64 protein-coding genes and 1 tRNA gene (1 of these 65 running past the window's edge) are annotated in these 57,671 nt (G+C 37.6%); 57 read left to right on the top strand and 8 right to left on the bottom strand.

Annotated features, from left to right (window positions below):
* The 9 genes from IEX65_RS25565 to IEX65_RS25525 all read left to right on the top strand — a co-directional run.
* Positions 1-1,113 carry the 3' portion of a glycoside hydrolase family protein gene (locus tag IEX65_RS25565; RefSeq protein WP_188770794.1) on the top strand. 75 nt of this gene lie to the left of the window's left edge, so only the last 1,113 of its 1,188 coding nucleotides appear in the window; its start codon lies beyond the left edge, outside the window; the stop codon is at positions 1,111-1,113.
* Positions 1,114-1,180: 67 nt separating this feature from the next.
* Positions 1,181-4,324: a SusC/RagA family TonB-linked outer membrane protein gene (locus IEX65_RS25560; protein WP_188770792.1), complete on the top strand. Its 3,144-nt coding sequence runs from the start codon at positions 1,181-1,183 to the stop codon at positions 4,322-4,324.
* Positions 4,325-4,384: 60 nt separating this feature from the next.
* Complete coding sequence (locus IEX65_RS25555) at positions 4,385-6,004, top strand: RagB/SusD family nutrient uptake outer membrane protein (protein ID WP_188770788.1); 1,620 nt, start codon at positions 4,385-4,387, stop codon at positions 6,002-6,004.
* Between the two features lie 59 nt (positions 6,005-6,063).
* A complete protein-coding gene (locus tag IEX65_RS25550; protein ID WP_188770786.1) occupies positions 6,064-7,881 on the top strand; it encodes a DUF4962 domain-containing protein in 1,818 nt (605 codons plus the stop codon).
* 1 nt (position 7,882) lies between these two features.
* The gene (locus IEX65_RS25545) at positions 7,883-8,782 is read left to right on the top strand and encodes a LamG domain-containing protein (protein ID WP_188770784.1); all 900 of its coding nucleotides are present in this window, start codon (positions 7,883-7,885) and stop codon (positions 8,780-8,782) included.
* A gap of 14 nt (positions 8,783-8,796) precedes the next feature.
* The gene (locus IEX65_RS25540; protein ID WP_188770782.1) at positions 8,797-10,659 is read left to right on the top strand and encodes a heparinase II/III domain-containing protein; all 1,863 of its coding nucleotides are present in this window, start codon (positions 8,797-8,799) and stop codon (positions 10,657-10,659) included.
* A 33-nt stretch (positions 10,660-10,692) separates the two neighbouring features.
* On the top strand, positions 10,693-11,520 hold the full coding sequence (locus tag IEX65_RS25535) for a sugar phosphate isomerase/epimerase family protein (protein WP_188770780.1): 828 nt from the start codon (positions 10,693-10,695) through the stop codon (positions 11,518-11,520).
* A gap of 22 nt (positions 11,521-11,542) precedes the next feature.
* A complete protein-coding gene (locus tag IEX65_RS25530) occupies positions 11,543-13,459 on the top strand; it encodes a heparinase II/III domain-containing protein (protein WP_188770778.1) in 1,917 nt (638 codons plus the stop codon).
* 21 nt (positions 13,460-13,480) lie between these two features.
* Positions 13,481-14,152, top strand: coding sequence for a 3-keto-disaccharide hydrolase (locus IEX65_RS25525; protein ID WP_188770776.1), 672 nt, complete (start codon positions 13,481-13,483; stop codon positions 14,150-14,152).
* A 99-nt stretch (positions 14,153-14,251) separates the two neighbouring features.
* Here IEX65_RS25525 and pxpB read toward each other — a convergent pair whose 3' ends face one another.
* Positions 14,252-14,920, bottom strand: coding sequence for a 5-oxoprolinase subunit PxpB (gene pxpB / locus IEX65_RS25520; protein ID WP_229250904.1), 669 nt, complete (start codon positions 14,918-14,920; stop codon positions 14,252-14,254).
* Between the two features lie 83 nt (positions 14,921-15,003).
* Positions 15,004-16,872: an LTA synthase family protein gene (locus IEX65_RS25515; RefSeq protein ID WP_188770774.1), complete on the bottom strand. Its 1,869-nt coding sequence runs from the start codon at positions 16,870-16,872 to the stop codon at positions 15,004-15,006.
* A gap of 108 nt (positions 16,873-16,980) precedes the next feature.
* Here IEX65_RS25515 and IEX65_RS25510 point away from each other — a divergent pair, with 108 nt between their 5' ends.
* The 4 genes from IEX65_RS25510 to IEX65_RS25495 all read left to right on the top strand — a co-directional run bounded on the left by IEX65_RS25510 (position 16,981) and on the right by IEX65_RS25495 (position 20,551).
* Positions 16,981-17,268, top strand: a complete 288-nt coding sequence (locus tag IEX65_RS25510; RefSeq protein ID WP_188770773.1) for a hypothetical protein — start codon at positions 16,981-16,983, stop codon at positions 17,266-17,268.
* A gap of 131 nt (positions 17,269-17,399) precedes the next feature.
* Positions 17,400-19,283, top strand: a complete 1,884-nt coding sequence (locus IEX65_RS25505) for an ABC transporter ATP-binding protein (RefSeq protein ID WP_188770771.1) — start codon at positions 17,400-17,402, stop codon at positions 19,281-19,283.
* A gap of 103 nt (positions 19,284-19,386) precedes the next feature.
* Entirely contained in the window at positions 19,387-19,842 is a 456-nt protein-coding gene (locus IEX65_RS25500) for a VOC family protein (RefSeq protein ID WP_188770769.1), read from the top strand.
* Positions 19,843-19,915: 73 nt separating this feature from the next.
* Positions 19,916-20,551: a DedA family protein gene (locus IEX65_RS25495; protein WP_188770767.1), complete on the top strand. Its 636-nt coding sequence runs from the start codon at positions 19,916-19,918 to the stop codon at positions 20,549-20,551.
* A 70-nt stretch (positions 20,552-20,621) separates the two neighbouring features.
* Here IEX65_RS25495 and IEX65_RS25490 read toward each other — a convergent pair whose 3' ends face one another.
* Complete coding sequence (locus tag IEX65_RS25490; protein ID WP_188770766.1) at positions 20,622-21,146, bottom strand: gamma carbonic anhydrase family protein; 525 nt, start codon at positions 21,144-21,146, stop codon at positions 20,622-20,624.
* 274 nt (positions 21,147-21,420) lie between these two features.
* On the opposite strand from IEX65_RS25490, the gene IEX65_RS25485 reads away from it, so the two are divergent.
* Entirely contained in the window at positions 21,421-22,248 is an 828-nt protein-coding gene (locus IEX65_RS25485; RefSeq protein WP_188770764.1) for a universal stress protein, read from the top strand.
* Between the two features lie 44 nt (positions 22,249-22,292).
* Here the strand turns inward: IEX65_RS25485 and IEX65_RS25480 are convergent, their stop codons facing one another.
* The 3 genes from IEX65_RS25480 to IEX65_RS25470 are packed head-to-tail and all read right to left on the bottom strand — an operon-like array spanning position 22,293 to position 28,139.
* On the bottom strand, positions 22,293-24,668 hold the full coding sequence (locus IEX65_RS25480; protein ID WP_188770763.1) for a PA14 domain-containing protein: 2,376 nt from the start codon (positions 24,666-24,668) through the stop codon (positions 22,293-22,295).
* A gap of 57 nt (positions 24,669-24,725) precedes the next feature.
* Positions 24,726-26,249, bottom strand: coding sequence for a DUF1501 domain-containing protein (locus tag IEX65_RS25475; protein ID WP_188770760.1), 1,524 nt, complete (start codon positions 26,247-26,249; stop codon positions 24,726-24,728).
* Between the two features lie 3 nt (positions 26,250-26,252).
* Positions 26,253-28,139 (bottom strand): DUF1800 domain-containing protein, encoded by a 1,887-nt coding sequence (locus IEX65_RS25470; protein WP_188770758.1) that lies wholly within the window; start codon positions 28,137-28,139, stop codon positions 26,253-26,255.
* A gap of 344 nt (positions 28,140-28,483) precedes the next feature.
* Here IEX65_RS25470 and IEX65_RS25465 point away from each other — a divergent pair, with 344 nt between their 5' ends.
* The 17 genes from IEX65_RS25465 to IEX65_RS25385 all read left to right on the top strand — a co-directional run bounded on the left by IEX65_RS25465 (position 28,484) and on the right by IEX65_RS25385 (position 38,284).
* Positions 28,484-28,828, top strand: a complete 345-nt coding sequence (locus IEX65_RS25465; RefSeq protein ID WP_188770756.1) for a cupin domain-containing protein — start codon at positions 28,484-28,486, stop codon at positions 28,826-28,828.
* 56 nt (positions 28,829-28,884) lie between these two features.
* Positions 28,885-29,445 carry a helix-turn-helix domain-containing protein gene (locus IEX65_RS25460; RefSeq protein ID WP_188770754.1) on the top strand — a complete coding sequence of 187 codons (561 nt, stop codon included), beginning with the start codon at positions 28,885-28,887 and terminating at the stop codon, positions 29,443-29,445.
* Positions 29,446-29,498: 53 nt separating this feature from the next.
* Positions 29,499-31,646, top strand: a complete 2,148-nt coding sequence (locus IEX65_RS25455; protein ID WP_188770751.1) for a PAS domain-containing hybrid sensor histidine kinase/response regulator — start codon at positions 29,499-29,501, stop codon at positions 31,644-31,646.
* Positions 31,643-32,080: a response regulator gene (locus IEX65_RS25450; RefSeq protein WP_188770749.1), complete on the top strand. Its 438-nt coding sequence runs from the start codon at positions 31,643-31,645 to the stop codon at positions 32,078-32,080. The genes IEX65_RS25455 and IEX65_RS25450 overlap by 4 nt, the downstream gene beginning before the upstream one ends.
* A 39-nt stretch (positions 32,081-32,119) precedes the next feature.
* A complete protein-coding gene (locus IEX65_RS25445; RefSeq protein ID WP_188770747.1) occupies positions 32,120-32,680 on the top strand; it encodes a helix-turn-helix domain-containing protein in 561 nt (186 codons plus the stop codon).
* 118 nt (positions 32,681-32,798) lie between these two features.
* On the top strand, positions 32,799-33,110 hold the full coding sequence (locus IEX65_RS25440; protein ID WP_229250902.1) for a hypothetical protein: 312 nt from the start codon (positions 32,799-32,801) through the stop codon (positions 33,108-33,110).
* A gap of 115 nt (positions 33,111-33,225) precedes the next feature.
* Positions 33,226-33,453, top strand: a complete 228-nt coding sequence (locus tag IEX65_RS25435) for a hypothetical protein (RefSeq protein WP_188770745.1) — start codon at positions 33,226-33,228, stop codon at positions 33,451-33,453.
* A complete protein-coding gene (locus IEX65_RS25430) occupies positions 33,450-33,833 on the top strand; it encodes a hypothetical protein (RefSeq protein ID WP_188770743.1) in 384 nt (127 codons plus the stop codon). Before IEX65_RS25435 ends, IEX65_RS25430 begins: the two co-directional genes overlap by 4 nt.
* Before the next feature lie 11 nt (positions 33,834-33,844).
* The gene (locus tag IEX65_RS25425; protein ID WP_188770740.1) at positions 33,845-34,210 is read left to right on the top strand and encodes a hypothetical protein; all 366 of its coding nucleotides are present in this window, start codon (positions 33,845-33,847) and stop codon (positions 34,208-34,210) included.
* Positions 34,211-34,338: 128 nt separating this feature from the next.
* Complete coding sequence (locus tag IEX65_RS25420) at positions 34,339-34,524, top strand: Thivi_2564 family membrane protein (protein ID WP_188770737.1); 186 nt, start codon at positions 34,339-34,341, stop codon at positions 34,522-34,524.
* Between the two features lie 102 nt (positions 34,525-34,626).
* Positions 34,627-35,097, top strand: coding sequence for a Dps family protein (locus IEX65_RS25415; RefSeq protein WP_188770735.1), 471 nt, complete (start codon positions 34,627-34,629; stop codon positions 35,095-35,097).
* A 137-nt stretch (positions 35,098-35,234) separates the two neighbouring features.
* Positions 35,235-36,155 carry an OmpA/MotB family protein gene (locus IEX65_RS25410; RefSeq protein WP_188770734.1) on the top strand — a complete coding sequence of 307 codons (921 nt, stop codon included), beginning with the start codon at positions 35,235-35,237 and terminating at the stop codon, positions 36,153-36,155.
* Between the two features lie 89 nt (positions 36,156-36,244).
* Positions 36,245-37,330: an AI-2E family transporter gene (locus IEX65_RS25405; RefSeq protein WP_188770732.1), complete on the top strand. Its 1,086-nt coding sequence runs from the start codon at positions 36,245-36,247 to the stop codon at positions 37,328-37,330.
* Positions 37,331-37,423: 93 nt separating this feature from the next.
* Positions 37,424-37,630, top strand: a complete 207-nt coding sequence (locus tag IEX65_RS25400; protein WP_188770729.1) for a hypothetical protein — start codon at positions 37,424-37,426, stop codon at positions 37,628-37,630.
* A 7-nt stretch (positions 37,631-37,637) separates the two neighbouring features.
* Entirely contained in the window at positions 37,638-37,814 is a 177-nt protein-coding gene (locus IEX65_RS25395; protein WP_188770726.1) for a DUF6496 domain-containing protein, read from the top strand.
* A gap of 10 nt (positions 37,815-37,824) precedes the next feature.
* Positions 37,825-38,061, top strand: a complete 237-nt coding sequence (locus tag IEX65_RS25390; protein ID WP_188770724.1) for a 4a-hydroxytetrahydrobiopterin dehydratase — start codon at positions 37,825-37,827, stop codon at positions 38,059-38,061.
* A 43-nt stretch (positions 38,062-38,104) separates the two neighbouring features.
* Positions 38,105-38,284 (top strand): hypothetical protein, encoded by a 180-nt coding sequence (locus tag IEX65_RS25385; RefSeq protein ID WP_188770722.1) that lies wholly within the window; start codon positions 38,105-38,107, stop codon positions 38,282-38,284.
* Between the two features lie 191 nt (positions 38,285-38,475).
* Here IEX65_RS25385 and IEX65_RS25380 read toward each other — a convergent pair whose 3' ends face one another.
* Entirely contained in the window at positions 38,476-39,465 is a 990-nt protein-coding gene (locus tag IEX65_RS25380) for an App1 family protein phosphatidate phosphatase (RefSeq protein ID WP_188770720.1), read from the bottom strand.
* A gap of 1 nt (position 39,466) precedes the next feature.
* Between IEX65_RS25380 and IEX65_RS25375 the strand changes: the two genes are divergently transcribed.
* The 24 genes from IEX65_RS25375 to IEX65_RS25270 all read left to right on the top strand — a co-directional run bounded on the left by IEX65_RS25375 (position 39,467) and on the right by IEX65_RS25270 (position 54,679).
* A complete protein-coding gene (locus tag IEX65_RS25375) occupies positions 39,467-40,345 on the top strand; it encodes a diacylglycerol/lipid kinase family protein (RefSeq protein WP_188770718.1) in 879 nt (292 codons plus the stop codon).
* Between the two features lie 233 nt (positions 40,346-40,578).
* Positions 40,579-41,235 (top strand): BON domain-containing protein, encoded by a 657-nt coding sequence (locus IEX65_RS25370; RefSeq protein WP_188770715.1) that lies wholly within the window; start codon positions 40,579-40,581, stop codon positions 41,233-41,235.
* Positions 41,236-41,316: 81 nt separating this feature from the next.
* A complete protein-coding gene (locus IEX65_RS25365; RefSeq protein ID WP_229250900.1) occupies positions 41,317-41,913 on the top strand; it encodes a YceI family protein in 597 nt (198 codons plus the stop codon).
* Between the two features lie 27 nt (positions 41,914-41,940).
* The gene (locus IEX65_RS25360; protein WP_188770713.1) at positions 41,941-42,702 is read left to right on the top strand and encodes an SDR family NAD(P)-dependent oxidoreductase; all 762 of its coding nucleotides are present in this window, start codon (positions 41,941-41,943) and stop codon (positions 42,700-42,702) included.
* Positions 42,703-42,858: 156 nt separating this feature from the next.
* Positions 42,859-43,710: a universal stress protein gene (locus IEX65_RS25355; RefSeq protein ID WP_188770711.1), complete on the top strand. Its 852-nt coding sequence runs from the start codon at positions 42,859-42,861 to the stop codon at positions 43,708-43,710.
* Positions 43,707-44,105 (top strand): low affinity iron permease family protein, encoded by a 399-nt coding sequence (locus IEX65_RS25350; RefSeq protein ID WP_188770709.1) that lies wholly within the window; start codon positions 43,707-43,709, stop codon positions 44,103-44,105. The genes IEX65_RS25355 and IEX65_RS25350 overlap by 4 nt, the downstream gene beginning before the upstream one ends.
* Positions 44,106-44,161: 56 nt before the next feature.
* Complete coding sequence (locus IEX65_RS25345; RefSeq protein ID WP_188770707.1) at positions 44,162-44,767, top strand: porin family protein; 606 nt, start codon at positions 44,162-44,164, stop codon at positions 44,765-44,767.
* 112 nt (positions 44,768-44,879) lie between these two features.
* On the top strand, positions 44,880-45,206 hold the full coding sequence (locus tag IEX65_RS25340; RefSeq protein WP_188770705.1) for a four-helix bundle copper-binding protein: 327 nt from the start codon (positions 44,880-44,882) through the stop codon (positions 45,204-45,206).
* A 39-nt stretch (positions 45,207-45,245) separates the two neighbouring features.
* Positions 45,246-45,368: a hypothetical protein gene (locus IEX65_RS28160; RefSeq protein ID WP_262891878.1), complete on the top strand. Its 123-nt coding sequence runs from the start codon at positions 45,246-45,248 to the stop codon at positions 45,366-45,368.
* A gap of 36 nt (positions 45,369-45,404) precedes the next feature.
* Positions 45,405-46,445, top strand: a complete 1,041-nt coding sequence (locus IEX65_RS25335) for a glycoside hydrolase family 130 protein (protein WP_188770703.1) — start codon at positions 45,405-45,407, stop codon at positions 46,443-46,445.
* Positions 46,442-48,814 carry a glycosyltransferase gene (locus IEX65_RS25330; RefSeq protein WP_188770701.1) on the top strand — a complete coding sequence of 791 codons (2,373 nt, stop codon included), beginning with the start codon at positions 46,442-46,444 and terminating at the stop codon, positions 48,812-48,814. Before IEX65_RS25335 ends, IEX65_RS25330 begins: the two co-directional genes overlap by 4 nt.
* Before the next feature lie 226 nt (positions 48,815-49,040).
* Entirely contained in the window at positions 49,041-49,496 is a 456-nt protein-coding gene (locus IEX65_RS25325) for a hypothetical protein (RefSeq protein ID WP_188770699.1), read from the top strand.
* A 73-nt stretch (positions 49,497-49,569) separates the two neighbouring features.
* Positions 49,570-49,728: a lmo0937 family membrane protein gene (locus IEX65_RS25320; protein WP_188770697.1), complete on the top strand. Its 159-nt coding sequence runs from the start codon at positions 49,570-49,572 to the stop codon at positions 49,726-49,728.
* Positions 49,729-49,748: 20 nt separating this feature from the next.
* The gene (locus IEX65_RS25315) at positions 49,749-50,063 is read left to right on the top strand and encodes a YtxH domain-containing protein (RefSeq protein WP_188770694.1); all 315 of its coding nucleotides are present in this window, start codon (positions 49,749-49,751) and stop codon (positions 50,061-50,063) included.
* A 79-nt stretch (positions 50,064-50,142) separates the two neighbouring features.
* Positions 50,143-50,496 (top strand): hypothetical protein, encoded by a 354-nt coding sequence (locus IEX65_RS25310; RefSeq protein ID WP_188770692.1) that lies wholly within the window; start codon positions 50,143-50,145, stop codon positions 50,494-50,496.
* A complete protein-coding gene (locus IEX65_RS25305; RefSeq protein ID WP_188770690.1) occupies positions 50,493-50,891 on the top strand; it encodes a hypothetical protein in 399 nt (132 codons plus the stop codon). Before IEX65_RS25310 ends, IEX65_RS25305 begins: the two co-directional genes overlap by 4 nt.
* A 135-nt stretch (positions 50,892-51,026) precedes the next feature.
* A complete protein-coding gene (locus IEX65_RS25300) occupies positions 51,027-51,737 on the top strand; it encodes a ferritin-like domain-containing protein (RefSeq protein ID WP_188770688.1) in 711 nt (236 codons plus the stop codon).
* Positions 51,738-51,806: 69 nt separating this feature from the next.
* Positions 51,807-52,601: a ferritin-like domain-containing protein gene (locus tag IEX65_RS25295; protein WP_188770686.1), complete on the top strand. Its 795-nt coding sequence runs from the start codon at positions 51,807-51,809 to the stop codon at positions 52,599-52,601.
* Between the two features lie 189 nt (positions 52,602-52,790).
* The gene (locus IEX65_RS25290; protein ID WP_188770684.1) at positions 52,791-52,979 is read left to right on the top strand and encodes a CsbD family protein; all 189 of its coding nucleotides are present in this window, start codon (positions 52,791-52,793) and stop codon (positions 52,977-52,979) included.
* Positions 52,980-53,021: 42 nt separating this feature from the next.
* A complete protein-coding gene (locus IEX65_RS25285; RefSeq protein WP_188770682.1) occupies positions 53,022-53,303 on the top strand; it encodes a hypothetical protein in 282 nt (93 codons plus the stop codon).
* 21 nt (positions 53,304-53,324) lie between these two features.
* Positions 53,325-53,456 carry a hypothetical protein gene (locus IEX65_RS28155; protein ID WP_262891877.1) on the top strand — a complete coding sequence of 44 codons (132 nt, stop codon included), beginning with the start codon at positions 53,325-53,327 and terminating at the stop codon, positions 53,454-53,456.
* Between the two features lie 61 nt (positions 53,457-53,517).
* Positions 53,518-54,156: a porin family protein gene (locus IEX65_RS25280; protein WP_188770681.1), complete on the top strand. Its 639-nt coding sequence runs from the start codon at positions 53,518-53,520 to the stop codon at positions 54,154-54,156.
* Positions 54,157-54,166: 10 nt separating this feature from the next.
* Positions 54,167-54,472 carry a hypothetical protein gene (locus IEX65_RS25275; RefSeq protein ID WP_188770679.1) on the top strand — a complete coding sequence of 102 codons (306 nt, stop codon included), beginning with the start codon at positions 54,167-54,169 and terminating at the stop codon, positions 54,470-54,472.
* Positions 54,473-54,499: 27 nt separating this feature from the next.
* On the top strand, positions 54,500-54,679 hold the full coding sequence (locus IEX65_RS25270; RefSeq protein ID WP_188770677.1) for a hypothetical protein: 180 nt from the start codon (positions 54,500-54,502) through the stop codon (positions 54,677-54,679).
* 253 nt (positions 54,680-54,932) lie between these two features.
* Here IEX65_RS25270 and IEX65_RS25265 read toward each other — a convergent pair.
* Positions 54,933-55,006: transfer RNA gene (locus IEX65_RS25265), tRNA-Arg, on the bottom strand.
* Between the two features lie 170 nt (positions 55,007-55,176).
* Here IEX65_RS25265 and IEX65_RS25260 point away from each other — a divergent pair.
* Positions 55,177-56,586, top strand: a complete 1,410-nt coding sequence (locus IEX65_RS25260; protein WP_188770675.1) for an MBOAT family O-acyltransferase — start codon at positions 55,177-55,179, stop codon at positions 56,584-56,586.
* A 26-nt stretch (positions 56,587-56,612) separates the two neighbouring features.
* Positions 56,613-57,596: a hypothetical protein gene (locus tag IEX65_RS25255; RefSeq protein WP_188770673.1), complete on the top strand. Its 984-nt coding sequence runs from the start codon at positions 56,613-56,615 to the stop codon at positions 57,594-57,596.
* The last annotated feature ends 75 nt before the right edge of the window (positions 57,597-57,671 follow it).

The following is a 57,671-nucleotide window of genomic DNA, read 5'->3' as shown; positions in this document are numbered from 1 at the left end:
AAACTTGATGTAAAAAAAGAATTTGAGTTCGCTGCCAAACAATACGAAGGAATGCTTGCGTCGCACCCAGACCTTACGAAATTTCCGCAATCTACATGGCCAGATGGAAAACCTCGTGATATGAAATCGGATTGGTGGTGTAGTGGATTTTTTGGTGGTTCGCTTTGGTATATTTATCAATTTAATCATGAACAAAAATGGAAAGATGCCGCCGACAAATGGACGATGGCAGTTGAGAAAGAGAAATTTAATACTCGCACGCATGATTTAGGTTTTATGCTATATTGTCCGTTTGGCAATGGGTATCGACTTACAAAAAATCCTGTATATAAAGATATTATGCTTACAGGAGCAAAATCTTTGGCAACTCGATTTAATCCTAAAGTTGGTTTAATTAAGTCTTGGGAAAGTTTCAAGGGTGGCTATAAATATCCTGTTATCATTGATAATATGATGAACCTTGAGTTTTTGTTTTGGGCAGCTAAAGAATCAGGAGACAAAGAACTTTATAATTTGAGTGTTACGCACGCCGATAATACGATGAAAAATCATTATCGCCCTGATTTTAGTAGCTACCACGTATTATTATATGGCGAAAATGGAGAAGTTTTAGCGAAGAAAACGCATCAAGGGGCAGCAGATGAGTCAGCCTGGGCAAGAGGACAAGCTTGGGGTCTTTATGGATACACCGTGATGTATCGTGAGACTAAAGACAAAAAATACCTTGATTTTGCTCGAAATATTGCCAATTTCTATCTCAAAAATCCAAATTTGCCATCTGATATGATTCCGTATTGGGATTTTAGTAAACCAGGTGAAGAACGAGATGCTTCAGCAGGAGCAATTTGTGCTTCGGCATTATTGGAGCTAAGCACTTACGGAGGGAAAGACGCCAAAACTTATTATAATTCGGCCGTTAAAATGCTCGAAACACTATCTACACCAGCATTTAAAGCCGAACTTGGAAAAAACAATCATTTTATTTTGATGCACAGCACGGGTCATAAACCAGGTAATTCAGAAATTGATGTTCCGCTTGTTTATGCCGACTACTATTATTTAGAAGGTCTTTTAAGATACGAAGCCTTGAGAACTAAGAAGAAATTATTTTAAGATTTAACTACATCCACACAACCTTATAAAGAGTACTTATCAACATTTATTCAAACTCAAATCTTTTATGAAAAAAAATCTACTGTTCAATCAGTTGATGAATAGGGCTGCAAAAAGCAGACTTATTTACACTGTTTTAGCTCTACTCTGCTTGATAAGTAGCTATGCAAATGCTGCTGACATCACGATTACAGGAAAAGTTAGCGATGCCGAAAAAGGAGAAGGATTACCGGGAGTAAGTATCACAATCAAAGGCACTTCTCGTGGAGCAACTACTGATGGAAAAGGTGACTATTCTATCAAAGTTCCTAACAAAAATGCGGTATTAGTATTTAGTTTCTTGGGTTATGAAACACAAGAGATTGAAGTTGGTAACCAAACGATTATCAGCGTAAATATGACTGCTGATGCAAAATCGCTTGAAGAAGTTGTAGTCGTTGGATATGGAACTCAAAAGAAAGTAAACTTGACTGGTGCGGTTTCGACGATTGACTCAAAGACTATCGAAAATCGTCCATCAAGTAACTTAGCAAATGCTTTGCAAGGAACAAGCCCAGGTTTGATTATTACTCGTTCAAATGGTCAGCCAGGTAGTGAGGGTATCGGTATTCAGATTCGTGGAGCATCATCTGCCAATGGTAGTATTGAGCCATTAGTAATTCTTGATGGAGTAACTGTGCCAAGCAATACACTTCAGTCACTCAACCCAAATGATGTTGAGAATATCAGTGTGTTGAAAGACGCTGCGGCTGCCGCAATTTACGGTGCTCAAGCGGCTGGTGGTGTAATTTTGGTAACTACAAAGAAAGCCAAAGCAGGAAAAATAAAATTTGCTTATTTAGCTCAACAAGGCACTGACTGGTCAATTAATGTTCCTGAAAGAATGTCGCTTTTAGAAGAGGCCGAGTTTTCTAACTTAGCTCGTAAGAACTCAGGAAGTGGTCCTGAGTATTCGGATGTTGATATCCAACGTATCAAAGATGGTGTGCCGTATGTGGTTAACCCTGCCGATACGACAACTTGGCTTTTTTATAACCAAACTCCATTGACTGACCAAGTTTTAAGAAAATATTCGTCTATGACTACTCAAAACCTAAGCATTTCGGGTGGTACAGAAAAACTAAACTTTTTGTTGTCAGGTGGTTATTATGGTAAAAGCGGTATCTTCAAAATCGGACCAGATGGCTATCAACGCTACAATGTTCGTTTGAATTTAGGGGCTCAACTGAGTAAAATATTCTCAATCGATACTCGACTTTCTTATACAAAAGATAAGCAAGAGGCTGCTTCAGGAGGTTTAAATGGACAAGGTTTAATGTACGAAATTTATCGTTTACGTACTCGTACACCGTTTTTCACCCCTGATGGACAATATAATGGTGCTGGTTCGGCTGCGACAGTGTACGCCAGACTTGAATCAGGTGGCTATAATAATTATAAAAGAGATTATTTTGATGGAACTGTAACGCTCAAAGCCGCAAATATCGTAAAAGGTCTTACACTTCGTGGAGTAGTTGGTACTCAGTACCGCATCGGTGATAGAACAAACTTTGCTCGTACAGTGCCACTTTGGGGAAGAGGCAAAATATTGAGTTACATCAACCAAGTGAATAGTTATACTTTAACTGATGAATTAACAAATAATACAAACCTTCAGTTTTTGGCAAATTATGACATAAAGGTTGGAGCAAAACACAATTTTGGAATTTTGGCAGGATATAACTACGAAGATTTCAGATTTGAAAACATGGTGGCTGGTGCAACAAACTTAGTGAGCAATGATTTGCCAACGCTTAACTTAGGCGACGATAAAACAAAAACCAATAGCCAATCAATCGGTACTAATGCTTCGCAGTCGGTTTTCAGTCGTTTCAATTATAATTATGATGGTAAATATTTGCTCGAAGCAACTATCCGTCGTGATGAAAACTCAAAACTCGCTCCAGATTTAAGAATTAAAGTTTTCCCATCAGCATCGGCTGGCTGGAATATACACCGTGAGGCATTCATGAAAGATGTAAACTTTATTTCTGAGTTGAAACTTCGTGCATCATGGGGACGCTTGGGTGGTGCTTTAGGTGGTAGCACAATTGGTAACTACGATTATTTAAGTCAGTTAAGTCGTGGTTCGGCATTGGTTTTGGGAGATTCTCGTGCTTCTTACCTTTTCCAGAGTTCAATTCCATCGCAAGCCCTTTCTTGGGAAACAATCGAAACAACTAACGTAGGTTTTGACTTAGGTTTATTCAAAAATAAACTAACAATCAACGGTGACTATTACGTAAAATATAACCGTAATATGCTTACGCCACAAAACCTTCCTGCTGTAATTGGTATCGGTACTCCAAGAAAAAATAACGGAGAATTGAAATCTTGGGGCTGGGAATTGGAAGCACGTTATAGAGGACAAATCGGTAAAGATTTCTCATATAATATTGCAGCTAACCTTTCTGACAACCAAAATAAACTCATCAATTTTGCGGGAAGAAACATCGTTAGTGCGGGTACAAACAGTATCGTAGAAGGTTATCCTTTGAACAGTGTTTTTGGCTACAAAACAGATGGATATTTCCAAACTGCCGACGAAGTTAAAGCTTGGGCTTTCCAAGATAACCGCACAGGTGCTGGTGATGTGAAATATTTAGACCTCAACGGCGATGCAAAAATCAATGTTGGAAAAGGAAACACCAGCGACTTCGGTGACTTGGTGTATCTTGGTACTACTCAGCCTCGTTATGTGTTTGGTACAACACTTGGCTTTAATTATAAAGGATTTGATTTTACTGCATTCATTCAAGGTGTAGGCAAGCGTTCGTTCAGACCAGAAACTGAAACTATTGCCCCTCTATTGGTAACTTGGAAACAAGCTTTAGGTATTCACAGAGATTACTGGACTCCAGAAAATCCTGATGCTTTGTACCCTCGCCCTTACACTGGTGGAACACACAACTACCGTGTTTCGGACAAATGGCTGTTGAATGGACAATATGCTCGTTTGAAAAACCTTCAAATTGGTTATACAATTCCTGAAAGCCTTTCTAACAGAGTTAAGATTTCGAGAGCAAGGGTATTCTTCTCGGCTCAAGATATTCTTACATTCTCAAGATTGGGCAATTTCAAAGGATATTTCGACCCAGAGCAACGTGATAATATTGAGAATGATTACCCATTCTTTGCCACAGCTTCAGTTGGTATCAATCTTAATTTCTAAGCAATTAGTCAATATAAGTTATTGACCATCAACGATTAACTAATTAAATTAATGCGAATCATGAAATCAAAATTCAAATATATACTTTCGACGTGCCTACTCATCTTGGGCATGACCGCTTGCGACATCAATCGCTTGCCCGAAACATCAATCAGCGATGCTACTTTTTGGCGTTCGGAAACTGACTTAATAGCGGCTACCAACTATCTTTACACTTTCATACCCGGCTTTAATACCGAAGATGTATGGTCTGACGATGCCATTGGTCTAACTTCAAACAATATCAGCGATGGTTCTCGTTTGGCTCCTTCAACTGATGGTAACTATACTTCTCCATATCAGTTAATCAGGGCAGCCAATAATATTATCGAAAAAGGCCCAAAAGCAGCTGCCACAACCAGCCAAGCGGTTATTGACCGATACATCGGCGAAGCTCGTTTCTTCCGTGCATGGGGCTATTATAGCTTAGTTCAGAAATACGGTGATGTGCCTTTGATTCTAAAAATATTAGATGACACTTCGCCAGAATTGACCGAACCAGCCAGCCCAAGAGAAAAGATTTTCGACCAAATCTATCAAGACCTTGATTTTGCTGCTTCAAAATTGCCAACTATAGCAACTCTCGGAATTGGTAATTTTGGGAGAATTTCGAATACGGGAGCATTAGCTTTCAAAGCTCGTGTGGCTCTTTTTGAAGGAACACGCTCGAAATTCCATAACTATGGTGATTATAAAAAACACCTAACTTTGGCGGTTGCAGCAGCAAAAGCCGTTATTGATAGCAAACAACACGCATTATATGCCAATTATTTCGATTTGTTCCAATATGCAGGCGAAGGGCTTCAAAACAAGGAGAATATCATTGTAAAACAATATGGTGTTAGCTTAACTGACCGTGTATTGACGCATACTTATTTCCGTGGAACACTCGAAAATGGTAATAAAAACCCAACCAAAAGTTTGGTAGATTCTTATTTGATGTCGGATGGTTTACCTATCACAAAGTCGCCATTATATAAAGCTCCTGTTAAAAGCACCGATGTATTTGTTGGACGTGATGATAGATTGAACCAAACAGTAATGAAAGCTGGCGACCCATACATTTTTACTAAAAAAGTATTCGATGTTGCCGTCTTGGTTTTCCAAAAAACAGGTTTTTGCTTCCGTAAATTTTCAAATATTGATGACTGGAATACGCAAGCTTCTTCGATTGACCGACCAATTTTGAGATATGCTGAAGTACTTTTAGCTTATGCAGAAGCAAAATACGAATTAGATGGAAGCATCAGCGATGCCGACCTTGATTTAGCAATTAATCCGCTTCGTGCAAGAGGTAAAATTGCGAAGTTAACCAATGCTTTTGTAACAACAAACGGACTAAATATGCGTGATGAACTCCGTCGTGAACGCCGAGTTGAATTAGCACAAGAAGGACATCGTTATTGGGATTTGATTCGTTGGAAAACGGCCGAGATTGAACTTCCAAAGCCAGTTTTAGGAAATTACTTCTTTAAATCTGAATTCGGAACAACTACTACCGTAAACTTAACTCCTGATAATTATATCTTAGTTACGGCAGCCAATTTCCGCAAGTTTGACCCTGCAAAAGATTATTTATGGCCATTACCTTTGAATGAGATTTCGTTGAACCCGAATCTCAAGCAAAACCCGAATTGGTAATAAAATTCTCAAAAACTGCCCTTTCTGTTTTGTCAGAAAGGGCTTTTATTTGCACTTTTATGAAAAAACTTTTTTCTATTCTTGCCATTTGGTTTTGTATAATTTCTTGTAAAAAAGACGAAACCACCCCACTTGCCGACCTTCCTGCTAACCTCAAAAACCTTAAAATCGAGCATCCACGCCTATTTCTGACCGACCAAAAACTTGAAGAATTGAAGGCTGCTCGCAAAACTGATGCAGTATTGGATAAATATGTTACTGCCGTTATCGCCACAGCAAATTCGATTGTTACAAAACCAATGCTCACCCGAGTGTTGATTGGGCCGAGATTATTAGATGTCAGTCGAGAATTATTGAAACGTACATCGCACCTTGCAATGGCCTATCGTTTTACAGGAGATAAAAAGTATTTAGATGCTGCCGTAAATAATATGAAAGCTGTATGTGATTTTACGGACTGGAATCCTTCACACTTTTTAGACGTGGCCGAAATGACCAACGGTGTAGCAATCGGCTACGATTGGCTCTACAACGACATGAGTAAGGCAGACCGAGAAACAATTAGAAACGGTCTGAAAATCAAAGGATTATCTGAATACCGTAAATCTTATGAGTCGGCTTGGTGGCACAATGGTGATAATAACTGGAACCAAGTTTGTAATGGCGGACTGCTCGTCGGTGCTTTAGCTATTGCCGAAACTGACCCAACGTACGCCAGCGATTTTATTCCGAAAGTTGTGCCTAACTTGGCTTTCTCGAATAAATTTTATGCTCCCGATGGAGCTTGGTACGAAGGCCCAGGTTATTGGTCTTATGCAACCGAGTATTTATCTTACGGAATGTCGGCCTTACAAACAGCTTTAGGCGATATGTACGGCCTCGAAAAAACGGACGGATTATCGAAATCGGGTTTAGTTCCAATGATTTGTGCTGGCCCAACCAATTTTATCTTGAATTTTGCCGATTCGGGCGAAAACAGTAAGGCTACGACCTCAGCAGCGATGTTTTTTCTGAGTAATGTTTATAATAACTCGCAGATTTCAAATTATCTCCATAATTACATCAAGAGTTCAAATGCTCTTGCTACGCCATTTCATGTGGCTTGGTATAAAGCACCGAATTCAGAAGCTGTCAGCCCGCCACTCGATTACTTTCTAAAAGGAGATATTAACGAACTGGTCTTTTTGAGAAGTAGCTGGACCGACCCTAACGCTTCATGGATTGGCATAAAATCAGGGATTAACAGCTCAAATCACTCTCACCTTGACCTCGGGAATTTTGAACTCGATGCGGGTGGCGTTCGCTGGGCAAAAGATTTAGGCTCTGATGATTATAATTTAGATGGGTATTGGACAATGGGCGTAAATGGCAAACGTTGGTCATATTACAGACTCAATTCTTTCAGCCATAATGTGCCACTTTTGGGCAATAAAAACCAGTATGAATTGGCAAAAGCCAAATTTATCAGCACTGATTTGAATGTGGCTACCCCTTCTGCAAGCCTCGATTTGACCGAAGCCTACCGAGAATTTTCGACAAAAAGTACAAGAAAAGTCAGCTTGACCGATGGTCGAAAAAACTTCTTGATTGAAGATAGTCATACTTTATCAAAAAGCACAGAAGTAGCTTGGGGAATGACAACCGCCAATACAATCGAACTCATAAAAGGTGGAAAAGCAATTTTGCGAAACGCAACCATTACCTCAAAAACACTCGAAGCAGAGATTATTTCACCCAAAGGCCTTGAGTTTACTGTCGAATCAGCTTTACAGAAAGCTCCCGAAAAATTGAACACAGGTCATTCGAGATTGATGCTCCGTTTACATAATCAAACTGGACAAGTGAATATTATCATCAAACTTTCACCTAAAGGGTAAAATGAAAATACAATCATTCAAAAAGGTATTGATTTTTCTGAAATACCTCAAGTGTTTTCTGTTTTTTCTATCATTCACCACTTTTGGACAAGCTACCACTGAAAAAAATAACCGTACTCTTTTGTTAAAAATTACAAAAACAAAAGGTTTGGTTGCATTATGGGATTTCAAAGAAGAAGCTGGGACACCACGAAAAACATACGAAACAAATGAATATCCATTAAAAGAAATGAATGGTACATTACCCCGCATCAATGAAGGGCCATTATCGGGATATTCTACGGAGTTTGGCAATAATTCGTTTCTATCATTGCCATATACTGAGACGAAAGAACTTAATATTTATGGCCAAAATCAAGGTGTTACTGTTGTTGCTTGGGTAAAATGGTCTGGTGAAAAAACTGGTTTTGTTGGCGGAATGTGGAACGAATACCAAGATGGTGGAAAAAGACAATATGGCTTATTTGTTTCGTTACCACACTACAATGGCAAAAATCAGGTTTGTGGGCATATTTCAGCTTCTGGAAAACCAACACCGCCTTTTCCATACTCCATTGATTATTCGGCAAGTAAGCAAGTTGTTCAGCCAAATGTGTGGACTTGTATCGCTTTTACTTACGATGGCACTTTTATTAAATCTTATGTAAATGGTGACTTTGAAAAAAGAGAACCTGAGTTAATTAACAACACAATTGGTTTTGAAGGCTATCCAAAAGGCCTAACTCAAACAAAGAATCCGTACTTTTTCCCTAACGGCATAGGAAATAATGGGTCTGATTTTACGGTTGGAGCAGTTTTACTTAAAAATGGAATGGGTAATTTTTTCAAAGGGCAAATCGGTGGATTAGCTGTCTTTAATCGTGCATTGAGTGCTAAGGAAATCAAAAAAATATCTCTATAAAAACAAAAACTGAAATGAAAATTAATAAGATTTATGTAGGTATATTTTTCTTCATCGTCCAAAATTTAGTATTTGGACAAATAAAAGATGCTAAAATGCCCTCACACCCTCGAATTTTATTACTCGAAGGCGAAGAAAATGCAATCAGCAAAAACATAGCAGCCGACCCAACTTGGGCAAGCCTTAATCAACTCATCATTGATGAAAGTAATAAAATTATTCCGTTACCGACGCTCGAACGCATTCAAATTGGTCGTCGATTGTTGGATAAATCGCGAGAGTGTCTGCGAAGAGTATTTTTCTTGTCATATTCTTACCGCATCATAAAAGATAAAAAATATTTAGAAAGAGCCGAAGCCGAACTTGTAAAAGTTTCACAATTCAGCGATTGGAATCCGAGTCATTTTTTAGATGTAGCTGAAATGACAATGGGCGTTTCGATTGGCTACGATTGGCTTTACGATGATTTATCCACTTCCTCAAAAGCAATCATTAAAGAAGCAATTCTAAAAAAAGGAATTGAGCCATCGCTTGATAAAAAGTATAATAGTTGGCTAAAGGCCTCACACAACTGGAATCAGGTTTGTAATGCTGGTATGACCTACGGAGCAATGGCAATTTATGAAGAAAACCCAACGCTTGCCCAACAAATAATCGACCGAGCCATTGAGTCAATCAAGTTGCCGATGGAAGATTACAAACCCGAAGGAGCATATCCCGAAGGTTACAGTTATTGGGGCTACGGCACAAGTTTCAATGTGATGTTTTTAGATGCAATCCAGCGAGTTTTCAATACAGATTTTGGTTTATCAGCAACGGCAGGATTTCTGAAAACAGCGGGCTATATGCAAAATATGGTGGGTTCTTCGGGTAAAAATTTCAATTATTCGGATGCAGGAAATGGTAGCGGACTCAGCCCGGCCATGTTTTGGTTTGCCAATAAAACCCAAAATTCAAGTCTGTTATTCACTGAAAAACAGTATTTGCAAGGCAAAGACAAATCAATGCACCGAGATAGACTTTTGCCCGCTACCATGATTTGGGGTAAAGACATAAGTTTAGAAAAAGTAACCGAACCAAAAGAAATGATTTGGGTTGGTCAAGGTAAAAATCCTGTGGCCATGATGCGAACTTCGTGGTCGAAGCCCGATGCAATTTATGTGGGTTTAAAGGCTGGTTCGCCCTCAGTCAATCACGGACACATGGATGTTGGTTCGTTTGTGATGGACGCCAATGGCGAACGCTGGTCGATGGATTTTGGCATGCAAGAATACGAATCGCTTGAATCGAAAGGCGTAAAACTCTGGGGAATGGCACAAAATTCAGAGCGTTGGCAGGTGTTTCGCTACAATAATTTAACCCACAGCACACTCGCTTTTGATAATGAATTTCAGAAAGTTGAAGGTTATGCGAGCATCAATCATTTTTCCAAAAATCTAAATTTCTTGAGGGCCACTACCGATATTAGTGCTGTTTATAAAGACAAAGCTACATCGGTCAATCGAGGTGTAGCTATTATCGACAAAAAATATGTTTTGGTAAAAGATGAAATAACCGCCACTGAAAAAGAAACGACTGTTCGCTGGGCAATGCTCACGCCTGCTGTGGTAAAAATCAATACTGATGGAACAGCCGAACTCACACAAAAAGGCAAAAAACTGCAACTGAAAGTGAGTAGCCCGAGCAATATTACATTGAAAACATGGTCAACCCAAGGTTCGCATGATTATGATGCCCCAAATACGGGTACAACTTTGGTAGGTTTTGAAGTTAAAATACCTGCCAATAGTAGTATTTCTCTCGATGTTTTATTGATTCCCGAAGAAAACAAAGTAAATTCAAAGACAAAAATTCTTCCATTGAAAGACTGGAAATAATCAAAAATCTATTCACCCTAACCTTTTTTAACGATGACTTATTCAAGAAAAACTTTTTTGAAACACTTAGGAATAACAGCCTTGAGTGTTCCTGCATTAGCATTTCAACAAAAAGCAGCTTCGCCAAAACTCACCATTGGTTTGGCTTCTTATACGCTACGAAAATATTCGGTCAGCCAAGTCATAGATATTTGTAAACGTCTTAATATCAAAGACATAGCACTTAAAAACTTTCATCTTCCACTCGATGCCACTGATAGCGATATTCAAACAACAATCTCAAAATTCAAAGAAGCAGGATTGAATATCTACGGTGGTGGAGTGATTTACATGAAAAATGAAGCTGAAGTAAAAAATGCCTTTCGCTACGCCAAAGCTGCTGGTATGAAAATGATAATTGGTGTACCTAATCACGATTTACTGCCATTGGTTGAAAAATATGTGAAAGAAAACGACATCAAACTGGCGATTCATAATCATGGCCCAGGAGATGAAGTGTATCCTACGCCCGCTACTGTCTATGATAAAATTGTGAATCTTGACAAACGAATCGGTCTTTGTATTGACGTTGGTCACGTGGTTAGGCTTGGAATGAATCCGATTGAGGCCATCAAAAAATACGGACATCGAATGTATGATATGCACTTAAAAGATGTTGATGGAACGGTTGCCAAAAGCGAATCTATCCAGATTGGGCGTGGTGTAATTGATATTCCCAAACTCATGAAAGCACTCAAAGATGTTAATTATCAAGGCGTTATGAGTATCGAATACGAAAAAGATGCCGAAAATGCCGAAGGCGGTTTGGCCGAATCGGTTGGCTATGTGCGTGGTATTTTGGATATGATGGACCGTTATTAAAAACCCTTTCCTCGACAAACAAATGAAAAAAATAATATTCTTTTTAACACTGCTTTTTAGCACCACACTTTTCGCACAAGTAACTCAGCGAAACATTTTTGCCAAAAAATATACGCTCGATGAGGTAAAAAAAACGTTGATTCCGCTCAAAGAATATCATCCATACCCAAAAACTCCCGAGGAATGGCAAGCGGCCGTGCCCGATAGTGTTTTGAAAGACATCGTAAAAAATGGTGAAAAACTACTCGATTTTAAGTTTGAGGCAATTTCTGCCACAACTTCTCTCGACTACGTGCGTTCGGGTGACCGTGAGCGTCATGGAAAATTATCTTATGGCAAACGAAATGCACTCACTGATTTGATTTTGGCCGAAAGTGTGGAAAATAAAGGTCGTTTCGTTGAAGCAATTATGAATGGCGTTTGGTCGATTTGCGAAGAAAGTTATTGGGGTGTTCCTGCTCACATCAGAGGTTTACCCGATGTCGAAAACCCCGTTGTAGATTTGTTTTCTGCCGAAACTGCTTCTGTTCTGGGCATGGCCGACTATTTTGTTGGTGAAAAATTAGATAAAATTAGTAAGCTTCTACGCAAAAGAATTTACTACGAAACCAACAAACGTATTTTTGAGCCAATGCTCACAAAATCAGATAATTACGGCTGGATGAGTAAAACAAAACCAGTTAATAATTGGAATCCGTGGATTATGTCGAATTGGATTTCGGCCACTTTAATGCTCGAAAAAGACGAAAAACGTCGTGCCGAAATGATTTACGGAACAATGCTCGGCACTGACCTTTACCTAAACGGCTTGGGCGAAGACGGCGGTTGTGACGAAGGTCCAAGTTATTGGTTTGCGGCAGGTGCAAGTGTGTTCGATTGTCTCGAATTGTTGGGCAATGCCACTAAAAACCAAATTAGTATTTATGATGAACCACTTATTAAAAAAATGGCTTCGTATGTCTATAAAACTCACATTAGCGGACATTATTTCGTGAATTTTGCCGATGCCGACCCAAAACTTCGCCCCGATGGATTGATGCTTTATCGTTTCGGAAATGCCTTGAAAGATGAAAAAATGATTCAAATGGGACAATGGGCATTTAAAAACTTTACTTCGGCTTCGATGGGCGGAAGCTATCACCGTCCACGCAGAATCGAAAACTATCTGTCTATCAAGCAAGTACAGAAAGAATCGGCTCCTTATGTGCCAGTCAATGATGCTTGGTTTGGTGATATTCAGGTGCTTACGGCACGAGCCAGTAATGGATTTTTCATGGCAACCCACGGTGGACATAACGCCGAAAGCCACAACCACAACGACGTAGGTGATTTTATGCTCTACGCTAATGGCGAGCCTGTAATTATTGATGCTGGGCGTGGAAATTACACGGCTCGTACGTTTTCGGCTCAACGCTACGAACTTTGGTTTACACAATCTCTGTACCATAATTTGCCTATAATCAATGGTTTAGGTCAGAAAGCAGGTCGAGAGTTTGAAGCAAGCAATGTGAAAAGTACCATTTCGGAGAAAGAAGCTACGCTCAACCTTGATATCGCCAATGCTTATGATAAAAACGCAGGAATTGTATCTTGGAACAGAACTGTGAAATTGAATAGAGTAAAAAATACCGTTGAACTAACCGACGATTATGCGTTGAACCAAAAGCCAACTTCATTGCAACAAGTTTTTATGACAATCTGTACAATTGATAACTCGGTAGCGGGAAAAATTACGCTAAAAACTCCAAAAGGACAAGTCATAAACCTGCAATACGACCCAAAAGTTTGGGAGGTTTCAACCGACTTACCCTCAACCGAAGGCATGGAATATATAAGTTTTAAAACCAAATGGGATAATCTGCCTGTGCAACGAATTATTTTGAATAGTAAAAATTTGGCACAAAAATCAAAAAATTCATTTACTTTGGGACTTAATTAAATCAGAAATCCTCAATCCGAAATGAAATATCTTATTGTACTTGTTCTAAGCATTTTTAGCTTGGCGAAAACCTTTGCTCAAACCATCCATTTATTTAATGGCAAAGACCTTAATAATTGGTATAGCGATGTGCCTGCCACCGATAAAGACCCAAATCTCAGAAAATCATTTATTATCAGAGATGGAAATTTGGTAAGTATGGGAACTCCCGAAGGCCATTTATTGACCAAAGATAAGTACGAAAACTATCGTCTTGAATTAGAATATCGTTTTGCAGGAAAACCTGGTAATTGTGGTGTTTTGGTACATGCTTCAACGCCACGAGCCTTGTACGGAATGTTTCCGAAATCTATCGAAGTACAAATGATGCACGAAAATGCAGGGGATTTTTGGTGTATCGTAGAAGATATTAAGGTAGAAAACATGGAAGCTCGACGTGGGCCAAAAGAAAACTGGGGAATCACAGAAGGTAAAGAGCGAAGAGTTAAAAATCTAACGGATAATTCAGAAAAACCACTCGGAGAATGGAATAAAATGACAATCGAATGCCGAGGCGATAAAATAAAAGTTTGGGTAAATGGCGATATGGTCAATGATGGTTTCGGAGCAACCGCTCAGAAAGGACAAATTGCACTCCAAGCCGAAGGTGCAGAAGTAGAGTTTAGAAAAGTAGATTTAACACCGTTGAAGTAGTTATTGGTAAATTGGGAAACTGGTTATTGGTTACTTGTTATTAGTAAATTGCAAATACCTGTTTCCCAGTAACTAATTTCCCAATAACCATTTCCCCAATCACAAGGCAACAAATTTCACTAAATCACCGGCTTTTAAGAGCGTAATTTCTGTGGCGTTTGGTGTATAAAGTTGCAATTCCGTTCGGCCGATTAATTGCCAACCTCCAGGGTTTTCAGATGGATAAATTCCTGTTTGATTTCCAGCAATGCCCACACTTCCCGCAGGAACTTTCATGCGTGGTGTTGACCTACGTGGAGTAGCAATTCGAGCATCTAAACCACCCATGTAAGCAAAACCCGGTAAAAATCCCATCATATATACTCTGTATGTTGGGGCTGTATGTAATTCAATTACCTGTGCTTCGCTAATCTGATGATAATCAGCTACATAGCCTAAATCTTCGCCATCATAATTTACAGGAATTTCAACGGTTCTTTTTACATAATTTTCTACCTCACCGATATTTTCATAAGTTTTTATCAAGAAATCTTCTACAAAATCATAAGCAGATTTGAATGAAATATAGTTTTTTCTGACTTGAAAAACATCATAAAAGATAGTCAAAGAAGCATAAGCAGGCATTGCTTCTTTCATACCAATAAAAGCATTTTTGGAGCAATATTGATATAATTGCATAACTGTATCATTGATTTTTTCATCAATGACATTGCCAAAATCAATCGTTATGGCCGAATCGCTTAGTGGAAAGATTTTGTAATTTAGCATGATAATAATGTTTGTAGAACAATTTTCTAAATTGTTCTACTGGTACTACACAACTTGGAAATCGGACTGCCGAGGCAGTTGTGCTACTTTAGCCACGAATTTTCTATTAAACCATTTCGATAATATTGAATGTAGGCTTTCAGTTGTTTTGTCTCAAAATTATTTATTGATTTATCAGATTTTAAATCAAATCCTTTTGCCTTGCCATCAAGGCTCATTTCTACATATTTGTTTTCTGATATTAATCTAAAAACCCCCGAATTTAATTGAAACGCTAAACCTTTATTTCGAGCAAAAATAGATTCTCCGAAAGGTAAAACTTCTTGTTGATTGATACTCAAAAAATCTAAAATACTTGGTAAAATATCAGAATGTTGGCATATTTTCGTTGAATCTGCAAGGCTTTTTAATTGTGTAAGTATTTGATTATTAGGGTGATATAGAATCAAAGGTACACTGTATGCTCCCGTTGGCGTTGCGTATTTTTTTTCGGTATTAAACTGCGTATGGTCGGCTGTAATCACAAAAAGTGTATTTTTAAACCACGTTTGTTTAGCCGCAGTTTCAAAGAAATGTTTCAAAGCTAAATCAGTATAGCCCAAACTTTCGTGGATTTCGGCTTTTCCTTTTGGGAATTTTCCTTTGTATTGGGTTGGAATCGGGTAGGGGTGGTGCGAACTCAGCGTAAAAACACAACCCACAAAAGGTTTACTTTCTTTCGATAATTCTGTGGCAAAATATTGCAAATACGGTTCATCGAAAATTCCCCAGTTTTTATCAAAATCAGTTTCCATTTTTTCTTTAGGATATTGATTTAGCCCGAAATATTTATCAAAGCCAGCGAGTTGCGAAAAACCCTCAAAACCCATCGAACCATTTCTTGCACCATGAAAGAATGACGAAACATAACCATGTTTTTTTACGATACTTCCCAGCCCCGCAAATTTATTCGACTGATAACTTGAGGTAATAAATGGCTCTTCAATCAATTGTGGAATTGCCGCCGTAATAGCAGGCATCGCAATAATAGATTCCCGGCCATTGGCAAAACAATTTTCCATGAAAAGGCTATTTTTTGCCAAAGAATCTAAGAAAGGCGTGTAGCCTTTGTAGGGATTTTTGTAGCCCATATATTCTTTTCCAAAACTTTCGAGAATAATAATAACGACGTTTTGTGGGGTAGCACTTGCTGAAAAATGCGAACTTCTATCTCGCTTGACTAAATTGTCAACTAATTGATTATCAGTAAAATAATTAATTTTTTCTGTGCCTTTCGCATCAATCGTGGTCAGAAAAGTAAAGGTGGTATTGAGCGTCAGATTTCCGAGATGATTATCATGTTGCTCGAATGCCTGATTGATTCTAAGTGGTTTTTCTTGAAATCCACCTCGGAAAAACAATATCGTAAAACCGATTCCAAGTAACCAAATGATGGATTTTAGAATTATTTGACGAGGACTGTTTCGCAAAGAGATTCTGGCAAAGTTGGGGCTATTTGGCGTAAATTTAACAAAAAGAAAACTTACAAAAATCCATAGAAAGACCAAATACCAATAAGAACCAATTAGGCTAAATGATTGAGCAAAAACATCTCCCATTATACCGAAGACTTCAAAAATTGTTCGTCGGCCTATGAATTTATAATATTCAAAATCGGCAATATTTGTCCAAAAGAATACGATGTTCGGAATCCAATAAAGATATTTCAGAAAGCTTTGATAACTTTGTTTTTCAGTAAATCTAAACGGCAATAAAGAAGCTATCGTAAAAAGTACATTGCTGATAAAAATGGCTGATAAATCGAACTTTATACCATACAAAAAAGCATAGCTAATTTGTTGAGCATCAGCAAATTGAAAAGATTTGATATTGAAAACAAGAAACAAAAATCTGAGTAAGAAATAAAAGATAAGCAACCACGTAATACGCTTCAACCACACAAGTAAATACATAAGAAAAGCCCCAGTTTGGGTTAATTTTTTGTTAAATTTGGTGCAAAATTAATAAAAATAAGGTCTAACGGCACTCCTGACCCAACAATCTTTCACTGTAATAAAAAGATGGATTTAATAACTTTCAAAAATACCCTCAAAGAAAATCAAGTTCCGAAAACCCTTCCGATTTTGGTGCAAGCCCTCTGGCATGATGCCAAAGGCGATTGGGAGGCAGCTCATAATATTGCCCAAACAAAAGAAGGAACGCTGGCTTACGACCAACTGCACGCCTATCTTCACCGCAAGGAAGGAGATAGGTTTAATGCGAATTATTGGTATCGTAGAATCGGTGAATCAATGCCTAAAATCTCGCTCGAAGAAGAATGGGAAGTGTTAGTAGAGCGATTTCTTTGAGGCTTGATGATACATCTGGCCCAACTATCGAACGAAATAAAGTTACGTTCCACGAATAAAGTATTAAATTGCATAAAATTAAAGAATTAGTAGTCATTTGAAGTTTATCAGATGATGTTTAGCAGAAATATATGAATTATTTATCGGCCGAGAATATCGGGAAAAATTTAGGTGAGCGTTGGTTGTTTAAGAATCTTACATTTGGGATTTTACAAGGCGAAAAAGTAGCATTGATTGGCTCGAATGGTTCGGGTAAATCGTCGATGTTAAATATGATTATCGGAAAATCGGATGTAGATGGGGGAGAGATTAGTATCAGAAAAGATATTAGAGTGGGGTATTTAGACCAAGAACCAGATTTTCAGGCAGGTAAAACTGTGATGGAAACCATTTTTGCTATCGAAAACTCCAATACGAAAGCCGTTAAAGAATACGAGGATGCCTTGCTTTCGGGTGATGATAATCGAATTGCAAGAGCTATCGAACAGGTAGATAACCTAAAGGCTTGGGATTATGAAACAAAAGTAAAACAGATTCTGGGGAAACTGGGAATTGAGTATTTTGATAAACTCGTGGGAAATCTTTCGGGTGGACAAAAAAAACGTGTGGCACTTGCTCGTGTTTTAATCGAAGAACCTGATTTCTTGATTCTTGATGAGCCTACCAACCACCTTGACCTCGACACTATCGAGTGGCTCGAAGGTTATCTTTCTTCCTCAAATATTACTTTGCTTTTGGTTACGCACGACCGTTATTTTTTAGATAAAGTATGTAATAGAATCTTGGAACTGTCTAATAGTAAGGTATTTAAGTACGCTGGTAGCTACGCTTATTATTTGGAGAAAAAAGAAGAACAAGAAGCCGTTGATGCTGCTACTCAGAAAAATTACCGAAATTTATTGCGTAAAGAATTGGAGTGGATGCGTAAGCAACCGAAGGCTCGTGGAACAAAATCACAGAGTAGAATTGATGCGTTTTATGAATTAAAAGAAAAAACTGTCAGAAAAGGCCCCGAAGAAAAGCTTGAGTTGAGCATGAAAATGGAGCGTATGGGCAGTAAAATCATGGAGATTCAGCATATCAGTAAGTCGTTTGACAATAAAAAATTAATATCTGAATTTAGCTATACCTTTAAGCGTGGCGACCGAATCGGGATTGTGGGTAAAAACGGCATGGGTAAAAGTACGATGCTCGAAATTCTGACCGAACAACTCAAACCAGATATGGGGCGTGTCGTAAAAGGCGATACCATTAAGATTGGATATTATTCGCAAACAGGCTTAAATTTTGATGAAGGTCAGCGAGTAATTGAGGTAGTGCGAGAAATTGCTGAGTACGTAAAAATGGCTGATGGTACAGAACTTTCAATTTCAAACTTCTTAACGCTCTTTTTATTCCCACCAGCCATGCAATACAGCTATGTAAGTAAGCTAAGTGGAGGAGAAAAACGCCGTTTGCAGTTGCTCAAAATTTTGGTTCAAAACCCAAATTTCTTGATTCTTGATGAGCCAACCAACGATTTAGACATTGCAACGCTCAATGTTTTAGAAGATTTCTTGTTGAATTTTGGCGGTTGTTTGCTGGTTGTGTCGCACGACCGTTATTTCATGGACAAATTGGTTGACCACCTCTTTGTATTTGAAGGCGATGGTTATATCAGAGATTACCCGGGGAACTACACTGATTATCGTTCGTGGAAAGAAGATAAAGAAGAGCAGGAATTAGCCGAAAAAGAAAAACAAGCTCATCTTAAATCGGCCAACGCAACGCCAGCTATAGTAATGCAGCCGAGCGAACCTAAACGCAAGTTGACTTTCAAAGAACAAAAAGAGTACGAGAATTTAGGTACAGAAATTGAGAATTTAGAAAAGAAAAAAGCTACTTTGGTAGAAAAAATGAATGCGGGTGAAGGTTCGCACGAAGAATTGGCCGCTTGGGCAAAAGAATTTGAAGAAGTTTCAAATCTAATCGAAGAAAAAGAGTTCCGTTGGTTAGAATTGGCAGAAATGGCTTAATATTGGTTGATTAGTTATTCAAGGAATAGTTCTCTTATAATTACTTTTAGAATACAATTCTTAATTTTTAATTCTCAATTCTTAATTTTCTAAACCCAAGCTAATGAATTATTTTAGAATAACAACTGTTTTTTTATTATTGATAAGCACGGTAAGTTTTGCACAAAGCCAATCTGCTATTGAGATTCAAGGCTATAATCATGTAGGACTTTACGTGAAAGACCTCAGAGAAAGTGCAAAGTTTTACCGTGAGATCATTGGTTTAAAGCCAGTTGACGTGCCAGATAATTTAGTGGCTATCAGACGTTGGTTTCAGATTGCACCAAATCAGCAATTACATTTATTGCTTGGTCGAAACGAGCCAGTGACCAATAATGATAAAAATGGCGGGCATTTTTCGTTGACGATTCCAAAAAACTCCGCTGATAAAATTGAGGCATTTTTGAAAGAAAAGAATTTGCCTTATGTTCGTCAGAAACGTTTTGATGGAGCTTTTCAGATATACGTTACTGACCCTGATGGTTATGTAATTGAACTGAACGAACCAAAAGTTGAGTAAGTAAAGGTAAAAAGGAGTACACTTCAGACAACAATAGATTGTTTCAGCAACAATCAACTTATAAGATATTTCAATGGAACAGATTAGCGAATGGTTTAAATACTTGATGAATTCCGAGGAGTTGATTCGGACGGGTGGATTGATTACGATTACTTTAATTATCTTTATTGAAAACGGGATAATCTTCGGTTTTTTTCTTCCGGGCGACTATCTTTTATTCCTTTCGGGGGTATTTTGTGGCACAAAGCTTCTCAATGTACCAGTTTCGTTATTGATGTTTTGTGTGTTTGCCGCTGCTGTGTTGGGGTCGCTTTTAGGATATATCATTGGGCGGTATTTTGGCGATGGCATACAAACTCGACCCGACTCATTGTTTTTTAAGAAAAAATATATCGAAAATACCAGAAAATATTTTGAAAAATATGGTAGCCAAACTTTAGTTATTGCTCGTTTTTTGCCAGTTATTCGTACATTTTCACCAATTTTAGCGGGAATTGTAAAGATGAATATCTATAAATTCATGCTTTATAACATCTTAGGTGGCCTCATTTGGACGGTCGTTTTAGTAGGCGGTGGATTTTATTTTGGCGAAAAATTCCCGTGGATAGTAGATTACGTCCAATACATTATTTTCTTCTTCCTCGGAATCACAACTTTCACTGTCATTAGAGGTTATCTTAATGCCAAGAAAGAATTGAGCGATATGTAAAATATAGTTTTTAAGGAAGGCTTCGGACTGGGCGTCCCCTTCAAAACGAAGCCTTCCTTTTTTATTTCATTTATTCCGCCGAACTCTCTTTAAACCAACCCGCATACATCACATAATTGTTGGCAGTTCGCATAAACACTTCTCCAAGTTCAGGCGTTACAGCCTTCAAAAACTTCGCTGGGTTTCCTGCATAAATGCTACCTGCTGGCACAACTGTATTTTGAGTCACGATTGCCCCTGCGGCTATGATTGAGTTTTTACCGATAACTGCTCCATCCATTATAATTGCTCCCATTCCAACCAGTACCTCATCCTCAATCGTGCAGCCATGTACTACTGCATTGTGGGCGATACTCACATTATTCCCGATAATAGTTTTTGATTTTTGGTAAGTACAATGTATAACGGCACCGTCTTGAATATTTACACGGTCGCCCATGATGATTGAATTTACATCGCCCCGAACAACAGCATTAAACCATACCGTACAGTCTTTTCCCATCGTGACATCGCCAACGATGGTGGCATTTGGAGCAAACCAACAATTTTCGCCATTTTGTGGCATTTTTCCTAAAACTGGTAATATCAGAGCCATATTATAGTTGATTAATCTCCCGAAAACGGATTTAAGATACTTTAAGTGTTATGAGTGTAAAGGTAAAAAATGATTTTTTAATACGAGTATTTTGATTGATTTCTCTAACCGTAATTTTTTCTAAAACTATATATATCGTCAGGCTAAAAGTTGATTTTAAACATTATTTAACTGATAAAGAATCAGTTATGCAATTATTGGAGGTCATATAAAAGATAGGTATTAAGTAGGAATTTTACTGAAAAATAAAATCTCACCAAATCTCGAAATTCCAATGAAAAAGATACTTGTTCCAACTGATTTTAGTCCTATTGCCAATAAGGCTCTTGATGTGGCTGTCAATATCGCTCGTTATAACGGTGCAACCATCGAATTGCTAAATGTAAGCATTTACCCTGTACAAGATATTAATACTTATTATTCATTGTATGGTGCTTCGGGTATTTCGATTGATGATGCTTGGAAAGGCGTATTGAATGATGCTAAAAATGAAATGAACGAACTTATCAGTAAATATGAAGGTGTAAAAATCAAAGCTTTGATTGATGAAAGTAGCGAAAAGTTTGTTGATTCTGTACTGAATCATAAGGCAGATTTGATTGTCATGGGGTCGAATGGAGCTGAAGGATTTAAAGAGTTTTTCGGTGGTTCAAATAGTGAAGAAGTAGTCAGAATGGCTTCTTGCCCTGTGCTGGTTGTCAAAGGTGATGTAGATAATTTTGAACCGAAAAAAGTTGTGTTTGCAATTGACTTCACTCATGAACAATTCCTTAAAAAAGCTCTCTATCATCTGCCGTTTAAAGATGCCGAGCTGCATTTCTTATATGTAGATACTGCCTTGAAAGTAATTGATTATGCCGAAATCAAAGATAAAATGCAGAAAATGACTGCCAAATTAAAGCTAACTGATTGTAAGTTTGTTGTGCAGGAAGCTACAACGGTTGAGGCTGGAATTTTAGATTACGTCGAAGAAATTGATGCCGATTTGGTAGTGATGTACACTCACGGGCGTACAGGAATTACGCATTTCTTCAAAGGAAGTATTGCCGAAGATGTGGTTAATCATGCCAATGTTCCAGTATTTACTTTTGTTGAAGATTGATAAAAAAAGGAAGGCTTCATCTCAAATGAAGCCTTCCTTAAAAATCATTTATCTACCACAAACTCTTGTCTGAGTTTTTTCTCGCCTAATTCAAGCTCTACAAAATAAGTGCCTTTGGCCAGTTTATTAGTTGGCAAATATTTGGTTTGAGTACCCAAACTCTCCGAGTAATGGTCAAGTAAAGTAACAATTAATTGGTCTTTTGAGTCTTTCAAAGATAATTTTACATAACTCGGTTGATTGATTCTGAAAATAATTTCTTTCAGTTTGGATGTTTCAGTGTCTTTCGTCGAAAACTCCGAACTATCAGTAGGAGCAGTAGCTTTCTGATTCGCCACAAATGCCGCTTGAATACAATCAGCAATATCGGCCTTGAATATCGCACTACTATTTACCTCAAAACCTGGTAATAATACAATACTATTTCCCGCCGTAAACGAAATATCTTTGGTTGTAGGCACTAAACTCTGAGCTTCGATGCGTTTTTTGGCTTTGAATGCACCATCTGCCAAGGTTTCTTTGGCAAGTCGGAGCGTATCACTGCCACAATTAATATTCACACCTTTACAATTACAGTTATTATCAAATTTATCGTAAGACGTAAGAGGGTCGTTGTCATTACATGGTGTGCCACTCGGATTGCACAATACTGCATCAAAAGCCACTTTTCCAAGCCCCGAACAACCAGCTCCCCAGTTTTCGATGGCCGAAATCAGGATATAACGTGCCTTAACGTCATTGAAGTTAGGGCCAGCAAAGCCTGAATAATCGGGTAATCCTTGTGCTTTTGGCCACGAATAAGTATTGCCCAGTGCTTGCCAAGTTGTACCATCGGTCGAATAATCAACGGTTACAGTCTTGAAACCTTTGTCGGTTTCGTTTTCTACATTGTAATTCCAAACCCTCGAAGTTGAGAATTTATAGCGGTCATTAAAATCATACATAATCCAGTGAGCATTACTTGCTCTTGCTGGATTAGGATTTGGATTTAAAGTATTGGTACACGAAACCCATGCAGCTTCTTTTAGTGTCGTGAGGTTATTGGTTGGGTCGCAGGAATCGTATGCTTGGTAGCGAGCTGTTTCATCATCACAATCGGGGCCAGAGCAAGGCGTACCTACGCAATTACATTGGGCGTCAATTTTATCGTTTTTGGTAAACGGATTATCGTCATTACAAGGAGTATTTTGAGCAATACACGAAATCTCACATTTATAATCATAGAGGTAAAAGTTTGGTACTCGTTTCCACTGTCTGATTTCATGAAATGGAGTTTTCCAATAAAGGTTAAAGTGGTCTCGCCAGCTACTTTCTTTGTGCCTAAACTCAAAGTAATAATATTTCCCTTTTTCCATGAAAAGTGGCCCGATATTCTGAAAAACAGAACTTTTATAGTCTGTTTCGTCGATGCCGTACATCACCAATGCTTGATGCGACTGCTTGTTTTCTATTTTATCGTCGGAGCTTAGAAAGAAAAATGTCTGATTATCGCCCGTAATGTTAAATTCATAGTTCCCAGTCACAGGTACTGTCAAAAAACCTTGCACAAGTGTTCCATAATTATCCCTCGCATAAGGAACTAATGGCCCATATGCACCTTTGAGTTTTTCTCGGCGGTCAGGCGATAGTGGAAACTTAGCAGCATTGATGAGGTCGTTTTCTACATAATTTCCTGTAATATTATCATAATAGTAGGCTTCAATCAAACCTTTATCACCAACACAATTATTGGGTGCTGGAGCTGTACCGACACAATTACAGAAACCATCTTGTTGGTCATTGGTTGTGCTTGCATTACCATCATCACAGGCTGTGCCTCTTGGTGGACAATTCTGCCCACAAGCATATTCGTAGATATAATTAAAGTCGATAATTGACCACACAACAGTAGTTTCAGAGGCTTTTCTCCATTGCAAACTCACGAAGTCACCTCCTGTCCCTTCAAAGTTATAAAGCTCAAAATAATAATATTGTCCACCTACGAGCTGAATACTTTGCGAAGTTTGACCTGCTTCTTTGTTGTATTCAGTCAACCCTGAGTAGGTAGAAATCTCGGCTCGTTTGATTTTATTAGCAGGAGAGTCGTTTGTACTCAGAAAAAATATGGATTTATCATCTCCTGTTATATTGAAAATGTAAGTATCGGTTGCAGGAACTTTGATATAACCTCTGATAACCGAAGCAAAATAATCGGTGTAATTAACGGGTGTCTTCAGATACCCCAAAGTTTGCGAACCATCTGGGCGACTTGGGAAAGTTTCGAGAGCAAACAAATCGGTACTATCTGGGTATGAAGTGAAGCCAGTCCAATAACTCCATTTTACTTGGCCAGCCGTTCCGACACAATTTTGAGCAAAAATGTTTTGATTGATGATTAAAATAATCACCAAACTATATATGTATTTTAAAAATCTTTTCACGGTTGAAAAATATTTTTTGTGAAAAATCTGCTAATTGTTAAAGACTTTACCCATTTCTTAATTAGTAGAGCAACCCTGCGGTTTATCTACATTAGAGATGGTAGTTCCATTGAAATTCATGAAGCCAACTGGATAATTATTGGGGCTATACGAATAAAAATTGCTTAAATTAGGCAAAACATAGCACAAATCATAAGGACTTACACCATACCAAAGAGCCAGTTCGGCATACATTTCATCGGTTGAAATAGAAGGAATAAAATTGCCTCTAAACGAAATATTTTGCGTGTTACTATTGCTAACATCCATTTTTGGAAATCTACCGAAGATTCGTCCGCCGTTTACTGCTCCGCCCATAATCATGGTGTTTCCGCCCCAAGCGTGGTCAGAGCCAAGTCCGTTTGAGGTAATGGTACGAGCAAAATCCGAAATTGTAAAGGTTGTTACGTTTTCTGCAATACCAAGTTCGGCGGTGGCATCATAAAATGACTTTAAGGCATCGCTAATAATTGGTAATCGAGCATTTAGACCATTAACCAAATTATCGTGCATATCCCAACCACCGTAGTTCACAAAGAAAATCTGACGTTTAGCACCTAAATCGTTTCGTACGCTCATCACCTTTGCTACTGCTTGTAGGTCTTTTGCCAAACTACTCGTTCCGAAGGTAGTAGTCATACTCGGAACCCTTTTGAGTGCATTTTTGAAAACTTCAAATGATTCAATCGAACTTTTGGTTGTCGAACTATATGTTTTTTGTAGAAGATTGGCGTAAGTTCTCGAAACCATGCTATCAACGGCATTATTGCGAAGTTCTGTCATCAAACCCGAATTACTCCACCATGAAGGCAGTGCCGTAATTCCGACATTATTTGGGTCAATATTATTACTGATTGAGTATTCGGTTACATCTTTTCCACGTTGAAAATTATTTTTTCCTCCCAACGAAATATTCATCGAAATATCCTGCAAACTATTTGAGGCGTGGAGCAAATCGGCCAAACGGCCACCCACCCCAAGCGTGTCACGGCTTTGTGGAACAGATGTTTGCCATTGCATAATTTGGTCAGAGTGTGAATAAATACCCAAAGGAAGTTTCTTCAAGCCACTTTGATACTCGGCTTTGGTCATAACAGGCTCTATCAAAGTGCCGATATTGGCCATGAAAGCGAGTTTTCCGTTATTGAAAAGATTCTGAACGCCTGTCATGGTCGGATGAACGCCAAAAGAACCATAATTACAAGGTTGACCTCTGAAACCACTACATCGAGGATTATTGAGTGGGAGCAAAGAGGTGTTTGTCTGAATGGCAATATCAGACCTTACGTTTTTATAATCATTGAAACCATTATCTCCACCAACGGTTGTTCCCGAAGGAATCAGTATATTAAAAGAGTCAATGCCACCCGAAAATAATACACAAACCAATGCTTTATAGTCTTCGTTTGAGGCCGAACGCAGCTTTGAAGCACTGCCGCTCATGGCACCGTTTACCGCTCCGAGACTCGTTAAGGTACTCAAAAGTGTGGTCGAACCCATCGCACCACAACCAACTTGTCTGATAAAATCTCTTCTATTCATGGCTTATTTATTAATTAGGTAGTCAGGTGATGTCATGATTAAAAAAATGGCGAGTCTTACTCTGCGAAAGGCTTCAGTGGTATTGGGAACTCCATTGGCATCTTCGGAGTAAGGCATACCTTTGATAGCTTGGCTGATTGTATTCAGAGATTCGGTCGAAAGACGGCCATTGGCTAAAATAAGATTATATTTATCTAAAAGCTGAGGGAGTTTATCATTGCGGGTAAGTACATAATCAGCCACCGTATTGAATTTAGGGTCTTGATTAGGCTTGTAAGTTTCGCCCGTAAAAAGTCCATAATAATCAGTTGGGTCATCGTTTACCAACCAATCATTGAGGGCATTGAAATAGCCAGTGAGCGTTTGCGAACTTAATAACTGAAACTCTGGCCCAACTTTCCCCGCATCTTTTAGCGGGCCATTCGGGATATAATCTGGACTATAAAAATTAAAAACCGAAGGTGAAGAGAGTGGACGTTGAGCGGTTTGGTCATAAACTCTGGCCATTGCATTTCTGAATATTCCGCCCGTAGCGGTTAAGTTTAGCCCTTTGATGAGATTCATATATCTGACAAACGGCTCACGGAGCTTACCAAACGTATCGGTATCATCACCGCAACAATTTCTTGCTTCGGGGTCGAGTAGTATTGCTCTAATAACGGCTTTCAAATCGCCTCTCACACCGCTACCATTATTATTAAATACGGTGGCGATTCGCTGAATGAATGCAGGACTTGGATTAGAAGTAATCAATCGTTGAATTAATCGACGAGAAACAAACGGGCCAACATTTGGGTGATTAAAAATGATATTGAGGGCATCTTGAATATCGGCTTCGCCTTGCATGGCTGTACGGCTGGCAGTTGGGTCAACCGTTGAGCCTAAGAAAGTTTTCGCTCCTCTTTCATGGCCATCCACAATTCTTGGATTGGTTTTCCAAGGGTTTTTCTTGGCATCGCTCGAATCAATTCCGTAGAATTTCATTCGCTTCGTGTAGCTCCATATATCTTTCGCATTAATGCCTAAGTATGTACCATCGCCCCACGAAAGTCCCGTAAAAACTTTTGCTAAATTGGCAATATCATCGTTATTATAGGTAGGAATCAGTTGTCCGTTTGCATCTTTTTTCTCCGAACCATCAAGGTTTAGTTGATACAAGCCAATCGAAAATAATTGCATGATTTCACGGGCATAATTTTCGTCAGGATATGTTTGTTTGCCTACATCGGTTGCATGATTATTCAAGAAAGTAAGGTACGAACCCATCGCTGGGTGGTAAGTGATTTTATCGAGAAGTGTACGATAATTGCCAAAAGCATTATCCATCAAGACATCATAATAACTCGCCAATGCGTAAGGATTACCATCAAAAGCCGAAATTCTTGAAGTAACCAAAATTTCACTCAAGGCAAACGCTACTCGCCATCTAAGTTGGTCGGGTGCAGTCATACAGCCTTGAAACCACGCTGCATCGAAATGCCAATTACTCACGCCAACATTGGTGAGTGTATAGGTATTGACATTATTCTTGATATTGAGCGAATCGACCATTGATTGATGTAGGTTCTGCACATAAGTTTCGATTCTGAAACTATTCGACATCGCCAGTTGGTCATCGAGCCATTTTTCAATGCCTTGATTGGCCACTTTCTGAATCTCGGTATAAGTATTACCAAAGGTAGCTTGTGAAAGAAATCTTGCCGCTGCACTATAGTTGGGTAGAAAACCTGTACTTGTAAGGGTTCGTTGACCATTAACAGCGGTCGAACTCGAAGTGACATTTACCTTTTGGAGGTTTCCTTTTCCGATAGTAGTTGTTTGCTGAGCAAAGGCGACAGAAATCCCAAGACAAATGAAGAATTGAACAAAGAGAGTACTTCTTGTTTTCATTTATAAATTGTTTTTAGGAGTACACGGTTGGAGTGAAAAACTTTAGTAAAGTGTATGCAGCAGTAACTATGGAGCGATTTTGAATGAAACTCCCTTGGCAAAATTACAAATAATTCTTGATGATGCTGGCATCTACCCTAAATTTAAGAATGATAATTTTAATAAAATTTACTGAGCGGTGTAGAAAAACAACTTATCGTAAAGTACTGGGTAAATTATCTCATAGCGAAGGTTGAGCCAACTTACTCAATGTGTGAATTATGCAATAAATATATGCAATTATGTAAGTTTAATCAATTTAATATTCTCACCTTTACACTACACGTAAATTAATTGAAAATAGAATGGAGCCAGCTACCGAGTTAGAAAAATCAAAAGCACACATAATAGTCGAAATCATTGAATATTTGCCCAATGCAGTGGTCAGTAAAACCATTATTCGCAAAATAACTGGCAATATCACGGCTTCGTCTTTTGATGCAGGTGAAGAATTGGCTGAGAAAATTTCCCCTTTCGATAATTATGTTCAGATTATTGACGGAAAAGCCGAAGTAACTATCAACGGGAAGGTCTTTAGGCTTGCCAAAGGCGAAGGTATTATTATTCCCGCTCATGCTTCGCATATTTTTAATGCCAACGAACAATTCAAGATGATTTCGACGGTCATTAAGAGCGGTTACGAAGACTAATTGCCTTTCAGACGGCTACCTCAAAAGATAGCAGTTTCAAAATTTATTAATAAAGCATGAAACTATACATCAAATACATGGTGAGTACCCGTTGCAAGATGATGGTGAAAGAGGCTCTACGAAAGCTTGGATTACACTTTATAGTGGTCGATTTGGGTGTAGTTGATATAATGGAGGTGCTTTCGGAAGAACAAACAAAATCGCTAAGAAAAATGCTTCTTAGTGCTGGCCTCGAACTCATGGACGATAAAAAGGCCATGCTGATTGAGAAAATTAAGAAAGTAATTATCGAGATGGTGCATTATGCCGAAGAATTACCCAAAACTAATTTTTCGGACTTCATCAGTAAAAAACTCGACTACGACTACACTTATCTGGCCAATCTTTTCTCCGAAGTTCAGGGAACTACCATCGAGCAATATATCATTTCCCACAAAGTAGAACGCATCAAAGAGTTGATTGTCTATGGCGAAATGAACATCACCGAAATTGCCAACAATATGAATTACAGTAGTGTAGCTCATTTGTCGAGCCAATTTAAAAAAGCAACGGGCCTTACACCCACACATTTTAAACAGTTAAAAGAGAAAAGAAGGATTCCAATCGAAGAGTTATAATCATCCACTACTCCGAGTTATATGATAATTTACAGTATTAACTCATCAAAAATATGTTAAAAACAAGCAAATCAGAGGAGTTAATCATTGCAAATAAAGAACTGGCAATCGCCAATAAGGAGTTGGCTTTTCAGCTTGAAGAGAAGGAAAAACGAGCCGCCGAACTAATCATTGCCAACAAAGAATTGGTTTTTCAGAATATCGAAAAAGAAAAACGAGTGACAGAGTTGAGGATTGCTAATTATGCCAGAATCTTGATTGAAGCGAGTCTCGACCCCTTATTTACGATTAGCCCAGAAGGAAAAATTACGGATTTGAATAACGCTTCGGTAAATATCACAGGTCTTTCGAGAGAGAAACTTATCGGTACTGACTTTTTCGATTATTTTACCGAACCCGAAAAAGCCAGAGCTGGTTATCAAGAAATTTTTGCCAAAGGTTTTGTGTCGGACTTTCCACTCACGATTAGTGACCATAAACTTACCGATGTCTTGTTTAATGGCTCCGTTTATAACGATGAACAAGGGAATGTTTTGGGAGTTGTGGTGGTGGCAAGAGATATAACCGAACACAAAAGAATTGAAAAAGAGCTAACCGAAGCACGAATTTTTGCCGAACTGGCAACCGCCATTGCCGAAGAAGCTCAGAGTAAAGCCGAAGTTACTCGACGAATTGCCGAAGAAGCCGTAAAAGCCAAACAGCAGTTTTTATCTAACATGAGTCATGAGATTCGGACACCCATGAATGCCATCATCGGGTTTACGAAAGTTCTACTAAAAACTGACCTTTCGGTCAAACAACGAGAATATTTGACGGCCATAAAAATGAGTGGCAATGCCCTCATTGTGCTTATCAATGATATTCTCGATTTGGCCAAAGTAGATGCTGGCAAAATGACTTTTGAAGAAATACCGTTCAAAATGGCCTCTTCTATTTCGGCAATGTTGCACTTGTTTGAGACTAAAATTCAAGAAAAAAACCTCAAATTACTCATTGAATACGACAAAAAAATACCCGATGTCTTGGTCGGTGACCCAGTTCGTTTGCACCAAATTATCTTGAATTTAGTAAGTAACGCAGTAAAATTTACTACCAGAGGCTCAATTACTGTGAATGTTTGTATAAGTAGCGAAGATAAAGAAAGTGTAAATATTGAGTTTTCGGTGGCCGACACTGGTATCGGTATTTCAGAAAGCAAAATCGACAATATATTTGATAATTTTCAGCAAGCAACCAGCGGTACTGCTCGACTTTATGGCGGAACTGGCCTTGGTTTGGCAATTGTGAAACAACTGGTTGAAAAGCAAGGTGGAAGCACGCACGTGAAGAGCAAAGTAGATGAAGGCTCAACTTTTAGTTTTACGCTGAGTTTCAAGAAAACAAAAGCCGAGGCAGAAACTATCAACGAAATTATGGAATTTGATGATGAAGCCAAAAATATAAAAGTTTTGGTTGTTGAAGACATGGCTTTGAATCAATTATTGATGAAAACTTTGCTCGATGACTTCGGTTTTGAGTGTGACATTACGGCCAATGGCAAAATTGCCATCGAAAAATTAAAGCAAAAATCGTATGATATAATTCTGATGGATTTACAAATGCCCGAAATGAATGGTTTTGAAGCAACCGAGTACATACGCAACACTATGCACTCAACTACTCCAATTATTGCACTTACAGCCGATGTGACAACGGTAGATTTGGCCAAATGCAAAGCCGTCGGTATGAATGATTATGTAGCCAAACCACTCGACGAAAGGCTACTTTATAGCAAAATAGTCAGTTTGGTTAAAAGTTCGATGAAAGTAAACCAAAAAGAAATAGCCGAAGAAATGAAAAAGATACGATGTATTGATTTGAAATATTTGAGTCATCGTACAAAATCAAATCCGAAGTTAATGTCAGAAATGATTTCACTCTATCTCGAACAAACCCCGCCGCTCATCATGTCAATGAAGCAAAGTTTTCTAAACAAAGACTGGACGCTGCTTCACGCTTCGGTTCATAAAATGATACCCTCGTTTTCGATTATGGGTATCAGTACCGATTTTGAGCTAATGGCAAAAAAGATACAAGAGTATGCCAATATTCAAGAACAAAACGAGAGTATTGCTGAGATGGTAGATAAACTCGAAAATGTTTGTGTGCAGGCTTGCCAAGAATTAGAAGAAGAACTTTTAAAGATAAGAACCAATAAATGACAAATCATGACAATAAAGTAAAGCTATTTTTGGTAGATGATGATGCGGTTTTTCTGAAATCATTAGAAATTGAGTTTCTACAAAATGCTGATTTTGATATCGAAACCTATCATACAGGCGAGCAATGTGTTGAACATTTATCTAATAGTCCAGATATAATTATTTTGGATTATCACCTCGATGGAATCAACAAAAATGCCATGAATGGCCTCGAAACGCTGATTCAGATAAAGGCTTTATACCCGAAAATGCCAGTTGTGATACTTTCATCACAAGATAAAATTGAAGTAGCCGTTAATTGTATGTACCATAAAGCTTTTGATTATGTGGTGAAGAGCGAAACCGCCTTCATGCGTTTACAAAAGCTAATTGATACGATTTTTCATTACCAAAAAATGGAAAAAGAACTCAATTGGTACATGGATAGAATGTGAGTTTGTGCCGGAAAGGCACGCATATTAACATGAAAACACATGAAACTATATATAAAATACATGGTCAGTTTGCGATGTAAGATGGTAGTGAAAGAAGAACTGAATAATCTTGGCCTACATTATATGAATATATCATTGGGCGAGGTAGAAATCATGGAAAATCTCACACAATTACAGCACGACGAACTAAAAGAAGCATTACATAAATCGGGACTTGAACTCATGGACGATAAGAAATCAATGCTAATAGAAAAAATAAAGAATGTAATCGTAGAAATGGTGCATTATACCGATGATATTCCGAAGGTAAATTTTTCGGATTATTTAAGAGAAAAACTTCACTACGATTACACCTATTTGGCTAATCTTTTCTCCGAAACCGAAGGCATCACGATTGAGCATTATATCATGAACCATAAGATTGAGCGGGTAAAAGAGCTAATTATCTACGACGAACTCAATCTGACCGAAATTGCGGCCAAATTGCATTACAGTAGTATTTCTCACCTCTCCAATCAGTTCAAAAAAGTAACTGGCCTAACGCCATCGTTCTTCAAATCGCTCAAAGATAAAAAACGGAATCCCCTTGATGATGTGTGAATTATATAACTTTTACTAACAATTATATAACACATTTTACCCAAAAGATAATCACCTTTGCTTAGTGGAAATCATTCCACAATTGTTCCGCCAACTGCGGCCTATAAACTCAATTAAAATGTACAAGCACCTAATTTACACACTCACGTTTTCGTTTATGTTATCATTTATTCCTGCACAATTAAGTGCCGAAAATGCTCTGGCAAAAGACAAAACACCCAAAACCGAACTGGCCGAATCTAAGATTTTGTTGAGTCGCTTAGAAGAAATCAAGGCGATGGATAAAAGCAAACTTAGTTTCCAAGAAAAGAGGCAATTACGCAAAGAAGTACGCACCCTCAAGACCAATCTTGCATCAATCAATGGTGGAGTTTATCTATCGGTTGGTGCCATTATTATCATCGTTTTGTTGCTCATACTTTTGCTTTAACATAACATTTAAGTATTTAATAGGTAGGTAGATTTTAGTTTTAGTGGTGAGATTTCAAATCGCTTTTACCAGTCTTTATGTAAAAGCGATTTTTTTATTTTTTTTATGAATTATTATGAAAACTGAAGATGAAATCAATGCAAAAATCTTGGAGATAACAATGAAAATTCAAAGCGATTTTCCAGAATTATCGAAATACATTTCCGAAATACCCATCACGATTCCGAACGAAGCTACGCCTGAAATCAGCCTAAAAGTACTCACCGACTACTACGATACTTTACAGATTTTGATGAAAGACTACGCACAATCGCACAACAAATTAAACAGCAACACACAATGACAAAAACAAAATATTTAGGCGTTTGGATGGACCATTCGATTGCCTATTTGATGAATTTTTCTGAAATGCCAACGGCTACTACTACTATCAAATCGAAATCAGCAAATGATGAAAATGACCATAGTCAATCAAAAGGCGAAAACAAAATGCACAACATTGAGCAGCATCAGCAAGCCGAATATTATAAAGAATTGAGCGAGGTTATCATCAACTATGAAGAAGTTGTTTTATTTGGCCCAACCAATGCTAAAGTAGAATTGATGAATATTCTGAAAGAAGACCATCATTTCGACCATATAAAAATTGAGGTAAAATCTGCCGATAAAATGACTGATAATCAGCAACTTGCGTTTGTGAAAGATTATTTTTCAAAACATTGATAAAAATTGCCATGAAAAAAAGTAGCAAAGCCGACCAGATTAAAGAGCAAATCGAAAAGGAAGAAATCAATAATTTTCCGGGGTATCCATTATATCCAGCCAGCGAAGACGTTTTTTCAAAATTTAAAAGAGATGCAGACATTGCCCCCCTCGAAGCTGCCGAAATGCAAGACTCGATGAATATGGCCAAAATTCATACTCGCAATGAACAAGACTTTGAGTCTGATTTAACCGAAAGAAACCTAATTGGTGACGACTTAGATGTACCTGGCTCGGAACTCGACAATGAACAAGAAAACATCGGTAGCGAAGATGAAGAAAACAATTATTACAGCATCGGAGGCGACAACCACAATGATTTGGAAGAAGATAAATAGATTTTCTGATTATAAACTTCTTGTAATAATAATAAATGTGTGAATCTTGTAACTCATACCAACAATTATATAACACATTACAACCAGCAGAAGCTTAACTTTGAATACACTCTTAAACCTCTTTTATCATGCCATTAGTCAATATTTTAGTCGTGTTAATTGTTGCAGGTATTGTCCTGTGGCTTATCAATTCTTACATCCCGATGGATGGGAAAATCAAACGAATTTTAAACATCGTTTTTGTAGTAGTTATAATTATATGGCTCCTAAAAGCATTCGGACTATTGAGTGGATTGATGAATATAAATGTCTAAAAACAGCATTTTAATTAACTAAATTCACACAACTTTTTATAAATATGAAGCGAATAATTATTGACCTTGCAACGCTTTTTTACACATAAATTGTACAACAAAATGAGACCAGCAATTGGTATTTCGGAAGAACGTTTAGAGATGAGCGTAAAAATACTTTCCAATATCTTATCAGATGAAATGGTACTTTACATCAAAACTCGGAAATCTCATTGGAATGTTTCGGGCGAAAGTTTCATGGAATTGCATAAACTATTTCAAAACCAATATGCCGAACTCGAAGAAACAATTGATGAAATTGCCGAACGTATCGGGAAGTTGGGCAGCAAGACTATCGGAACAATGAGCGAGTTTTCGGCACTTACAAGACTGAAAGAATCGCCAAAAGTGTATCCATCACGAAAAGAAATGCTTACCGAACTCAAAAACGACCACGAAACTTTGATTGTGGAACTGCGTAAAGATATTGATGAGTGTGTAGAAAACCGGGATGCAGGAACAACCGATTTCTTGACTGGAATAATGATTCAACACGAAACCTTTGCTTGGATTCTGAGTCGATATTTGAATTAAAGTCGGTGAAAATACAAAATTATCATAAAGTATATGGCTTTGTTCGACCTCATTCGAGGTCAAACTTAATATTTGTCATATACAATCTTGACTAATATTTCTTACAAGTCAGATAATACTAAATTCTCAAAAATAACATGAAAACTCTTACAAAACTTATCCTACTATTTGCGGTAGGTATTACGCTCACATCGTGTGTTGTGAAGAAAAAACTAACCAAATTACAGTCTCTCTACGATAAATCAGAATCAGATTTGGTTAAATGTGGAGACAGCGTACAAGATTATAAAGATAAACTTGAGCGTATGTCGAGAATGCAACAAGAAAGCGAAAATCAAAAAAACAATACGCTTGGTTTGGTTCAGCAACGTGATATGCAAATCGACGAACTTAAAATGCAAATCGTAGATTACAAAGGCTTGCGAGATAAACAACTTGATGCCGTAGGAAATCTAACGGTTTTATCGAAAGAAGCCAACGCCAACATTGATAAAACGCTGTCGCAACTTGCTACCAAAGACCGTTATATTTATTTGCTTCAAGCCGCCCGAACCAAGACCGATTCAATCAATTTAGCTTTGGCTGTAAATCTTACAAGCGTATTGCGTAATGGCATTGAAGACAAAGATGTGGAGATAAAAGTCGATAAAACAGTAGTTTTTATAAATATTTCAGATAAAATGCTGTTTAGCACGGGAAGTACTAAAATTTCTGCTCGAGCCAATAATATTTTAGAGAAAATCGCCTTAATCATTAAATCAAGACCTGAGTTGGAAGTGATGGTTGAAGGCTACACCGACGATGTTTCAATCAACACCGATTGTGTGACCGACAACTGGGATTTAAGTGCCAAACGTGCTACTTCGGTTGTGCGAGTGATGCAACAGAATTTCAATATTGACCCTAATAAATTGATTGCGGCGGGTCGTGGACAGTACAATATTTTGGCAAGCAATAATACTGCCGATGGTCGTACAAAGAACCGTCGTACTCGCATTATTTTAATGCCAAAACTTGACCAATTTTATGATTTATTGAATCCAGATAATCAGAAGTGATAAGGATATGAATCTGCCAATGTATTGTATCTCAGGATTTTACATACTTGAATTTTAATCGTATTTTTGACTATCAAAAAAGCTAAAATATGACCATAACGCTCAATTCGGTAATCAAGAAACTACTTCTCTTATTTCTCATAATTGCAGGACTTTACTTTGGCAAAGTTTTTTTGATGCCTTTGTGTTTTGGTGCTATTTTGGCTACACTTTTTTTGCCTTTGAGTAATTGGCTACAACACCGTAAAATACCCAAATTCATTGCGGTCGTTCTTTGTCTGCTTACAATTATCTTAATTATTGGTGGTTTACTTACACTTTTCGGCTGGAAAATATCAGGTTTAGTAAAAGACGTTGAACTTCTGAAACAAAGAGCCATAGATACTGGCATTCAGCTACAAACATATATTTTTAATCGTTTTGGGGTTTCGGCCGAAGAACAACTTCAGATTCTGAAAAAAGAGCAGCCTTCTTACGCCAATCTCATGCAATCAATGGCGGGTTCGGTTTCGAGTTTTTTCGGTAATCTGATTTTGGTTTATATCTATTTCATTTTTTTACTCTATTACCGCAATCATATCAAGCAATTTTTGCTGAAACTTTCGACCGAAAAGAATAAATCTGAAATGGAGAAAATTATTCAAACTACCACCAAAGTTTCGCAGCAATATTTGCTTGGTTTATTCAAAATGATAGCTTGTTTATGGATTATGTACGGTATTGGTTTTAGCATTTTGGGCGTTAAAGATGCCATTTTTTTCGCCATTTTGTGCGGTTTTTTAGAAATTGTGCCTTATGTTGGCAATATTATCGGAACTGTTTTAACGGTTTTTGTTGCTGCCTTACACGGTGCAAATATTGAAATGTTGGGCGGAATTGTCGTGGTTTATGGCATCGTACAGACAATTCAAGGTTGGTTGCTCGAACCTATCATTTTAGGCCCACAAGTAAAAATCAATCCTCTTTTTACCATCTTTGCCTTAGTGATTGGCCAACTAATTTGGGGAGTATCGGGAATTGTCTTAGCGATACCGCTGACAGCGATACTCAAAATAATTTTCGACCACATCGAACCGCTAAAACCTTATGGGTTTTTAGTTGGAGAGATTGAACCTCAGAAAACAGAACAGGGATTGATGAAGAAAATTAAAGGCTTTTTGAAAATCAATGTGTGAACTTTGTAAGTTATTTCTAAAATTATGTAACACTTTGATTTCCAATAGTGTAGAACTTTGATTATTCATATTATTCTACATAAATCAAATGCCATGAAACGCCAACTTATAGTGACAGGCCAAACAAAAGAGCCAATTACGATTCCGCACCCCGAAAAACTACCCGAATTTGAGCTACTCATCGACCCAAATACTCCCAAAATATATCCTGACGAAAGTCCAATTGAAAATCCGCCAACTGGGCCTATCGAAAACCCACCTTATGAGTTGCCAAAACCGAGCGAATTTTCTATTAATTAATGGCTATATGAAAAAGAAAAAACATACGGCTTCTCAAAAAAAGGTTGCTGAAGTAATGCACGAATTTAAAGTGGGTGACTTGCATTCTGGAAATACAGACACAATCGTTACAAACCCAAAACAAGCCATTGCGATTGCCTTGAGCGAAGCAGATGAACTGGGAAAACCTAAAAATAAATCCTAAATAAAAAGATATGTGGCAAGAAGAAAACAACCAATTGAAACAGAGTTTTCAATTTGCCGATTTTGTAGAAGCGTTTGCTTTTATGACCCAAGTGGCATTTGCTGCCGAAAAAATGAACCATCACCCCAATTGGAGTAATGTATATAACAAGGTTGATATAACCCTGTTTACGCATGAGGCCAGTGATAGCGTCACAGAAAAAGATAGAAAACTATCTAAATTGATTGATAAAATTTATAAGAAGTAAGGGGAATAAATTGTGATTAACCAGCTTATTTCAAATCAAAAACATGAAAAAGAAGAAAAAAGTCACGAAAGAACATGGTATTATTTCAATTGTACAATCGCCCGAAAAAGGTGAAAACGAAAATAAGTTCGTTACAGAAAATAACTCGGACGAACAAAAAGAGCATGGCGTTATTTCGATTGTGCAGTCGCCAGATGACGGAAAAAACAGGGAAGATGTGTAGTGATAGGAGTTATGCAGAATTAATAAAATAGCAGTATTTTGTAGGTCATGGCTAAAGCTTAAATCGTTTTTTTCTTTAACCCCAGACTTAAGTCTGGGGTTTGAAGATTGAGAATCTCAATTAGCTTTAGCTATGACCTTACATCTGTAATTTTACATAATGCTTAAATTAATACAAAAATAGCCAATCTTTCAAGTAATTAATCCAATGTCTTTGGCATGTAAAATTGCTTCGTCAGTATGCTTAAATTGACAGGTTTTAATAGCTTTATTTTGAATTGAATCAAGTGTTTCGGTTGTTATATTCTCTTTCTCCAAACTTATATTTCTGATATAAATCGCCACAATTTGCTCGGGGTATTTGTTGGCTATTGAGGTGTAAATCTGAGGGTCGCTTTGTGAGTTATCGCCCAATAAAATAAAGCGTTGTTTCGGAAACGCTTTCAAAATTCTTGTCACTCTAATTAGTTTTCCTTCATGTTTTGTCTTGCCTGTTTTTAATAATTCATACCATTTTTTGATATTATTCAGCAAAAAAGCTCCTTTCGGCAAGCCATTATGCTTAAAAAACTCATTCAAATCATCGTATAAATTCCATTCACTACTGGAAACATAAAAGAACGGATTGAGCAAATAGGAACTTGTGTGGGCGAGTGAGAGCAGCTTATAAAATTTAACCACATCGGCAAATGTCTTGCGACTACGTGGATTTTTAGTAAACATCACCCGCAGTTTTTTGCCAGTATTAGCAGAGTGAGAAACCAGCACCGTATCGTCAATATCAGATATAAAACCATATTGGGTAGCGTGCGGAACAAAAAGTTTTCCTTCTCCGAATGTCGAGACAAAGCCTTGATATTTAGCCAAATGTACTATTACAGGATGCCAACCCGCTTCAATCTGGGTATCTGATTTCCATTCGAACTTGAAGAAACCATCGGTTTCCGTAATAGTATCGAATCTTTGTTTTTGCCATTGTAAACTTACTTTAACCTTCGGTATAGGCTTCACCAAAAACAATTTGATTAAATGTATGATATTACTGAGCAGATTATTGTTAAATTTACTTGAGGTATCCGATTTTCCAGCCAAAACATGGCCATAAACCACCAAATTATTTTGGTGTCCGTAGCCATGATAGACTTTCACGGTAGCAACACGATTCTCAACTTTATTTTTCATTATGACACACGATAACTTGAAACTACTCTTTGTAATTAACGCTGCTTCGGGCAGTAATTCTATCGACTGGGCTTCCGAAATTACCAATTATTTTGCTGCAACCAACCACACTGTAGATTTTTATCATCTGACCAAAACCTGCAATATTTCAACAATAAAAGAACAAATCAAGGCATTTTCGCCTAATTGTGTGGTTGCAGTTGGTGGCGACGGTACAATAAAATTAGTTGCTGAATGTTTGATGAAAACAAAAATCCTTATGGGAATTTTGCCCGCAGGCTCTGCCAACGGACTCGCAAAGGAACTCGGAATTAGCGACATTCCAACACAAGCACTCGATATACTTACGCAAGGCTATTCAAAAAAAATCCACGTTACTCAAATTAACGACCAATTATGCGTCCATTTGAGCGATATTGGGCTTAACGCCTACGCCATCAAGGAGTTTGAAAACCAACCAATGCGTGGTTGGTGGGGTTATCTGTTGGCATCGCTGAAAGTGCTATGGCAAAACCCTTTGATGGAAATTACCATAAAAATTGACAATAAAAGCATTAAAATGAATGCTGAAATGATTGTAATTGCCAATGCTACCAAATATGGCAATGGCGTTGTGATTAACCCGATCGGTAACTTAGAGGATAAATTGTTTGAAGTAATCGTGATTAAGAAAAAATCATTTTATGAAATCTTCAAAATGACTTTTGCGTATGGTTCGCACGATACCGACAAAACCGAAATCTTTCAAACTGATACTTTATCCATGAAATCCCGCAAAAAAGTCCATTTTCAGATAGACGGAGAATATCTCGGTAAAGTAAAAGAAGTCAATGCCATTATTGCTCCCAATGCTCTACAAGTAATTGTTCCTGAGAGTTAAAACTTATATTTATGTGGTGATAGAACTGTAATTGGCTAATAGTCATAATTCTACATCGCTTGGAGCGACCCCGTCATTACTCATAATTCTACATTCTTAATTCTAAATTGTGCGTTAGCACTAAATGTGTGAATGTTGTAACTTTTTCTAAAAGTTATGTAACACTTTCCTGACCAAAGCTTCTGACCTTTATGTTGTGGTGAAAATTAATTCACACACTAAAACTCAGCACGATGAAGAGTAACGAAGACTTACAAAGAGATGTTCAGAATGCCATAAAATGGGAACCGCTTTTGCACGCAGCCGAAATTGGCGTTACTGCTATTGATGGTGTTGTGACACTCACTGGAACGGTTGATAGTTATGCCAAGAAGTCGGAGGCCGAAGAAGCTGCCAAGAAAGTATCAGGTTTAAAGGCTTTAGTCGAAAAAATAGAGATAAAATTTAGCAGTACATGGAAAAAAGATGACGCTGATATAGCCACCGAAATTCTGAATGCTTTGAAATTGAATTGGGAAATTCCGAATGAAGATATTGTCGTGAAAGTTGAAAATGGATGGGTACGTCTCGACGGAGAAGTCCAATGGAACTACCAACGTGAAGCGACAAAAAAAGTTGTGAAACAACTGGCTGGAGTGTTAGGTGTAACCAACGACATCAGGCTAAGTGCCGAAACCCACGATGCTATCGAAAAGAAAGATATTCAAGATGCTTTCACACGCAACTGGTCAATTTGCGAACAAGATATTGAAGTAAAAGTTTTGGGCAATAATGTAACCTTAAATGGTTCGGTTGACTCATACTACCAAAGAGATGAAGCTGCTCGAATCGCTTGGAATGCTCCTGGCGTAACGTCGGTTGATAACGAGCTGATTGTAAATTTTAATTAATTAGCGGGTTTAATAAAAGTGGGAGGATTTTCCTCTCATTTTTTTCTTCATGTATTATAAAAACACAAAATCAAAAAAATAATGATAAATCAAACCAAATGGTCGATTGACCAAGCTCACAGCGATATTACGTTCAAGGTAAGACACCTCATGATTGCCCACGTAAAAGGAGAATTCAAAACCTTCGAAGCCAATATTTACACTTCTGAAAAAGACTTTACAACCGCCGAAATTGATGTTTGGATTGATGCCGCTTCAATCACCACGGGCGATGTTCAGCGTGACGACCATCTAAAATCGGTTGATTTCTTAGATGTTATCAATCACAAGCAAATCACATTTACTGCCAGCACGATTGTAAAAGCCGAAGAAAAAGGGAAACACAAACTTTGGGGAGAGCTAACCATGATTGGCGTAACCAAAAACGTAGTGCTTGATGTAGAATTTGGAGGAATCGTGAAAGATCCGTGGGGAAACGAAAGAGCAGGTTTTACTATCACAGGTAAAATCAACCGAGCTGATTGGGGCTTGGTTTGGAATACAACAATTGAAGCAGGTGGAATTATGGTAAGTGAAGAAATCAGTATCAACTGCGAAATTGAATTGACCAATATCGGGTTCAAAGATTTGACAATGGAACTCCAACCAGGCGATGCCAACGAAAGAACTTTATTGTAAATACTTCAAAACAAACACAGTTTTACCATGAAACGATTAGAAAATAAAGTTGCCATCATTACGGGTGGGGCAGGAAGCATCGGAAAAATAACCGCCAAACTTTTTTTAGAAGAAGGGGCAAAGGTGTTTTTGGTTGATGTAAACGAACAAGAACTCAAGGCCGTAGATGATGAGCTGGAAGGCTCTCGAATAAAATATTGCGTGGCCGATGTCTCGAAATCAGAAGATGTGCAACACTATGTCAATGAAGCCGTTAAGGAATTTGGTAAGATTGATATTTTCTTCAATAATGCAGGTATCGAAGGTGTCGTAAAACCACTTGTAGATTATCCAGATGAGATTTTTGATAAAATAATGGCCGTAAATGTGCGTGGAATGTGGCTGGGAAATAAATACGTTTTGCCCCACATGAACGATGGCGGCAGCATCATCATGACTTCATCGGTTGCAGGTATAGTCGGTTTTGCTGGTTTGGGAGCATACGTTACGAGCAAGCACGCCGCCGTCGGAATCATGCGAGTTTCGGCGATTGAAGCCGCTCCCCGAAAAATCAGAGTAAACTCGGTTCATCCTTCCCCAGTCAATAACCGCATGATGCGTTCGATTGAAGAAGGTGCTTCGGCAGGCCATGCCGAAGTTGTAAAAAAACAATTTGAAGCATCAATTCCACTCGGACGCTACGCCGAACCCATCGAAATTGCCAAATTAGTAGTGTTCTTGGCCAGCGATGATAGCCAATTTATCACAGGAACTACGCAAGTAATTGATGGTGGTTTGGTGGTGCAGTAAAGATATTTTATTTGAATCATAGAAGTCGTTTGGATAAGAACTTGTGTTTTTTCGACTTGAGTCGAAAAATAGAAAAAGTCCTTTGTTCTCTTATCCAGTGAATTTATTCACTGAATATACCAGTAATACATCATACCAAAAATAAATAATACAGCCATGAAAACCATTCTTTTTCCTACCGATTTCAGCGATAATGCCTTTCATTCAGCACAATATGCGGCCATGTTGGCTAAGCGTTTCGATGCCAAACTTCTTTTACTAAATGTATATTCGGTCATTTTACCAATAGTTTCGGAGTCTCCGATGATTTTTGATAAAGATGATATAGTGGTTCGACGACAAAACGATGCCGAACAAAGTTTACAGGTTTTTGCCGATAAACTAATGGAAGAAACAAAGCTACCCACCGAACAAATCGTGCAACTGGTTGAATACGGTTTGCTAACTGATGTAATAGCCGACACCGCCAAGGGAATGAACGTTGACCTAATTGTGATGGGAACGCACGGAGCATCATATATGATTGACCGTTGGTTTGGCACAAACGCCGAAAAAGTAGTGGAGTCTTCTAACTGCCCTGTTTGGGTTGTTCCTGAAAATACCCCACTCAATATGCCAAAAGTTATTATGTATGCTGCTGATTTTAAGGAAGATGAAGTAACTGCAACCTATGAAGTTTTGGCACTCGCTCAACCGTTGGGTGCTACCTGTAAGGTGATTCATGTGCATGATTATTTTGAACTAAACGCCAACCAAACCGTAAAGCAAGAGGTTGCGGAGCTAAAAGAGGAGTTCCAGAATTTTGATATTTCAATAAAAGACATCAATCGTGAGGAAATTGTAAAAGGCTTGGAAACTTACGTGCGAACTCACAAACCCGATGTTTTGGCTATGGCGGTTTACGAAAAATCTTTCTTTAGCAAATTATTCAACAGCAGCCTAACTGAGCATTTTGTGCAGGAAGCCAAACTTCCGATGTTGTTTTTCAAAAAGCCAGTTTATTCATGAACATAAAAAATACATACCGACACCTCGAACGAATTTTTGAGAAAATAACTGGTTTTGTAACGGCAATTCTTGGTAGTTCTATCACTTTTATTTTAGCTTTGGTAATGATTATGTTTTGGTTTACTAATCGAGATTTTGCCAACCAAGAACTCAACGAATCTATCAGAGATTTGATTCATGGAGTTACGTTTCTGAGCCTATTTGTTATTCAAAAGGAATTTAACCGCTTTTCGGGTTCGCTTCACATCAAAGTAAATGAACTCGTTGTTTCAAGTGAAATAGCCAATAATTCCGTAATGAATGTTGAACACAAAACCGAACTGGAAATTCAAGAACTTCAAAAAGAATACACCGATTTAGTTGAGCAAATTAAAGAGGTAGAAGAGAAAGAGTAGTTAAGTAGTCCACGGTGGTACATCTCCTTATTATTCGCATATAAAACACAACGAAAATGTTAAAAAAATACACATTACTTGCTGCATTAGTACTCATAAATGCAGTCAATGCTTCTGCCCAAACCCTTTCCATAGGGCCAATGATTGGCGGGAATATTTCTACTTTTATGGCAGCTTCAAATACTAAAGGCTTAATAGGAATTTCGGTTGGAGGTTTTGCCAATTATAGCGTAAACGACCATTTTGGACTCGGCGTTAAGGCCATGTATTCGCAATTAGGCACAGCCTATAATTACAATTCAGACCACGACCGCCTGCATTATGTGCAAGTGCCGATTACCGCTATTTATTACTTTGGCGAGCCAGAAAGTCAGTTTCGGCCAAAGGTTTTTGCTGGTATTTATTTAGCTCCGTTAATTAAAGCCACCAATAAAAACGGTGACGAAATTCTCGGAATTGATGGGAAGGCAGCTTATAATAATTTTGATTTTGGTGGAATTGTTGGTGCGGGTTTCAATTATCGAGTCCAGTCACGAACTTGGCTCAATGTCGATGCGGGAATGACCAGAGGCATGACTGATGTGACAAAAAATGCCTTCAATTATCAAAATTTGGCATTCGGAGTTAGCGTTGGCCTTAGTTTTCCGGTGGGAAAAGATTAGTTTTTGGGCATAATGTGTGAATTATGCAAGTTTCCAGAAAAATTATGTAACACTTTTCTGCGTAAACTCTCACACCTTTATACTTTCAAAATACTAAAATTTTGCTGATAAAATGATACCTCAAAAATATCAAGCCTGCATTGATGCTTGTGCCGATTGTATAGTGGCCTGCAAAGATGCCTCAACCGAAGACTTAAAAGAAGACGACATCGAAATGATGGCACGGTCTATAAAATTAGACCATGATTGTGCCGCTGTCTGTATTTTGGCCATGCAGTCAATGGCATCGGATAGTGAGTTGGTCAAGCAAATATGCAAGCTTTGCGTTGAAGTCTGTACCATTTGTGCCGAAGAATGTGACAAATACGATTATATGGAGCAATGCAAAATCTGCTCGGAGGCCTGCCGAAAATGTGCCATTGAATGTGCAAAAATGTAAGTTAAAAATAAATTTTCATCCATATTAAATACTACCAAAATGTCGAACGATAAAGATGCCAAAGACAAATCGGGCAAGAAAGCTCCAGCCAAAAGTCTAAAAGAAAAACGTACGGCAAAAGCCGCCAAACGCAATGAGAAAAGTAGTCCGAGCGTAACCTAATGCTTAAACAATAAATTGGGGTTTGACCCAAAAAACATGATACAAGTAAAAAAAGAGGGGATTTTGCTTGAAAAAACAACGCAAAGTTTTGAGGAGATGGGAGTTTTGAATCCTGCTGTAATTAAAGATGGTGAATTCGTTCATGTTTTTTATAGGGCAGTCGGAAAAGGAAACTATTCGAGTATCGGATATTGCAAACTCAGTGGACCATTTACGGTCATCGAACGTTTTGCCGAACCGCTTATTTTGCCGGAATTTGAATATGAGTCGCATGGAGTTGAAGACCCCCGAATCGTGAAGATTGATAATTTATATTATCTTACATACACGGCTTATGATGGAGTGAATGCACTCGGTGCCTTGGCCACTTCAACTGATTTAAGACAATGGAAAAAGCTTGGTTTGCTCGTGCCTAAGATAACCTTCGATGAGTTTAATTACATGGCTAAGTTCAAGAATAAACTCAACGAAAAATATTTCAGATATAACGAACATGACCATATTTTGGAAAAAGAAGGCAAAGAAATGTTCCTTTGGGACAAAAATTTGATTTTCTTTCCCCGAAGAATTGAAGGAAAACTCTATTTTTTGCACCGCATCAAGCCCGATATTCAAATCATAGTTGGTATCAAGAAGTTAGAAGATTTGACGCCTGATTTCTGGCAAAAATACTTTTTGGACTTCAACAAAAATATAGTTCTCGCTCCAAAATACGACCACGAAGTGAGCTACATCGGCGGCGGCTGTCCACCCATCGAAACCGCCAAAGGATGGTTGATTATTTATCATGGTGTGCATGACTCAATCAAAGGTTATGTATATTCAGCTTGTGTGGCTTTGCTCGACTTAGATAACCCACAGAAAGAAATTGCACGTTTGCCATACCCGCTATTTAAACCCGAAAAAACTTGGGAATTGAAAGGCGAAGTAAACAATGTCTGCTTTCCGACTGGCACGGCTTTATTTGATGATACACTATATATTTATTATGGAGCAGCCGATGAGCGAATCGCCTATGTTTCAGTGAGTTTATCGGCTCTTTTATATGAATTAACACTAAATCCCGTACAAAAATGAACAATGAAAACACACTTGGTCGTATCAATGTATTGCCTTTGGGCTGGCAAAAATTTAGTGCGGGAAACAACACGCATAAGTTGGATAGTGCCAATTCACTACCCGAAATTTTATTCATTACTTCATTCCCTCCTCGTGAGTGTGGTATAGCCACCTACTCGCAAGATTTAATCAAAGCACTCAAAAACAAGTTTAGTTATTCGTTCAAAATCAGTATTTGTCCTTTAGAATCTGACAGCGAAAAACATATTTATCAAGAACCGATAAAGTATGTCCTGAATGCTGATGTATCAGAGGATTTTATAAAACTTGCAAAATCCATTAATAATGATGATAACATTAAGATGGTAATGATTCAGCACGAATTTGGATTGCTAAAAAAAGCCTTTTATTTCGAGCATTTCTTGAAATTACTCAATAAGCCTGCCGTTATTGCCTTTCATACGGTTTTGCCAAGACCTAATGAGGCATTAAAAACGTCGGTTAAAAATATCGTAAACTTATGCGAATCGGTTATCGTAATGACCCATATTTCAGCGGGAATTCTGACCACCGATTACGAAGTAACCGATGATAAAATCACTATCATTCCGCATGGAACGCACTTAGTACCACATTCTGACAAAGATTTTTTGAAAGCAAAATATAATGTTTCGGGTCGTCGAGTGCTTTCAACATTCGGCTTGCTAAGTTCGGGGAAAAGTATCGAAACTACTTTAGAGGCCATGACCGAAATTATCAAAGACAATGATGATGTATTGTTTCTAATTATCGGAAAAACACATCCTTCGGTAGCGAAAGAAGAAGGTGAAAAATACCGTAATTTCCTTGAAAACAAGGTCGAAAGCCTGCAATTACAGAATTACGTAAGGTTCATTAATCACTATCTTACGTTATCTGATTTGCTCGATTATCTGCAACTGACCGATATTTATTTGTTTACCTCAAAAGACCCCAATCAGGCCGTGAGTGGTACATTTTCTTATGCCATTAGTTGCGGCTGTCCGATTATTTCTACGCCCATTCCTCACGCCCGTGAGGTCTTGAAAAACGGTGCGGGAATAATCGTTGATTTCAAAAATTCGGGTCAATTATCGGCGGCGGTTATTAATTTACTGGGCGACGAAGCCTTACTAAAAGAAATTAGCTCAAATGGCTTGCACAGCATGGCACACACCGCATGGGAAAATGCCGCCATTGCCCACGCTCTTTTGTTTGAAAACATCAGCGAAGGAGAAATTCATTTGAATTATAAAATACCAGCCATTAATCTTGACTATGTAAAAAAACTGACAACCCACTTTGGCATGATTCAGTTTTCAATCATTAATCAACCAGATATTGGTTCGGGTTATACACTTGACGATAACGCTCGGGCATTGGTAGCCATGTGCCAACATTATGAGCTAACACAAGAGGCCGAAGACCTAAAGTACATTGAGATTTACCTCAATTTTATCAGATATTGTTTGCAAGAAGATGGAAGTTTCTTGAATTACGTAGATAAAGACGGAGTTTTTACCCAACAAAATTACGAAAACAACCTCGCCGACTCGAATGGCAGAGCCATTTGGGCTTTAGGATATTTGATTTCATTGAGTGAATCATTGCCCCAAGAGATGGTTTTTGAAGCTGGTAAGACCATTGATAGTACTTTGGCAAATCTGCTCGAAATTCATTCTACAAGAGCAATGGCCTTTATAATCAAGGGTTTGTATTATAGAAGTAGTGTGCAGCATTCGGTGCAAGATATGCTCTTGATAACTCGCCTGAGCAATCGTTTAGTGCAGATGTATAAGCACGAAGCCGAGCCTGAATGGTCGTGGTTTGAAAGCTATCTGACCTACGGAAACAGCATTTTGCCCGAAGCAATGCTTTGTGCTTGGCTGGCAACGGGCGAGCCAATTTATAAGCAAACTGCCAAAACTTCGTTTGATTTTCTGTTATCAAAAATTTTCACCGAAAAAAGCATCAAAGTTATCTCGAATCAAGGATGGTTGCACAAAGGCGAAGAAGAAAACCGAGTAAAAATTGGCGGTGAACAACCTATCGATATTACATACACAATTTTGGCTTTGAATAAGTTTTATGCAGTTTTTAAAGACGAAAGCTATAAAAATAAAAGCAAAATTGCTTTTGATTGGTTTTTGGGCAATAATCATTTGCACCAAATTATCTATAATCCATGTACGGGCGGTTGTTATGATGGCTTAGAAGAAAGCTATATCAACCTCAATCAAGGAGCAGAATCAACGGTAAGTTATTTAATGGCTCGGCTAACCCTCGAAAAAGCTTCGAGGAGCAATCAGAAATTAGAAAACCCCGAAAAACTATATCTGAAATTCAATCGCCAAAGTCATTTAGTATAATTCTTTAAATGACCAATCACCATGACAAATGTGTGAATCTTACAAATATTATCAAATATTGTATAACACATTCTGAAATCTAATCTCGCACCTTTGTATAGTAAACCAAGATACAATATGAAATCCATATTAACAGAACACTATGATAATATTTTCCTTCTGTGTGTTTTCGTAATCATTGTCATTTTGAATGCTTGTTCATAGACACACTTTAAAAAACAATACCATGAAAAATTTAATAACTAAGTCCAAACAATTAAAAAATATCCTATTGGGTGTTCTGACGCTGATAGTAGCATTTTCGTTTTCGGCTTGTTCAAAACGAATCGCTTTTCTTAATTCACAAGCAGTACCTGCTGCACGTGGCTACGTTGATATTAAGACTGATAAAAACAAAAACAATGTCATCGAAATTCACCTGACTGAGTTAGCAGAGGTACAAAGACTGCAACCTGCCAGACAAACTTATGTAGTTTGGATGCTGACCGACCAAGACGTTACAAAAAACATTGGTCAGATTAAGAGCGGAACGAGCATGATGTCGAAGCAGCTAAAAGCATCTTTCGAGACAGTTTCTTCTTTCCGACCAGTAAAAATATTCATAACGGCCGAAGACGATGCAAATATTCAATATCCCGGCAACCAGATGATATTAGAAACCGATAAGTTTTACAGGCAATAAAGATACATTATCATTTTAACATCTGATAATTAGCTACTAAAGACATACAACTTTATATAAACACACACATACAATGGGCAATCTTCTTTATATCGTCGCAGTGGTTTTAGTCATTTCGTGGGCAATTGGTTTCTTTGCTTATGGTGTTGGCGGAATCATTCATGTTTTGCTTGTAATTGCAGTAATCACAATCCTTTTGAGAGTGATACAGGGCAATAAAATCATTAAATAATCATTCAAAGAAATAAAAAAATGAAATCAGGAAAAGTTTTATTAGGCATACTGGCGGGTGTTGCAGCGGGTGCTTTGGTTGGTATTTTGTTTGCCCCCGAAAAAGGGTCAAGAACCAGAAAGAAAATTATGGATAAAGGCGAAGGCTACGCCGACGGCCTAAAAGATACTTTTGAAGAATTTGTAGATTCGTTGAACAAAAAGTACCAAAGTACAGTGCATGATGTAGAAAACATTGTGGCAAAAGGAAAATCTAAGTATGAAAATGCCATGTTGGAAGTTAATGAATTAGTTGCCAAAGACAAAGCAAAGTTTGATGGAATAATCAAAGATTAAACACAAAAGCAAGGCAATATAGATATGCTACTCATGGCATAGGTTTCTGTGTCATGAGTCATTCAAACTCCTTTCAAGCATGAAAAACTATGAAACGCCCGTAGAAATGCTTTTTGAGAAAGCAGAAGACTGCGGTACTACAACCATTGAATTGATGAAACTGAAAGCCATTGATAAATCGGCTGATATTGTTTCATCTTTTGCTGTTAAAATAGTATTATTCATAACTATTTTATTAATCATTGTCATCTTTAATGTAGGTGTTGCATTGTGGATTGGCGATTTGCTGGGCAAATCGTACTATGGTTTCTTCATTGTAGCAGCTTGTTATGCTTTGCTTTCGGTCTTGCTTCGTTCTTACTTAAATCAATGGGTAAAAATACCAATCAGTAATTTTATTATTACCCAAATGCTCAAACAATCAACCTCATGACCGACCATTCTGTACTTTTGAAAGAAAGAATAACTTTCTTAGAAGACCGTCAATGTCGAGAAATGACTATTCTAAAAGAGCAAGTCCACACCACCTATGAAAGCCTGCGACCAATCAATTTCTTGAAAAATTCATTACAAGAATTTATCTCTCAACCTGATTTGAAGGATAGTGTAGTAGATGGAATTGCAGGCATTGCTACTGGATACGTATCAAAAAAACTTTTGGTAGGAAATTCACATAATCCCTTTAAAAAAATAGCAGGAACTCTTTTTCAAATTGCGGTTACAACGCTCGTAGTAAGTAATTCAAGTAAGATAAAAGCAATGGGTGAAGTGGCTTTTAAGAATCTTTTTGGCCATGAAACTAAGAGTAAAGGAATTGACAAACCTTAAAATCAATGCTTAATAATTAGTTTTCCAATTTTGAATTTATAATACCCCAAAAATATACCAATCAATTTTAATACCTAAGTAAATATTAAATATTTATGCAAATATTTAATTTATCATTTAAACCAACTTTTTGTTATGCACAAATCACAACTAAATTCAGCGGTAGCCAAAAGTTCTATGGCCAAAGGAGTAACATTCAAGAATCGACGTAATTTTTTACGCAACGTAGGTCTGACAACCACAGCGAGTTTTGCCTTATTGGCAGTTGGATGTAAGAAAGACGACGAAGTAGCTGTTGGAGTAAATTTAGGGTCAAACGATATAGGTATTTTGAATTATGCCTATGCCCTTGAGCAATTAGAGGCTGCTTTTTATACACAAGTCATCGCAACTCCTTATTCAGGTATTTCAACTGCCGAGTTGTCGCTATTGACCGATATCAGAGACCACGAAATCATCCACCGAGAGTTTTTTAAGGTTGCTTTAGGTACCAATGCAATTCAAGCCTTGGAAGTAAATTTTTCGGCCATTGACTTTACGAGCCGAGCCAGTGTTTTAGGAACAGCCAAAGTATTTGAAGATACGGGTGTTGCTGCTTATAATGGAGCGGGTAAACTAATAAAAGATGGCGGATATTTGCTTTTAGCAGGTAAAATTGTTTCGGTAGAGGCTCGCCATGCAGCAGCAATTCGTGATTTGTTAAGTCCGTTATCAATCTCCTTTGCTGGAGATGATATTATTGACACTAATGGATTGGATGCCGCTAAAAAGCCAGCGGATATTTTGGCAGCAGTGCAGCCTTTTTTGACAACAAAGTTGAATGGCTCTAATCTTCCAACAAGCTAATTGAAGCATTCAATCAAAAATAAGGCAACTTATTTCAATTTTTCAAACACTTAAAGAAAACAATTTATCATGAATATTTTCAAGATATTAACAGACATAGAAAAAATAGATAGCGAAGTATTTGAAAGACTTGAGCATGTATCACGCCGAAGTGTATTTAATACTTTCAGTAAGAAGCTGGCTGCGGTAGCAGTTCCGACCGTTGTGGCAAGTATGCTCAATAAAGCCTATGCTGCCACCCCTGGTGCAATTGCGGTTTTAAACTTTGCTTTGACCCTCGAATACCTCGAAGATGAATTCTATAAAAAAGGTATTTCAACAACTGGTTTGATTCCTGCATCTGACCAAGCAATTTTTACTCAAATTAGTAAGCACGAAACTCAGCACGTCAATTTTCTGAAAACCGCATTAGGTGTAAGTGCAGTTGCCAAGCCTACTTTTGATTTCACAGCTAAAGGAGCTTTTGCCGATGTATTTTCAAATTATAAAACATTTGCTATTGTTTCGCACGCTTTAGAAGATACAGGTGTACGTGCCTATAAAGGTCAAGCGGCTAATTTGATGGCCACAGAAGATAAACCTTTGTTGGAATATGCTCTCCAGATTCATTCGGTGGAGGCTCGTCACGCATCAGTCGTGCGTCGATTGCTCAATACCAGAGGTTTTGTAGTAGGGGCAAAAGGTTGGATTACCTTAGCACAAGGTAGCCCTGCTGCTGTTTATGCGGGTGACGATAATTTGGTGCAAGGCGGTGTGAATTTAGGAGGTTTAGCTGGAAAAACAAATGAGGCTATCAGCGAAGCATTTGATGAGCCATTAACCAAAGAAGCAGTTTTGGCAATTGCCGGACCTTTTATTGTATAAATACAGTACAAGTAGGGTTGAGGATGAAAATTTCTCAACCCTATTTTTTATCAAACGTTGCAAATAATGCTCGAATTTGACCAAAAAGTGTGAATCATGTAACTTATATACAATATTTTGTAACACTTTAGTGTCTAAGAAACCCCACCTTTGTTGAGTAATTAGTGGTAAACATTCAATAAAGAAATCATGACAAATCTAACACAATTAAAAGGCAATTGGAATGAAACCAAAGGCAAACTCAAACAACAATACGCAATGCTAACCGACGATGATTTATTGTTAGTGGAGGGCAAACAAGACGAAATGTTGGGTCGCTTACAAACGAAACTTGGCAAGACAAAAGAAGAACTTCACGAATTAATTTCGGGTCTATAATAATTGCACTGAATATAATTAAAACTCTTAAACCGTATCAAAATGAAAAAAACAATCATAGTTGCCGCCATTTTTGCATTTACAATAATCGTTGGAGCTTGTAGTTCGCCAACCCAAAAAGTGGAAGAAGCCAAAACTGAGGTGGTTGAAGCTAATAATGAATTAGACGATGCAAACGCCGAATATATGTCAGATATGGCAAAGTATAAAGCCGAAACTGCCGATAAAATTGCAGCCAATGAGGTAATCATTAAAGATTTCAATGCTCGTATTGCGAGTCAGAAAAAAGATGCTCAAGTAGAATACAAACAAAAAGTAGCCTAACTGGAGCAGAAAAATACTGATATGAAAAAGAAAATGGATGATTATAAATTGGACGGTAAAGAGAATTGGGAAAAATTTAAAACTGAATTCAACCATGACATGGACGAACTCGGCCAAGCATTCAAGGACTTAACAGTGAAGAATGTTAAGTAAAACCCATTTCAACTTTTGCAAAATATAACTATAAATACACACAATTTTTATTTTTAAAAACATGAAAAAAATCTTTTTGCTCTTATCGGCTATCGTATTAAGTATCAATCTATGCGAAGCCCAAGTCTCAGATGATTCTCGAAAAAAGTTTCAATTTGGACTAAAAGTAGGTTCAAACTATTCAAATATTTATGATTCAAATGGAGAAAACTTTGATGCCGAAGGCAAGTTTGGTTTAGCAGGTGGTATTTTTATGGCTATTCCTATCGGGAAATTTTTGGGTGTTCAACCCGAAGTATTGTTTTCGCAGAAAGGCTACAAACAAACAGGTGCGTTTTTGGGAAGTACGTACGAGCTAACACGCACAACTGACTATATAGACATTCCTTTGTTGCTTTCAATCAAACCTGCGAACTTTCTGACCATACAGCTTGGACCACAATTTTCTTTCCTCACAAAACAAAAAGATGTTTTCAAAAATGCACTCGCAACCGTCGAGCAGCAAGATGAATTCAAGAATACCAATATCCGTAAAAACACTTTATGTGCCGTTGGCGGACTTGACATCAACATCAAACGAGTCATAATCGGAGCAAGAGCCGGATGGGATGTTCAGAATAATAGCGGCGATGGAACATCAACCAATCCACGCTATAAAAATGCTTGGGTACAGGCAACTCTCGGATTTAGAATCTTGTAAAATTATAGCCATGAAAACAGAAATTAAGCAAATTAGCGAAGATATTTCGGAAACTTTGATTGAGGTTATCTCTCTGGATAAAATCAGTAAAAAGCTCGAAAAAACGATTGAAAAATCAGCGAAGAAGATTGCCAAGAAAGTAGCAAAACTACGTAATAAAGCAAACAAAGAAGCTGATAAAGCAGCAAAACAAGCCATTGTAAAAGATTTGCTTAGTGCTACAAAACACACAATCAAAGTTCCAGCCAAGAAGATTATTGCTAAAAAACTTCCAGCGGCTCCTAAAGTTAAAACTGTAAAATTGAGTGTAACCTAAAGATACATAACTTATCAATAAAAAGCCATGCTGTATCAATTTTTACTCATTGCCATATTATTCGTACTTGGCAGCTACGAAATTTTACAACTAACAATTTTAGGAGATAAAATCTCCGATTTTGGAAGTTTTACGCTGAAGCAATTAAATAGTTTAATTCTGACAAAACGAGCGTGGAGGAATATATACAAATATCAGCATCAATAATATTTATAGCATTTCAAAAAGATAGTTTAATAGGTAACAGTGGTTAGGTTGTATCAAAAGACCATCTTTTTAAGATGGTTTTTTTGTGTTCTGTTTAAACGAGTGTAAATATTAAACAACCGTACAAAAACCTATAACTTGAAGTAATCTCGAAAATGATATTTTCTACGTAAATATTGAAGAGTAGGGGAGAAATAAACAAAAAAGCACTTGCGATTTTTCGTAAGTGCTTGATTATTAAAAACTTATGTTGTGATTCCAATAGGATTCGAACCTATGACCCACAGATTAGAAATCTGTTGCTCTATCCAGCTGAGCTATGGAACCGTAATCATGGTGCAAAGATAGGCTTTTTGATTTTAAAAGTCAAATATCATCTTGAAAAAACATTTATAAAAATCAAAAATTGATGATTCTAAGCTAAAATGCTTTGAAACTTTAATAATTAAACTGAACTTTGAACATAAAATTTGTAAACAGACACTCATCGGCACTCAATGTTATTTAATTCGCTACAGTTTATATTTTTCTTCATAGTTGTTACTTTAGCTTATTTCAGTTTGCCTCATCGTGGACGAATTTGGCTTTTGCTTTTGGCGAGTTGTTATTTCTATGCAGTTTTTCAGCCTATTTATATTTTAATCCTATTTGTTACGATTGTAGTTGATTATTATGCAGGAATATGGATTGAAAATGCTCAAGGTAGCCGACGAAAATGGCTTTTGGTGCTGAGTCTAATCTCAAATATCGGCTTTCTGGCTTATTTTAAGTACTATAATTTCTTTGTCGAAAATATCAATAATGTATTCTTTCATTTAGGCTCAACAACCCAGCTCGAATTATTAAAGATACTATTGCCGATTGGTTTATCATTCCATACTTTTCAAGCGATGAGTTATACGATTGAAGTATATCGTGGCAACGAAAAAGCCGAAAAAGATTTTGCTATTTATGCTCTTTATGTAATGTTTTATCCGCAACTCGTAGCAGGGCCAATCGAGCGACCGCAAAATGTGCTTTGGCAATTTCATAAAAACTTTGAGTATGATTTTGAAAACTTAAAAGCTGGCTTGATGCGAATGGCTTGGGGGATGTTCAAAAAAGTAGTGATTGCCGACCGCTTGGCAATGGTGGTTGATTATTCTTATGATAACCCTTACGACCATAATGGACTCACGCTTTTGGTGGCTACAATATTCTTTACATTCCAAATTTATTGCGATTTTTCGGGCTATTCAGATATTGCCATTGGTGCGGCTCGGGTGATGGGTTTTAAACTCATGGAAAACTTTGAAGCTCCGTATTTTTCAAAATCAATTAGTGAATTTTGGCGTCGTTGGCACATTTCATTGTCGGGCTGGTTCCGAGATTACCTTTACATTCCACTTGGCGGAAATCGGGTAGGGGAGTTTCGTCGATACTTCAATCTCTTCTTTGTCTTTATGATGAGTGGCTTGTGGCACGGTGCCGCATGGACGTTTATCATTTGGGGAGCTTTGCACGGAATTTACTTGGTTTTTGCCCAAATTCGAGACCGTTATGTGTCTTTTAAGGCCGAAAAATATTTCTCGAACAGCATAATTAATACTTTCAATTTAGCATTTACTTTTTTGTTGGTAATGTTCACGTGGGTATTTTTTCGAGCCAAAGGAATGACTAACGCCAAAATAATTTTATCGAAGATTCTGCACGTAACAAATTATGATTCAATTGCCACACCGTTTAGTATCAATGAAATGGTTTTTTGTTGGTTTTTGATTGCAGTTTTATTGTTAAAAGATAAATTTATGATGCAAATACGCACTCAAAATACTGTTCAGTTTTATCTGAGATTTACCGTTTTATTGGTGCTTTGCTACTTTTTCGGGGTATTTACCTCAAATCAATTTATATATTTTCAGTTTTAAAATTCGCTCTTGAAAGAGATGTAAATATGAAGTACTTTTTTTTAATACTTTTTTCATTCTTGTGGTATTTAGGTTTTTCGGGTTCTATGGCAAAGTGGCTGCACGAAAAAGGCATTACACAAGATGATTACCGCTACGGTGATTTATACCGAATGTCGAACTTGGCAAAATTTAAAGCTCCATTGGAGCAATGCCCTGTTCCACAAAATCCACCATCGGGGAATACTTCGTTGATTATCATGGGTGATAGCTTCACGGAAAAGGAACGCCTCGAAAAGAATCATTTCAAAGGTTTAAACAGTTATAATAGGTTTTTTATTACAGATACGATTCAGGTAAAGTTAGATACCTCAAAACGAAATGTGCTTATCATCGAAACGGTTGAGCGACACTTTCGAGAAAGGTTTACAGTACCATACATGAACTTGGAAGTTGCTGAAAATGAGACGATTAAGCAATTAGAAAAAGAGAAAAGTTTAGCGGAACAAATATTAAATTATGAAGTGCCGTATAATACCGAACGGCACGAGTCAATACTTTTTTCATCAGATTTTTTCTTGACTTTAAAAGAATGGAAAGCATGGTTGAACTGGAAATTATTCGACCGACTTGATGAGAAAGTCATGCTCTCAAAAGATGAGGAGTATCTTTTATATCAAGTAGATGCACAGCCTTCGGGAATCAATTCGTGTTTTGATAAAATTTCTGAAAAAGAAATCCAATTGATGGTTGATAACTTGAATAAAACTTACCAGTTCTACAAAAATGCAGGTTTTGATGAAGTTTATCTGTCAATTATTCCCAACAAAACATCAATTCTTGGCAGAGATTTAGGGGAGTATAATCATTTGATTGAAAGAATACAGAAAAACTCAGCTTTGAAAATGCCATTTTTTGATATTTACACACCCTATCATAATTCTAAAAAAGTACTTTATGAAAAAGGTGATTCGCACTGGAATTGTGAAGGAAAACAAATGTGGTTGGATTTGGTCAATGCCAAATTGTAGAAATATGGTAGAGACGTTGCAATGTGCCGAGCGAAGTAGGGTTATACCTGTAAAAAGCGAAACTTGATTGTGCCT

The organism is Emticicia aquatilis (assembly GCF_014644295.1).
In the GTDB taxonomy this organism is placed as follows: domain Bacteria; phylum Bacteroidota; class Bacteroidia; order Cytophagales; family Spirosomataceae; genus Emticicia; species Emticicia aquatilis.
Note: the sequence above shows the minus strand (reverse complement) of the source record. Positions and strands in the feature narration are given on the sequence as shown.

Coding starts and splice junctions, on each gene's coding strand:
- IEX65_RS25560 (WP_188770792.1), top strand. CDS start 1,181: ATGAAAAAAAATCTACTGTTCAATCAGTTGATGAATAGGGCTGCAAAA.
- IEX65_RS25555 (WP_188770788.1), top strand. CDS start 4,385: ATGAAATCAAAATTCAAATATATACTTTCGACGTGCCTACTCATCTTG.
- IEX65_RS25550 (WP_188770786.1), top strand. CDS start 6,064: ATGAAAAAACTTTTTTCTATTCTTGCCATTTGGTTTTGTATAATTTCT.
- IEX65_RS25545 (WP_188770784.1), top strand. CDS start 7,883: ATGAAAATACAATCATTCAAAAAGGTATTGATTTTTCTGAAATACCTC.
- IEX65_RS25540 (WP_188770782.1), top strand. CDS start 8,797: ATGAAAATTAATAAGATTTATGTAGGTATATTTTTCTTCATCGTCCAA.
- IEX65_RS25535 (WP_188770780.1), top strand. CDS start 10,693: ATGACTTATTCAAGAAAAACTTTTTTGAAACACTTAGGAATAACAGCC.
- IEX65_RS25530 (WP_188770778.1), top strand. CDS start 11,543: ATGAAAAAAATAATATTCTTTTTAACACTGCTTTTTAGCACCACACTT.
- IEX65_RS25525 (WP_188770776.1), top strand. CDS start 13,481: ATGAAATATCTTATTGTACTTGTTCTAAGCATTTTTAGCTTGGCGAAA.
- pxpB (WP_229250904.1), bottom strand. CDS start 14,920: ATGCTAAATTACAAAATCTTTCCACTAAGCGATTCGGCCATAACGATT.
- IEX65_RS25515 (WP_188770774.1), bottom strand. CDS start 16,872: ATGTATTTACTTGTGTGGTTGAAGCGTATTACGTGGTTGCTTATCTTT.
- IEX65_RS25510 (WP_188770773.1), top strand. CDS start 16,981: ATGGATTTAATAACTTTCAAAAATACCCTCAAAGAAAATCAAGTTCCG.
- IEX65_RS25505 (WP_188770771.1), top strand. CDS start 17,400: ATGAATTATTTATCGGCCGAGAATATCGGGAAAAATTTAGGTGAGCGT.
- IEX65_RS25500 (WP_188770769.1), top strand. CDS start 19,387: ATGAATTATTTTAGAATAACAACTGTTTTTTTATTATTGATAAGCACG.
- IEX65_RS25495 (WP_188770767.1), top strand. CDS start 19,916: ATGGAACAGATTAGCGAATGGTTTAAATACTTGATGAATTCCGAGGAG.
- IEX65_RS25490 (WP_188770766.1), bottom strand. CDS start 21,146: ATGGCTCTGATATTACCAGTTTTAGGAAAAATGCCACAAAATGGCGAA.
- IEX65_RS25485 (WP_188770764.1), top strand. CDS start 21,421: ATGAAAAAGATACTTGTTCCAACTGATTTTAGTCCTATTGCCAATAAG.
- IEX65_RS25475 (WP_188770760.1), bottom strand. CDS start 26,249: ATGAATAGAAGAGATTTTATCAGACAAGTTGGTTGTGGTGCGATGGGT.
- IEX65_RS25470 (WP_188770758.1), bottom strand. CDS start 28,139: ATGAAAACAAGAAGTACTCTCTTTGTTCAATTCTTCATTTGTCTTGGG.
- IEX65_RS25465 (WP_188770756.1), top strand. CDS start 28,484: ATGGAGCCAGCTACCGAGTTAGAAAAATCAAAAGCACACATAATAGTC.
- IEX65_RS25460 (WP_188770754.1), top strand. CDS start 28,885: ATGAAACTATACATCAAATACATGGTGAGTACCCGTTGCAAGATGATG.
- IEX65_RS25455 (WP_188770751.1), top strand. CDS start 29,499: ATGTTAAAAACAAGCAAATCAGAGGAGTTAATCATTGCAAATAAAGAA.
- IEX65_RS25450 (WP_188770749.1), top strand. CDS start 31,643: ATGACAAATCATGACAATAAAGTAAAGCTATTTTTGGTAGATGATGAT.
- IEX65_RS25445 (WP_188770747.1), top strand. CDS start 32,120: ATGAAACTATATATAAAATACATGGTCAGTTTGCGATGTAAGATGGTA.
- IEX65_RS25440 (WP_229250902.1), top strand. CDS start 32,799: ATGTACAAGCACCTAATTTACACACTCACGTTTTCGTTTATGTTATCA.
- IEX65_RS25435 (WP_188770745.1), top strand. CDS start 33,226: ATGAAAACTGAAGATGAAATCAATGCAAAAATCTTGGAGATAACAATG.
- IEX65_RS25430 (WP_188770743.1), top strand. CDS start 33,450: ATGACAAAAACAAAATATTTAGGCGTTTGGATGGACCATTCGATTGCC.
- IEX65_RS25425 (WP_188770740.1), top strand. CDS start 33,845: ATGAAAAAAAGTAGCAAAGCCGACCAGATTAAAGAGCAAATCGAAAAG.
- IEX65_RS25420 (WP_188770737.1), top strand. CDS start 34,339: ATGCCATTAGTCAATATTTTAGTCGTGTTAATTGTTGCAGGTATTGTC.
- IEX65_RS25415 (WP_188770735.1), top strand. CDS start 34,627: ATGAGACCAGCAATTGGTATTTCGGAAGAACGTTTAGAGATGAGCGTA.
- IEX65_RS25410 (WP_188770734.1), top strand. CDS start 35,235: ATGAAAACTCTTACAAAACTTATCCTACTATTTGCGGTAGGTATTACG.
- IEX65_RS25405 (WP_188770732.1), top strand. CDS start 36,245: ATGACCATAACGCTCAATTCGGTAATCAAGAAACTACTTCTCTTATTT.
- IEX65_RS25400 (WP_188770729.1), top strand. CDS start 37,424: ATGAAACGCCAACTTATAGTGACAGGCCAAACAAAAGAGCCAATTACG.
- IEX65_RS25395 (WP_188770726.1), top strand. CDS start 37,638: ATGAAAAAGAAAAAACATACGGCTTCTCAAAAAAAGGTTGCTGAAGTA.
- IEX65_RS25390 (WP_188770724.1), top strand. CDS start 37,825: ATGTGGCAAGAAGAAAACAACCAATTGAAACAGAGTTTTCAATTTGCC.
- IEX65_RS25385 (WP_188770722.1), top strand. CDS start 38,105: ATGAAAAAGAAGAAAAAAGTCACGAAAGAACATGGTATTATTTCAATT.
- IEX65_RS25380 (WP_188770720.1), bottom strand. CDS start 39,465: ATGAAAAATAAAGTTGAGAATCGTGTTGCTACCGTGAAAGTCTATCAT.
- IEX65_RS25375 (WP_188770718.1), top strand. CDS start 39,467: ATGACACACGATAACTTGAAACTACTCTTTGTAATTAACGCTGCTTCG.
- IEX65_RS25370 (WP_188770715.1), top strand. CDS start 40,579: ATGAAGAGTAACGAAGACTTACAAAGAGATGTTCAGAATGCCATAAAA.
- IEX65_RS25365 (WP_229250900.1), top strand. CDS start 41,317: ATGATAAATCAAACCAAATGGTCGATTGACCAAGCTCACAGCGATATT.
- IEX65_RS25360 (WP_188770713.1), top strand. CDS start 41,941: ATGAAACGATTAGAAAATAAAGTTGCCATCATTACGGGTGGGGCAGGA.
- IEX65_RS25355 (WP_188770711.1), top strand. CDS start 42,859: ATGAAAACCATTCTTTTTCCTACCGATTTCAGCGATAATGCCTTTCAT.
- IEX65_RS25350 (WP_188770709.1), top strand. CDS start 43,707: ATGAACATAAAAAATACATACCGACACCTCGAACGAATTTTTGAGAAA.
- IEX65_RS25345 (WP_188770707.1), top strand. CDS start 44,162: ATGTTAAAAAAATACACATTACTTGCTGCATTAGTACTCATAAATGCA.
- IEX65_RS25340 (WP_188770705.1), top strand. CDS start 44,880: ATGATACCTCAAAAATATCAAGCCTGCATTGATGCTTGTGCCGATTGT.
- IEX65_RS28160 (WP_262891878.1), top strand. CDS start 45,246: ATGTCGAACGATAAAGATGCCAAAGACAAATCGGGCAAGAAAGCTCCA.
- IEX65_RS25335 (WP_188770703.1), top strand. CDS start 45,405: ATGATACAAGTAAAAAAAGAGGGGATTTTGCTTGAAAAAACAACGCAA.
- IEX65_RS25330 (WP_188770701.1), top strand. CDS start 46,442: ATGAACAATGAAAACACACTTGGTCGTATCAATGTATTGCCTTTGGGC.
- IEX65_RS25325 (WP_188770699.1), top strand. CDS start 49,041: ATGAAAAATTTAATAACTAAGTCCAAACAATTAAAAAATATCCTATTG.
- IEX65_RS25320 (WP_188770697.1), top strand. CDS start 49,570: ATGGGCAATCTTCTTTATATCGTCGCAGTGGTTTTAGTCATTTCGTGG.
- IEX65_RS25315 (WP_188770694.1), top strand. CDS start 49,749: ATGAAATCAGGAAAAGTTTTATTAGGCATACTGGCGGGTGTTGCAGCG.
- IEX65_RS25310 (WP_188770692.1), top strand. CDS start 50,143: ATGAAAAACTATGAAACGCCCGTAGAAATGCTTTTTGAGAAAGCAGAA.
- IEX65_RS25305 (WP_188770690.1), top strand. CDS start 50,493: ATGACCGACCATTCTGTACTTTTGAAAGAAAGAATAACTTTCTTAGAA.
- IEX65_RS25300 (WP_188770688.1), top strand. CDS start 51,027: ATGCACAAATCACAACTAAATTCAGCGGTAGCCAAAAGTTCTATGGCC.
- IEX65_RS25295 (WP_188770686.1), top strand. CDS start 51,807: ATGAATATTTTCAAGATATTAACAGACATAGAAAAAATAGATAGCGAA.
- IEX65_RS25290 (WP_188770684.1), top strand. CDS start 52,791: ATGACAAATCTAACACAATTAAAAGGCAATTGGAATGAAACCAAAGGC.
- IEX65_RS25285 (WP_188770682.1), top strand. CDS start 53,022: ATGAAAAAAACAATCATAGTTGCCGCCATTTTTGCATTTACAATAATC.
- IEX65_RS28155 (WP_262891877.1), top strand. CDS start 53,325: ATGAAAAAGAAAATGGATGATTATAAATTGGACGGTAAAGAGAATTGG.
- IEX65_RS25280 (WP_188770681.1), top strand. CDS start 53,518: ATGAAAAAAATCTTTTTGCTCTTATCGGCTATCGTATTAAGTATCAAT.
- IEX65_RS25275 (WP_188770679.1), top strand. CDS start 54,167: ATGAAAACAGAAATTAAGCAAATTAGCGAAGATATTTCGGAAACTTTG.
- IEX65_RS25270 (WP_188770677.1), top strand. CDS start 54,500: ATGCTGTATCAATTTTTACTCATTGCCATATTATTCGTACTTGGCAGC.
- IEX65_RS25260 (WP_188770675.1), top strand. CDS start 55,177: ATGTTATTTAATTCGCTACAGTTTATATTTTTCTTCATAGTTGTTACT.
- IEX65_RS25255 (WP_188770673.1), top strand. CDS start 56,613: ATGAAGTACTTTTTTTTAATACTTTTTTCATTCTTGTGGTATTTAGGT.